Source organism: Bacillus sp. DX4.1, assembly GCF_030348195.1.
Classification (GTDB): domain Bacteria; phylum Bacillota; class Bacilli; order Bacillales; family Bacillaceae_G; genus Bacillus_A.
Genome location: NZ_JAUCFT010000006.1, coordinates 288,357 through 346,027 on the forward strand (window position 1 = coordinate 288,357; position 57,671 = coordinate 346,027).

Sequence of the window (57,671 nt, forward strand, 5' to 3'; positions counted from 1 at the left end):
CATTAGTCTTCTTAGTTTCTCTTTTCATTAAAGGATACTGCCCCATCGCCATCAGGCTAAGAAATTCATTGTTCCTCAAAACGATGGGCTGAATCCCTATAGATAGCTATGGAAAGGTGAAATTTTCGCTTTGGGGGTATTTCAAAATATTAGCTTGATAGCGATGTGTTGTGACCCCTAATAAAAAAATCTCGTTTTGGGGAGAATCTGTTTTCTTTGCTTGATGGGCATGGGGTCCCGGTAGTAAAACGCGGAAAACATAAGCTAAGCAACATTCGACATAACAATTCTTTATTTTCGTCAAAAAAGCGTATGTCGCAGATTTCTGAACATACGCTTTTTCGTTAACTTGTTTTTTGCTTTTTGTGTGCAAGTAAATTGTTATCGGGTTGCGAAAATGAAGCAAAGAGGTAAAACAATCACCATGCCAACAAGGGGTAGCTTCAGGAAAATGCGGATTTACATCGCTAAGCAAATTTTCCTGACGATTTCCCAGCATATCAAAGTTGCGGAACTGAGATAAGATGTTTGTACGATGTGCTTACTTCCTCTGCCAATGCTTTGATTTTCATCATGATTTGGAGCATTTCTTCTGTTGTCGTCCTTGGGTTGATGGAACAAAGTCGAATAACCACTTTCTCTTTCAATTCGGTCGTACTTAACATAGCAAATCCTCTGTGAGTAATTTCTTCCACCAGTTTTTTGTTTATTTCATTGATTGTATCTGTTGATGCTAATTCACAAGGGATATAACGAAAAGTAACAATTCCTAACTGGGCAGGTGTTACCACCTCCCAATCTTTCGCTTTCCCTAAGAACGCTTCAACTTGTTCAGCCAACATGATGCCATGATCAATTGCCTGGCGAAAAGCTGCGACTCCAAACACTTTAAAAGACAGCCACACCTTTAACGCCCTAAATCTGCGCGAAAGTTCAATTCCACGTTCTCCAAAATTGATTTCTTCTTCTATATTGGTTTCCGTATCCTTGATATACTCTGGGATCATACGAAATGTTTTGCTTAAGTATTGGCTGTTTCTAATGAGTACACAGCCCACATCATAAGGCTGAAAAAGCCATTTATGAGGGTCCAACGTCAAGGAATCGACACGATGAATTCCTTGAAGCAAAGCACTTCCTTTTTCACTGAGAATTGCCGGGGCACCATAGGCTCCATCCGCATGTAGCCATACATCTTCGTCATTACAAAGATCAGCCAACTCATTGAGGGAATCAACCGCTCCGCAATTAGTTGTTCCAGCATTAGCAATGACACAGAATGGTTTTTTCCCTTTTGTTCGATCTTCTTTTATTTGCTTTTTCAAAGCACTGACTGAAATTCGTAAATGTTCATCCGTTTCGATTCGGCAAATTTGATGGTGTTTGAAACCCAATACTTTTAGTGCCCGATCCACAGAAAAATGAGTCTGGTCGGAAAAATAAACAACCGCATTTTCTATGTCATTATTAAGCTTGACCTGTCTAGCCACATTAAGCGCGGTTAAATTAGCCATGGAACCTCCGCTTACAAATAGCCCTTCAGCCGAATCAGGGAATCCTAACATCGATTTTAACCAATTGATTGTCGTTAATTCGATTTGCTCAGCACCTGCGCCTACTATCCAAGCTGTCGGAAATACATTAAATCCACTTGCTAAAAAATCTGCTACTACTCCAACATAATTATTGGGACCCGGCACAAAAGCCATAAAATGAGGATGATCCACATGGGTAATCTGATTAAACACGTTCCTATTAAGAAAATGAAGGAGCTCTTTCGGATCGGATCCGTTTTCTGGGATTGATTCAGTCAGCTTGTTTCTGAGAATATCACTATCAATCGTTTCAGATACTGGTTTGCTTTTCAAATGATTCATATGATCAATGATCATATCAACCGCTTGATATCCTAACTGACGCATCTCTTCGGCTGATAACTGCAGGTTTTCCGTCACTTGTTTCACTCCTATTCTATTTTAAAAGGCGAGTTGTTGCTCGCCTTTTCATTTTTTATAATTGGTAATCACCGATTGTCTGTGTTGGATTATGAACAATCGTTTTAATTAACGTATGGAGGTGATTCAATATTTCCTGTACTTGATCCGCTTCATAGATATTTTGATCATATCCAAACTTCATTGTAAGTTTCTCTTCAGGGAAGCACATAATTCCGTAATTCACATGAGGCTCATCAACGACTTGGTAATCTGTGATGGCAAAATTTCTGTTCTCATTTGAAGAGAAAATGGATGGGTTAGTTGGATAGTTTTCAAACACCCAAAGATGGTCGGTCAACTGATCGTTCAACTCACTTTGTTTTTGAATCTCAACAAATGAATAGTAAGCATACTCATTACATTTCAATGTTTCTTGTTGAACTTTTTGCAGGAGATCCACAAAAGATTGCGTTTCTGCCCAGGCTACTCGGATAGGCAAAACATTTGTGAACAGACCAAACATATTTTCAATCCCTTCCACTTTGGGAGGTCTGACTGATACCAGATTGGGTAATACTACTTCTTTCGTTCCATTGTATTTGCCAAGCAATATACCCCATACAGCTAGTAAAGCCGAATTCATGGTTACATGGTGTTTGGTTACAAATGTCCGTAACTGATTGGTCAGATCCTCATCTAACGTTAAATCCATAAATGTGAAGCTTAACCCTTTACTTTGAGTTGGTACTTTCTTTTTGGGAATGCTGATTTTCCGATTGTACCCTGATAAATAATCGCGCCAAAAATGGCGTGCTTTCTCATGATCTTGCGCTAAAGTCCAGTCAATGAATGCTTGAAAAGGTTTTGCTGGAGGTAATTCCACTGTAGTTCCCGCATTTTTTGCTTCATAGAGTTGGAATAATTCGTCTAATAAAATACTGACACTCCAACCATCACACAATAGATGATGGGCACTCCAAACCACCTTATACTCGGCATTCCCTAGTTGAAATACACAGAGACGGGTCATGAGTTCGGCATTATTGAATCCTCGATCTAAATTTTCACTCATCCACTGGTCCAAGCATTCCTGCTGCTCTTGTCTCGTCATCTCAATCAAGCTTTGTACCTCTGAAATCATTTGAACATCATGTAACACAGCTTGCCAAGGTTGTTCTTGTTCATCTTGCACAATGATCGTTCTTAGAGAATCATGACGATCAACTAATTGTTGAAAACACTGAATAAAGAGATCTACATCCAGCTTCCCCTCAAGTGTCCAAATCGTTTGTTCAAAATACGCTTTGGTATCAGGTTCAGCTACAGCATGTTCATAAATAACTTGTTGGAAAGGTGCCAATGGATAGATTCGTTCTATTTTTATATCCGGCATTTTTTCTTGTATTTTGTAAAGCGTATGTTGATTAAGCTGTTTATCTCTAACATTCAGTGATGTAACTTTATTTTCTTTCTTTTTGTTTATATCATCTGTTTGTGAGTGTGAAGGATGGTCTAGTCTTTTAACAAAATGAACCATGTCACCTAATACAGGGAAGTCAAATAGATTTTTTGGTTCTAACTGAAATCCTTGTCTATAAAGTCGTACAGAAACTTGAATGCCCTTAATCGAATCGCCACCCAAGGCAAAGAAATGATCATTTACTCCGATTTGGTCTACTTTGAGCACTTCTTGCCATACACTGATCAATATTTTTTCCATTTCAGTTTTTGGAGCAATATATACCTCATTTTTTTGTTTCTCCGGAGCAGGAAGCGCCTTTCGATCTAATTTTCCATTAGGGGTCAAGGGTAGTCGCTCCAAATAAACAAAATAAGAAGGGATCATGTACTCTGGCAAGTGGTCTCGCAAATGTTTTCGTAGTTCTGTTGTACTGATATCTTGCTCAGTTACCACATATGCGACTAAAGATTTTATCCCATTCTCATCTGTCTGGTCAATCACTACAGCTTGGTCTACTTGTTTGTAAGTGAGAAGGCAATGGGCAATCTCTTCTAACTCTACTCGATACCCTTGAATTTTGACTTGGTAATCTTGACGTCCTAAAAATTCAATATACCCCTCGGGATGTATCCTGCCACAATCCCCTGTTTTGTAAATAAGACCAAGGTCTGGATGTGACACAAACACTTCGTTCGTTTTCTCTTCATCATTTAAATATCCTTGGGCCAGACCCACTCCCCCAATATATAAATCACCTATCACACCAACTGGGCACATTTTCTTATCGTAGTTCAGCACATAATACGTTTGGTTTGCCAAAGGCATCCCATATGGAATGCTGTTCCAGTGTGCTTCCACCTGTTTGACTGGATAATAAATCGACCAAATTGATGCTTCTGTTGCCCCTCCCAGTGAAATTACTTCCGCGATCGGGAAATGTCGTTTTATTTTTTCTGGTAAAGGGAGTGGAATCCAATCCCCACTAAGTAAGACCAAACGCAAGGAAGAATTTTCAAAATGAGAACCTACCTGATCCAATGCCAAATCCATGATTTTAGGTACTGTATTCCAGATTGTAATTCCTCTGCGTTCGACCGTACGAATCAGTTCTTGCATGTCTCTCGGATCACGAATCATTACCAACATTGCACCTGTACTTAACACTCCAAAAATATCGTATACAGACAGGTCAAAACACATGGAGGAGATACCGATAATGCGATCGTCTTCATTCACCTGATATTTTTGATTGATATCTTGAATGGTATTTGCAACCGCTTGGTGAGTAATGATCACTCCTTTTGGTTTTCCGGTACTTCCTGAAGTATAGATAATATAAGCAAGATCTTCCGGACCAGCAATGGTAGGCCGATCTTCGGTTGCATATGATGACAAATGTTTCTCTTCATAAAGACCAGGTTCCAACAAAAGTTTGCATGAGCTATTTTCTAAGATATATGTTTGTCGATCTGGTGGATGATCGGGATCGATTGGTACATAAGCAGCACCCGCTTTTAATATCCCTATCATATTAACAATCGTATCTACCCGTCTCTGTGCCAAAAGGCCAACTCTGTCACCTAGACCAATCCCTTGTTCTTGCAAATAGTGAGCAACTTGATTGGAGCGTTGATGAAGGTCCAAGTAAGTCAACCACTCTTGTTCAAAGACCACTGCCACTTGATCTGGTGTACGTTGTACTTGGTTTGCAAACAATTGATACAGCGTAGTGGAAGGTATTTTTTCTGTTGTCTGATTGTACTGCTCAATTAAAGTCTGATCCGATTTTTTCACTTGCAAAGAGGTTACGTCTCTTTGTTTCACCAATTGTTCCAACAGATCGACAAATTGGGAAAACATTGCTTCCATCACATCAACATCAAACAATTCTTCTACATAGTTCCAGCTAATCAATAACTCTCCATTTTTTTCAATTACCACATTATCCAAATACACTTGTGGAGTCCGAGCGTGAATATGGCGGAGAGAGCCAAGCTGCTCCCAAGCAAAAGCACCCGCGCCTGCTAGCATCGAGGTGAAAACAATTGGCATGACTGCTTTTGGTCTCATTTGGTGATATCGAGTAAAATCTCGAATAAAGTTAACTCCATCATAATGACGATGTTCAAGTCCATCTAACAAAGTCGATTGAGTTTGCTCCACTCTGGTAAAGAAAGATTGCTCTGGATTCACATCCACGTCCAACAAGATGAGTGACGTGAAATCTCCCACAATCTGCTCTACTTCTTCATGAACAGGATAACGGTTAAATACAGTCAGATTAATTGCCAATCGACGTTGATTACTCCAATATGCCAACACTTCTCCATATATCGTACAAAGAAGGGCGGAAGGAGTTACTTCTTTCTCTTGTGCCAGCTTCCGTAACTTCGTCCATTTGTCTTTGTCCAAGATCTTAGTAAGTGATTGAAAGTTAGGGGTAGCAATCTCTGCTGGATCCTTTTTTAACGGCAGAGAAGGAGCAAATGGAAAGTCAGGCAGCTTGCTTGTCCAATACTCTTTTGCTTTTTTATATTCTTTGCTTTGTTCCATTTCATCATAGATGAACATGTAATCTTGAAAATCAAAAGAAAGAGATTCCAATCTTTGATCTGGTTTGTGATAATAATGCAACAAATCATGTCCAACGATGTTCATGCTTGCCCCGTCCATCAATAAAGCATCATATCGAAAACATAACAAATAAGTGTCTTCTTTTAAAAGAAAGGCTTTCAATTCAAACAAAGGCCATTGCCCCAAAGGAAATACATGGTTGGTCATTCGAGAACGTTCTTCTTGCAATCGAACATTTTGTTTCCCATCATCTAAACCAATGAGATTTTCAATTGCAATCTGATAATCAGGAACGTCTTGTAAGATTTGCTGTTTTCCCTCTGGCAAGATCACAGCTCGTAACATAGGATGGCGCTGAATTACCTTTTGGAAACTTTGTGAAAGCCGATTGATATCCAATTTTGTTTCATATTCATAATACGATTGAGGTGAAATGCCGCTTAATTCAAACTGCGGATTACGCCCTAACATGTAAGCTGTCTGAACTTCTGTTAAGGAAAATGGCTTGGACATATCTTTAACACGGGTTGGTGTTTTATCTAGGCTTTCTTCTTTCTGCTCCACTTCTACACAAGAACTAAGTTGAGCAATCGTGGGATGTTTAAAAATATCCCTTGTACTTACTTTCAGATGGTCTTTTCCTAATAAATTGATAACTTGTAGTGCCTTAATCGACTCTCCCCCTAAGGCAAAAAAGTTATCATGAATACCGATTCGCTCGATCTCCATCACTTTTTCCCATGCTTGCACCAATTTCTGTTCGATTTGATTTCGTGGGGCGACATATGGGATGGATATTTGATCTGTTTGAGTTAAATCCAACAACCTTTTTCGATCCACTTTCCCATTTGGATTCAGTGGAATCTCTTTTACCTGAATCATTTTTTCGGGAATCATAAACTCAGGCAATTTATTGCTTAGATATTTTCTGAGCTCTTCAAAAGGGATCTTCTTATCCGATATATAGTAAGCAGCTAACAATTTTCTGTTTCCATCTACCTGATCAACAACAATAGCTCGGCTTATCTCTGGATGTCTCTTTAGCTGAGCCTCGATTTCCCCTAATTCAATCCGATATCCCCGTATTTTCACCTGATGATCCATTCGACCGAGATAATCAAGTTCTCCATTAGGTAACCATCGGACGAGATCACCAGTACGATACATTATTTCTCCCGCCACAAAAGGATTCGGGACAAATTTTTCATCTGTCAATTTAGATTTACCAAGATAACCCCGAGCTACCGCCACTCCGGCAATACAGAGCTCTCCCGGCATTCCCCAAGGTTTCATTTGACTATATTTATTCAATACATAAGAACGATAATTGGGGTTAGGTTTCCCGATCGTCACTTCTTTGGCAGTACTCAAATCTTTTGCTGCTGCACAAAGGGTTGTTTCTGTCGGACCATAGATATTTAAAATTTTCGCTTCGCTGATGCTTCGAATTTTTTCAATCAAATCAATCGAAAATGCTTCTCCTGCTAACAAAATGGCCTTTAAATCTCTTAGAAACTCTGCCCCTTCTGGATCACTCAAAATCAATTCCATTCGCGATGGGGTCGATTCCCATAAATCCACCTTATGTTCTTTGACCAAATGAGCCAATTCTTTTGTTGCAAACTGTCCCTCTGTAGCAATGACTACCTTCGAGCCTTGAGTTAAAGGGATACATGTTTCTAACATAGATATATCAAAAGAAACACTAGCAAGAAACAAGAACGACTGATTATCTTTTAGCTTTTCTCTCATAATGCTTAAGAAATGGACGAGGGATCTCTGTTCCACCATTACGCCTTTTGGATTTCCTGTTGATCCTGATGTGTAAATAATATAAGCCAGATCATTAGGTTCACTTTCTCGATCTAGATTGCTTTCTTCACCTTGGAAGAGATGTTCTTCATCAAGATACAACACCTTACCGGCAAATTGCGGCAATCCTTTCTCTGTTCGCTTGCTCAGTAACCATTTTGCTTGACTATCTTGTAACATATATTCAATTCGTTCACTAGGATAGTGAGGATCGATTGGTAGATAAGCCCCTCCGGCTTTTAAAATCCCCATCATGCCAATAATCAATTCCAATGATCGATCTACCATAACCCCAACAATACTTTCTTTGGATACACCCTTACTTTGAAGAACAGAAGCCAATTGATTTGCTTTCTTATTCAATTCTCTATATGTCAAAGATTGATCATTACAAATAACAGCAATTTGATCTGGGGTTTTCAACACTTGCTCCTCAAACAAATCCTGAAATGTTTGAGACAAGTCTATGCCCATCTGAACTTGATTAAATCCTTCTAGCAACTCTTTTTCTTCTTCCGAAATGATACAGATATCTTTCACAGCCAGATCAGGATTTCTCAACACTTGCTTTAAAACATAAAGATAAGATTTGGCAAACTGTTGCAAAGGAAAAAGAGAATGAGACTTGCAAGAAATTTGAAATTCAAATTCATTATGTTTTTCATTCCATTTTCTTTGTATCCAGACGGCTAATTCATTCTCTGAGCATTCTTCTATTGAACTCTTATTATGTAATCCTTCCATCCCCAAAACGATTTGAAATGGAGTTGAATAGAGCTTCGCTAATAATTCAGAGAGTGGATAGTGCTGATTTTCATAACCAAGTAAAGTCGTTTGTTGGACCTGCTCCACTAATTGCTTAAAGGAGTGATGGGGATGGATTTCAGTTCCTATAGGAAGCAAATCATTCAGATTCTCTCTTTGTTCGTGATCTTTTCCGATTACAGGAACCCCGATTGTAATCCTTTCTTGGTCTGTATAATGTACCCAGCAAACCCTTAAAGCTGCCTGTAACCAGCTAAATAAAAATAAATCCTGTGACTTACTTATTTTTCGTAAAATTTGACTAAGCTCTGCATCCATTATGACTTGAACATGGTCGCATGGATTGTCTTTATTCATTTGATAATCGCTATTAAATAACGAAAAATCGGGTACACCGGAAGATAATTGCTCTTTCCAAAACGATTCTGCCACTTTATACTCATGAATCGAACTATGATCTTTGATATGCATTTTTATCTTCAGCTCCTTAACATTAATTTCTATCTATTCGCTAATTTTTAACCCAACTTCAATCCCATGGAGAAATACTTGATGGTTATCCAAACTTAAAAAGCGATGAATATCCTCAAATTCCATATGCCCAACCGAACAAACTCCCAAGTTTAATGTCTCAGCCACCATATTTAACGTAGCAGTGATGATGCCTGATTCAATGCAAGCAAATAAATATCCATCTGAACCATATTTAGGCATGGAAGCGCGCGCATTATAGACTAGATAAACCGAAAAGGCAGACTGGGTAAATAATTCCTGGTTAATCATCTCATGATCACTCTTGATTACTTGGTCAATGTTGTTTACAAGCAAAAGACTATTCTCTGATGGGCTATAATAATAAAAACCAGCTTTCATACCTTCTACACGTTTCGGTTTTATATAGACAAAAATATCAATGGGATAAACTCCACCCGCACTGGCGTAATGGTAGTAGATTTTTTCTTCTTTCCTCTGTTTGAAAGTAGAAAACAGTTGCGCGAATTCTGAAAAAGGTACGGGATTTTTCATATCAAATTGGCGGCAAGATCTACGCTCCCTGATCATGGCGGGAAGCTCATCTTTTGTTTTAAGTTGAATTCCAGTTGACCGCGCAGCAGGATGCATTCGATTTAATTGTTCACTGATATACTTATCTAGATCATCTTTAGAGAAGCGAATCTGATCGCTATATGGATTCGGAAAAATTTTTTCTTGTGTGGAGAATACTTCTCTTGGATGTAATATGTTACTTACTAACACCCGATTCTTTATCATAAGTTCTACTATTTTTTGTGCCTCTTCTTCATTCCCTAACGAAAAGTGCTCTAATAGCTGACTGATCGTCACTCCCTTTTGGGCAAGAAAATAAAACTCAGGAAACCACTCAGACATAACTCCTGTATATCTCGTTTCCCCTATCAAAACTTCATTATGCAACTTCTCCCAATGCTTAATAGGAGACCAATAATAAATTTGCTCGCTCATATTCCCCTCCATAAAAGGTTAATTTATTTTAAAAATACAATCTTCCAATCCACAAAAAACAACCTTTATATAGTACATAATTGTTGAAATTCATACCATTTGTCATTAATAAGTTTCCATCCTGTTACCATTTGGCCTTGTTCACTACCAGCTGTGGGTGTGAAATAATACCAAGTCCCTTTAATGGATTGCCAACCAACTAGCATAATTCCTGATGAATCAAAATAGTACCAAGCATTATTAATAGATTGCCAATCTTTTTGCACAAGTCCATTCCTATAGTAATACCACTTTCCATTATCTTGATACCACCCATCTGTTGGAGCGGCTTAAACTGATTGCCTTACAAGTTTACTAGAATTTGTTGCAGTTTCAGCTGAAGCTATTCCATTGATAGACGTCAACAAAATAGTTGACGTACATAATACAGATAAAGAACGTCTCATACAATAGACCATTCCCCTTCTCTTAGATTTTTCGAAAACTTGCAATAATAAGAATAATATATAAGTATCCGAATGTCAGTGAGAAAAAGTGAAAATATGTTGAGAATAAAATATCAGAATGTTCAATTTTAACACCACATACCCCTATATCTGCCTCCATGAGATTTCACATAGTCAGCGTATACTATAGCTTTGATAGTATCTTTCGAACAAAGGTTGGGTCTTCTCCCAATCGTTCAGCTATATAATGACTTTTTAACATACTCTCTGAGGAAGCAAGTAAGACGAGAGTTCTTAATGCGACATGAAACCACTTTGGTCCTAAATCACCTGCTTGTATAATTAGTTGCATGAAACTTCCTCCTAAAAGAAGAACTATTTTTTGAATATTCCGTTGACAATTACAACATATCCACTTTACAATTTAATTGTGATGATTTTATCACAATTAAACTACTTAGAATGCACTTCACTTATTTGAAAACGATTACAAATAGGGGTGTTAAAATGAAGAACCGAGTAAATCCAGAGTTATTACCAGGATTAGAAATGTTTCAAGACCTCGATTTACGCCCAGAGTACTTGCAAGCAATCAGAGAAGGAATATCGCAAATGAAACCACCTACCGTTGTTGATGAATCCCTTTCATTAACAGATGAAGTCATTGTAGGACCTGATGCTAATCCATTACCATTAAGAATTTATCGTCCAAAATCAAATAATGAATCCTTACCTGCCCTGTTATGGATACATGGTGGCGGTTATATCTTAGGGTCTATAGATGATAATGATGATACTTGTATGAGGTTTGTAAAAGAAGCCAACTGTGTGGTCGTTTCTGTAGACTACCGTTTAGCTCCTGAACATCCTTATCCAGCACCAATTGAGGATTGTTATGCAGCATTAAAATGGATTGCTGATAATGCAGAGCCATTAAACATTGATTCGAATCGAATTGGTGTTGCAGGAGCGAGCGCTGGCGGTGGACTAACAGCAGCATTGACATTATTAGCCCGCGATCGACAATATCCTTCTATTTGTTTCCAAATGCCACTCTATCCAATGATTGATGACCGAAATAATACACCTTCTACGAATGAAATTAAAGAAGGATTTGTTTGGAATCAAAAGACAAATGAAGCTGGCTGGAAAATGTATTTAGGAGAAATATATGGAACGGATAATATTCCTGCCTATGCAGCCCCTGCTCGAGCAGAGGATTATAGTAATTTGCCATACACCTACACATTTGTTGGTCAATTAGATCCATTCCGCAGTGAAACATTAACCTATGTAACCAAACTTGCGCAAGCTGGTGTTGATGTCGAATTTCATTTATATCCTGGGGCCTATCACTGGTTCGAAGGATTAAATCCAAATGCCGACGTATCTATTCACGCTGTGAATGAATATATACAAGCAGTAAAGACTGGTTTCGAAAGAGTAGCTAAGGTAGAGGCTTAATCTCTTTACAAAAGAAACACTCACAAATAGTACACATTTGTGAGTGTTTTTACCTTTCAAACATGTATCAATTTGTTTTCAAGATACTTCCAGAATTGCTGATGCTATCATTTTTATCTCCTAACTAATATAATAGTTCTGGTTCTCTTGCAAAGTTTCCGAAGACATAAAGAGATGGGGAATATTGCGGACCAGTTTTATGAAACTATTAATAATTCATGTAATGCGTTATACGTCGAAAAAACGAAGTTTGGTTGAAGACTTCGCTTTTGTTTGTATATGGCATGAACAGTTTCTATATCTTTAATAGTACGTGAGGCATGGCGAAGACTTTGAAAGCCTAAGGAACGGGAAAATCGACGTTTCACATGTCGATGATCTTGCTCGATGATATTATTGAGGTACTTTATTGTACGATGAAAGGTATTTTTGTAAAGACCTATCTCCTTTAATTTTTTGAATGCGGAAGCTAAAGAAGGAGCCTTATCTGTCGTCAGAACCGTTGGTTCTCCAAAAGTTCGAGCGAGTCTTTTCATAAAAGCATATGCTGCTTGTTTGTCTCGTTTTTGACGAAGTTGAATATCAAGTGTTTGTCCCTCTTTATCAATTGCTCGATATAAATAACACCACTTTCCTTTAATTTTGATATAGGTTTCATCCAAACGCCAAGATAACAATGTGTTTTTGTTTTTCTTCTTCCAAATTTGATAGATAAGATTTCCATATTCATGAACCCAGCGCATAATGGTTGTAGGATGAACCGAAACCCCACGTTCCTTCAGGATTTCAGATACATCGCGATAGCTTAAAGAAAAACGACAATAGTAGCCAACGGCTACCAAGATAATATCTTTCTTGAACTGTTTTCCTTTAAATTATCCCATTTGTTACGCTCCTTGTTTGTTTTTTACAGAGTTTAGCTTACTTTAGAAAACTTTGCAACAGAACCGGAAATCTTATATCTAATTGTTCATCAAAAAGTTCCACTCTTCGATAGCCAGCGAACATTACATCATTCTTTCCTATTTCTTCATTCATCAAATTCAGTTCCTATTAACCTTAAATTATTTATCCTCATAACCTTATTCAATAATGCAGTAGCAATTAGTTAACTTACAATTCCAAGTTGAACTATCTACTTTTTACTCTTCATTATCTTTTTGCACCAGAACTAAATATGCATAATTACATATTTTCTTTTGAAAAATTGTTATACACTTAAATTTATGTGAAAATATTTACATATAATTTTAAGTAGGAAGATGTGACAAGATGAAGAAGACAAACAAGTACTTAAAAACGGCCGTACTTTGTTCGACGATAATGATTGGCGGTTTACAAATTCCGGCTGTTTCTTATGCAGCTACAAATCAAAAAGTTGCAGCTCCACAAGGGGATGCAAAACTATTACAAGGATTTCAACAAGAAATAAAGAAGCATATTGATAATCGTAAAGAGAACATTACCATTACATATAAAACAAAAAATAATAATATTAAAGAAGTTATGAATACGCTTGTTAAAGCGTACGACAAGGTAGTAGATTCGGATGAATACTTAAAATATAATGTAGCAAGTACAAACTATTCAATTCGTGGTATACCAGGAAACTATACATTCACATTGAATATCAAATACCGTGAATCAAAACAACAAACTCAATATGTAAAAACACAAACAAAATCAATTGTAAATTCTATTGTTAAGACTGGAATGGATGGACATGAAAAAGTAAAAGTAATTCATGATTATATAGTGAAACATGTTTCATATGATACTTCATACAAAGCTTATACGGCATATGAAGCATTAGCAAATCGTTCAGCGGTTTGTCAAGGATATGCATTATTAACCTATCAATTGCTAAAAGAAGCAGGAATAGAATCTCATATTGTAACAGGAACTGGAAATGGACAAGCTCATGCTTGGAATCTAGTGAAAATTGAGGGGAAATGGTATCATCTTGACACAACATTCGATGATCCAATTCCAGACAAGCAAGGACGAGTAACATATTCTTATTTTAATATGTCTGATGAACAATTGGGAAAAGACCATCAATGGGATCGTAGTAAATATCCAAAAGCAATAACAACCTACTATAATGAACTAACAAATAAGATAAAAGCAGGTAGCCCAAAAGCATTAACATATCAGCAAATGCTAAAGGATACAAACCTTGTTTATTTATCTGCACAATATGGGGCGAATAATTATAATGAGTTCAAGAAAAAATTGCAACAGCAATTTGCATCAAAACCAAAAAAAGTAGAGGTTCGTTATAAACAATCTATGGATGGAACGATGCAAGACGTAAAGAAAGTATTGAATGAAATTTCTTGGCCAAAAGGTGCAAAAAAAGTATCTTACCAAGTAGCACCTTATAATGCACAAGCTGGATATTCATTGGCGACAATTACATTTACATACTAAAATATAAAAAGACATCTTTTATCGACTTAATCCCGTCAAGTAGACAGCTTTAAAAAAAAGACTAGACAGCCATCGAGATTCGATATTCAATCGGAGCTCAATGGTTGAGTCGTTTTTGGAATCGTTTGTAGTTATAATGATAAATCTATGTTTCAATTGCTTGAATCAGTTCTCCTTTTGTTTGATAATAATTGAGATAAAACATTTCGGATTTAAAATGAGAGAAGAATGATTCAATGCCAGCATTGTCATGGCAGTTTCCTTTGCGAGAGTGGCTTGCTGATGGCACCTAGCTGTTGAAGCCTACGATGATAAGCATGAGATGTGTATTGGCATCCTTGATCTGAGTGGATGATGGTTCCATACACATCTCTTTTTTGTATTGCTAAATCAAGTATTTCTAGAACAAGTTGTAAATCATTGCGATGTGAGAGTTTCCAAGAAACGATTTCATTATTGGGTGTTTTTGCCCATATAGTGGATTTGGAAAACAAAAGAAAGCTGCATAATTTTTAAAAATGATACCTATCTAGGTTTATTTAGTATACTTATTTTTAAGACCACAAAATATTTTAAGAGTTTTTTAGTTCATATGAACAAAAATTCATTTTGTTTCCGTTCTTAAGTTGATGGGTATGTATAGTGACCCCTAATAGGCCTCAAATAATTCCATCTCCATTAAATGTAAAAACATAATTATATAACTGTCCTCTAGTGAGTAGCTCAAAAAAGAAGGAATTCTTGCCGTGCCCCAAAAAGGAGTGTATAGAGGAAGATTGAAGAAATACACGGATAAGCATCCAGGTATGAATCATGCAATTGAATTACGGAAGCATACCAATAAAACCGTTAAGGAAATATGCCAAATTACAGGAGTGAGTCAAGCCGCTCTGTATCGTAGATTAAAAGAACTTGAATAAAGTTCTTTTTTTATATTTGTAATTAAATCCCAGAGTGGACCCTCATACCCAGAATCGTTTCCGTACCCCTATATTCTACTCCCTCAAGTCCCGAATGATCCTCACGCAAAAGAGACTTGTCCATGACAAGCCTCTTCCCCGCCCTATTTGTTTATACTTTTCTCAGCAAGCCCTATGGCATCCTCTAATGCACGTTGCATACTATCTGCACGTTGGTCCGTCATTTTTTGATCACGTACAACTGCTTCGGCTACTTGTATTTTTTGCTCTAATGCTTTCACTGGTTCATGCTTGTATTGCCCTACCTCTGTTCCTACTTGTATCTTTGTTAAGAAATCTTTTGCTCCATTAATCTTTACTTGAAGCTTTTCTTTCGCCGTTTGTGGTTTTTCTTCTGCCACTTTAGAATTTAAAAAGGTTTGATGTACCGTTTGTAATGATTGATACATTGTAACGATTTCTTCTTTTGTTACCGTCATTCTTTCAAACGTTTCTTTTGCACCGTTATATGCTTTTTGTAATTCAGCAAACGCTTTTTGTGAATATTGACCAGGTTTCTCTCCAAATTCGTAAGTACCTGCCAATGTTTCTTTTACCTTATTCATTTCTTCATATAAGTTTTGGATCTCTTCTATTTTTATGCGATTATTAAACTCATGATAAGCCGCTTTCACTTCAGAAGGCGTTAGTGCCTTACTATATAGTCTTGCAAGTGCAACTTTCCCATTTAAAGGAACATTACCATTACCAGCGCTTGTTGGATCTGCTCCAATTACAAATGGTACGTTTGGATGATACACTTTCCCCGTTACCCGCTGACTATTTGCTTTTTTTCCATCTACATATACTGCAAGTTCACTTCCATTATATGTTCCTGTTAGATGGTATGTTTTATTAGCTTCTAACTGTACACCAATATGTTTATAACTGCCACCAATATGCGCCCATAATTCTACATAACCAGAACCTGTTGATTCAAATCCAATTCCACCGCTTTCGGTATTTTCCATAATTGCTTGATTGCGAATTTGATTCATAGAAAACGTTGCTTCAAGTGTAAAGGAATCCTTTACCTTTGCTTTTTGCTCATTTGAAAATGGAATATATCCATATGCATTATCCTGTCCACTTAATTTCATTACGTGTTTCTTTAAAGGTTTCTCATACTCAATTGCTACATTTCCTTTTACACTTCCATTTGCACCAAACGATGAATAGTCTTTAAAAGTACCATCTAAAAAGTTCACATCGAATACATCTGCTTTCGGTACTTTCGCATTCGGATCAATTACTTCTGTATTCGTTTCAAATTCTTCGTGCAAAGGAGCACTATTTTCATTTCCAAATGAATCTAATGCTGTTACTTCTATGTTATATTCCGTATTAATATCGAGTCCACCTAATGTAAATGTCAGCTCTTTAGGCACCGGATCCCGGTAGAACTCAGAGAAGGCTAAAAGATGGTTTTTCACCTTTCCTGTTGCTTTCTCTTTTGCTTGCAAACGGTATGAGTGAACGAGTAAATTATCTACAGCTTGCGGAAATGTTGCTGTCACAGATGTCTCTGTTATATTCGAAAGTTTCAGCTTTGCATCTTGTAAAAATGCCGGCTTTTCCTTATCACGATCTTCTGTATACTTGAAAGATTCTTTCTTTGCTGGAAGTTCAACTACCCACGGCTCACCTGTCCAAGAGTTCGTATGAAAATCACGGCGATGAATCGTCACTTTTTGATCGTCTACTTCTACCAATAAACCTTGGCTTAATGTTTCAGCTCCTGGCGGAATATTTCCTTGTACTTTTCCGCTTTCCACTTCCATATAACTAACTGATGATATACCAACAGACGTAAAGTCTTTTTGGTGAATTGACCTTGGATCATCAAGTGGATAATGAGAATGACCAGAAAACGTTACAGCTTGTGGATACTCTTTTAAGACTTCATTAATTTTGGCACTATCATTTGTCCCCCATTCATGACTCCCGTACACTGTTCCTTTAATTTGCTGATGTAAAAAGACAAAGATTGGCTTATTTGGATCAGCTTGCTTCGCTTTTACTAATTCCTGCTTCAACCAATTAATTTGTGTATCTGAATAATATCCATGTGTCACTCCATTTTCCGGGCTCATCACAAGAAAATGATAGCCTTTTACAACTTTGTGATAATAGATAGATTCCATTCCTGTTTTTTTAAGAAAACGTTTCTGTGCATCATGTGCCAATAATCCGTTCCAATAATCATGGTTACCTAAAGCATACATAGCAGTTGCATTTTGATTTCCATATTGCTTATAAGTTTGGAAGAAACGATCATACTGCTGCGTCGAGCCACTGTCTGTAAAATCACCAACAACTACAAAAGCATCTTGTCTTGGAGCTACTGCGTTTAATTGCTGCAGCGCTCTTTGAAAACGAAACGTATCATCCGTTCCACTATTTTTAATGTGTACATCACTTAACACCGGAAAAACAATCTTCTTCTCTGACGATTCTTTCTCTGTTTTTTCTTCTTTTGTTTCCGCAAAACTAGTCCAAGAAAAAGATGTAAATACTAAAAAGAAAACTGCTAAAAAACCAATAAGACCTTTCACTTTACACAACATCTTTTTGATCACAAAAATCCTCCTCGCATATATTGTAAAATACAAGAATATTTTAGCGAAACGTTATTAAACTAGTATAAATTAAAGGTAAAAAAATGTTAAAAATTTGTAAAACAAAGTAAAAACCGCCAAAATAAGGCGGTTTTCTTATCGACATTCTCTTCTATTTTTTTCTTAATAAGCTTGTACATAACGACCCCAATTAAGAAAACAGCTATAATTCCGGTTCTGGTGCAAATATATGAAGAAGAACATGGATGATAGTAGGGGGTCAGCCGAGATACGTGTAAAACTAGGTCATAGTAATACATTATTTACCAAACGTTGTTTATCGGTGATATTTGTAACATAAACGTTCGTTTTTGTTACGTTTTGTATTTGAACATATGAAATATCCTAACCGTTGAATTAGTTGTAACAAAATACTGTATCAAAAATAATCCGTAACATTATTAATAAAATGCCTTTTTGTTACACAGAAATCTGATAATGGAAATAAAATACAGCCTATGACCCGAAATTATATGTATCTCGGTTGAACCCCAATAGGGTTTACTCTATTGGGATAAATTTAATATATATATCTAATAAAATATATATATTCTATTTTTTACAGATTTGACAGGTTAATGTACAAATTGTCTCCATATAGATGGGATATTAAAAAGCTAGCATTTTGCTAGCTTTTTAATTATTTCGAAGTAAGAGCAACTAAGACATCTACTGGATAATCAACTGAGGTTTTCACTTTATATTCCGTTGGACTTTGCACACCTAACTTACCAAAAAGATTATCCCAAACACCACTTTGTTCAGACATCCATTTTTGCAATTTTTCCCCTGGAACAACTGAATATGTTGCTACCTGTTGATATAATGCAGTTCTATATTGATCATATGCATAATCAGTAGGCTTTGGATTAAAGTCAAATGTTTTTGTAACGGTACTTTCTGAATTTAGAGTAACACCATAACCAAAACTTGCAGTTAATGATTGATTTACTGTTGCAACCCCCTCAAGACCTACTTCCATCCCAATTGTATAAGATAATCCTACAGTTACATTATGTGAAATACCACTTGTAACTGCTTTGCTCCAATGATAGCCTGAATTTTTATCTACTATATTTGAATCAATTAATTTCCAATTTACGTCTTTTTTCAATTTAGTATCTTCTAAGATTGGATCAGTTTTAGGAATTGCTATTGTATATAATAATTCTCCTTTATTACCTGTTTTTTCATATTCTTCTCCAACTTTAAGCCAAGTGCCATCAGCTTTTAAAATCTTATGTTGAGAATTAGCATCCATTTTTAATCCATAAACTCTTGCTCCATTACTTTTAGCAACAACATCTACATATACATAATCAATTAACTTTCCATCTTCTGTAGAAACATGCCATTCATTAGGAAATTCTTCATAAGGACCTGTAGGAATGTAAGGAAGTTGAGTACCATTTTTAGCAACCTGAGCTGCTGTCATAGGTGCTTTTCCTTCTTGAGAACTGATTACCACTGGAAGATTTCCTACTTTCGTAGAAGTATCAGTAGCCGCAGAAGAAAATCCTGGTGCTACAAATAAAGCTGTACTTAACACAAATGCTGCGGGAATTATTTTTTTCATACGTTTCATGCTATTTCTCCTCTTTTTTCATCATTTCTATAAGATTACAAAAATAAAATTATACTGTACATTGCTTATACTTTTAATGTGGAATAAAATCACCTTCGATAAAATTATCTTATTATAAATATCTTTCAATTTACTTTCGTAAATGTTACAAAAGTCTTTCATTGATTTTAAAGTCTTTGAAATCTCTAAAATAGACTTATCAAACTAAAATGATAGTTATTTACTCTCAGAATGACCCTTGAATCCAATAGTTGGTTCCGTTCTACTTGGGGTACAGCCAACGTACTAACATAAAACCCATGCTAAGGGTTATTAGTACTGTAACAATAATGAACGTTCGTTTATGTTACAAATATCTTCAAAAAACGTTTATTGGTAAATAATGTATCAATGTTACCAGATTTTGTACGTATCTCGGCTGTACCCCATCAATGGACAGGTAGTATTTTTGAGCAAAAATCGCTCAAAAATCTCCACCTTTTTCGCTATGCTTCACCATTGACGAATGGATTTCGGCAGGTGTGAGAATTTCGCCAAGCCGAACATACCAAAAACGAGGATTTAAGTAGCACGACTTGGACTAGCAATTGTACCTGCCGAACCGCCTTGATCGACTGTCCATAAAGTTTCTCTTACTCTATATTTTTATGACACTAGAAGGGGCTAGCCCCTCGCTTCGCTTCACCCCAACCACCGCCTCACACCCAAAAACAAGGGACGTTTAATTACATCATTTTGAATATTTAGTTATTTGAAATGTTATAGTTATACATAACAGTATTTAAAGGGGAGGAAATATGTATGAAATATAAAAGACCATTGATTTTTTTGTTACCGCTATACATTGTTCTTATGTATTTTGATTATGTTAATTACAATCAATTTAAATGGTTTGAAAATATTATCCAAACATTGTGTATAGTAATATTTTTTGAGATTGGTATGTGGTTACTTACTACTAAAAAGACAACCTCTAGAAAATAAGAGGTTGTCTTTTTAATGTTTAGCTTCTTCCATTCCAGCCTTCTTCTTCCCATATAGGGGTTCAACCGAGATACATGTAATTTCGGGTCATAGTCTGTATTTTATTTCCATTATCAGATTTCTGTGTAACAAAAAGGCATTTTATTAATAATGTTACAAATATCACCGATAAACAACGTTTGGTAAATAATGTGTTACTATGACCTAGTTTTACACGTATCTCGGCTGAACCCCGTTATAATTAAATCGTTCCCTTTTCGCCATTTATTAAACTAACGGGCAGGATATGTTAATCAATTCGCGAATACTTCAAATAATCATTAGCAAAGATTCTGCATGAACCATAAAAAATGGTATCCTTAAAAAAGTGAAGGGGCAGCATAGCCTTATGAAACTAGGACATATAATGATTTTCGTCAATGACATGACAAAGGCGAGATGGTTTTATTCTGAATTGCTGGGTTTGCAAACATTGTTAGAGCAAGAAAATAAGCTTGTATTTGCCCTTGACGGCTGTCAGCTTATAGCTTTTAAGTGTGAAAAGACCAAAGAAATTGGAGATTATTCAAACGAAGCTAGAACAGTTTTGGTGTTTGAGGTCGTATCTGTTGAGCAAACTTATAAGAAAATGAAGGAAAAGGGTATTCAATTTTTGCATGATAAACCTACTCAAGGGCGATATGCTGCTTTCGTTGATCCGTTTGGTAACGTGCATGAAATCGCTGAATCGTTCGAATGAGAGTCGTTAACTTTGTTTCAAACCTACAATAGTTCCCACAATATGTTGTTTCTGCATAACTTCGCTTCAAGAAAAATTCTTACCTTTTACAATACAGAAAATTCGAAAATCGTTTGAGTAAACCTGTATATCGAATTAATAGTATCTTTTTTATAAAGAGTTTAATAATATATTATGGTTTATATAAAATCCTTGGAAGTTTCATTATATCCTCTCCATTTATATGCCACTTATCGTCACCTTTATTATACATATCAACCCTTACCGATTCTTCCGTAGAAAATATTTCTGCTTCAAGTAATATTGAAGATGAATAATCATGTAGTTGCTTTATTAATTTTGGGTTAGATATTGATGGGTTTTCACTTAATATTCTTTTTTGCTCATCTTCAACTTTTGTTCTCAAACTTGATATCAATATTGGCTTTGATTTTATTTCCACTCCTGCAGTTTTACCTTCTCCGTCTATATATACAACATTCGTTTCAAATTTCACTTTTTTCCGTATTGCTTCTTTAAAATTTTTAAAATAGTTATCTACTGATTCTTCTGTAATACTAGATACGCCTTCATAATTATATAGGATTGCTTTTCTAACCTTTTCTGCCATCGTTTCATTAAATTGTTTTCCATCTTCACCTGTTAATTTACTCATTTTGTCTATGTCTTTATCATAGAAGCCCGCATTCATGTAAGCTGTTAGAGCTTCAGCTGGTCTATTTGCATTATCACTCTTTTTAGATACACTTCCTTGTTTTACTTTCGATGAATCTACATATGTATTACAAGCACTTAGCCCACCTATTGTAAGTGATACTATCAAACTCATACCTACTAACTTTTTGGAATATAGCATATTCTATCCCTATCCTTTTCTGTATAAATTATGAATTACAGTAATATCATACCATTATATCTCGGTGTTCTATAGCATATTTTATTTATATACAATTATTAAAATGTAAAAACCACTAAACATCACACCCTATTTTATTTCAAGGTGCGCCGTTATCTATAGTACTGGGATAAAGTTTAATTAAAATGACCCTACTAAATCCCTATGCAATACACAAAAAGAAACCATCTTGATTAATCTATTTTCAAAATGATTTCTTTTTGATTCTCACTAAATAAGGATTTGCAAAACATTTTTGATCAAACTTTATTTAAACCAACACTGAGTTCTCCAAATAACTAACTGTAGAGAAAGAAAATTTTCATTTTGGGGGTACTTCAAAATCTTAGCTTGATAGCGATGGGGTCCCGCCAATCAAATGTCGTAAAACCCACGCTAAGACATTTTTTTAATCAAAAAGAAAAAAACAGTGCAACTTTTTTATATTATCAAGACCTAAATTTAAAGAAACTTCTAAAAATAAAGGACGGTACATATTAGTCATGTACAATATACCGTCCCTTGAATTTTCTTTATTGTACTAACGTCCCTGTTACTTTAATCAGACTTCATAGCTTTTTCCAATATTTCAGTTACAAAATTAGTTTTACCTAAACTGTAATTCGTTCGATTTTTTGCGTTTTTTGCCAAATATTTTTTTTACTGTTCATATTTAATAATAGCCTCTGGATGGTCACGAAGATAATCACGAAATGCTAAATGCCTCGCTAATTCTTTACTGCCTTTGTTACATACGTATAAATGATGTTCCATCCAAATTGTACTTTTCCCATCCCATGGAACAAGTATATCCTTTCTTCCAAAGGCTTCTCGACCTTCAAAACTCCAATTTCTTTGATGGAAATAGCCTATCTTTTCAAGAGCTTTTATTACGTTAGGTAGAACGTTATAATCTTCTATCACTACATCTGTATCTAAAATTGGTTTAGCTCCAATTCCTTTGACAGAGGTACTTCCAACATGTTCAATAGACAAAATTAATTGCTCCATTGCAGTCTCAATAACGGCTCGTAATTTACAGAATTCACTTTCCCATTTAGGATTATAATTCTCAATCTTGATTATTTGTCTCACATTATCACCCTTTAAAAGTTATATAGAAAAAGACCTTTCATTACTGCCCCTCTAGTTGACGAGTATGGGCATGACGTTCTCTCATAAAATGGTTTATATTTTTTTATAAACTTCTGAGTAGACTACTTTTAACTGTTCTCGTAATTCCTCTTTTTCTTCTTCTAATTTCTTAATTTTACGTTTTAATGAAGCAATAATGACATCTTTGTTATTGTCATTCATCTCACGTTTCACCTGTTTCGGTGTCAGAACTTGTGATTGCTGCTTACGTAAAGACTCAATTCGTTTCCGTATTTCCATATTGTTGTAAAGAGTTGCTTTGCTAACGCCAGCTTTGCTTGCCACACTATTGAAATTGATGTTTTCATTGGCTCGTATGAGCCGTTGAATAGCCTCATCCACTTTCTGAAAGGTATTTCTCTTACGCATTTCATGAAGCTGCTTGACATGCGTTAAGCGGTCATATTTCTCCATTTTACACACCTGCCTTTTGTTTTGCCCGTTCTAGTCGCCCAAATATGATGTTACCTTGCTTTATTGTGTTTAAAATATCTTCGTATCTTTTTAAATTAGTGCGGTTCTTCTCGGCGGTGTCATGACGGCCTCGTTCTTCTAGTGCTTGTATCATCCTTGCTGTTGTCTTTAGGTGCAGTTCATACTTTTGCACGTCTAGTTGGGGTACGGAAACGATTCGTATACTGACCCGCCACATCTGTAAAAAATAGAATCCCTGTATTTTTCTTACTTTTTTGAAGCGAAAATACTCTAATTGAACTGTTTTTTATATGGTATCTATTTAAAATCTAAGACTCTTCGTCTCAATTGAGTACACTCTATTGGAATGGCGGACTATTTACTGATTTTCCTAAGGTGAAAGTGTCTCAAATGACTTGTACCAAAAGTGAAATTGGAAAATTTTTCAGATGTGGCGGGTTATTCCTTGAATCGTTTCCGTACCCCTTATAGCAATAAAACCAGCTTATGTAATATTGTATATTAAAATGTATCGATATATATGTAAGCGCTTACTGTAATAAGGGTATAAAGATTTACAACATCTTACTATACAAAATAAGAGGAGGAAATCATATGGCAATCGCAATGGCCGTTTTAAAATTTTTAGGTGGAATCATCCCATTCGTAGGAGAGCTTTTAAAAGCAGTAATATAAGTTCATTATCTTACTATACAAAATAGGAGGAGGAAATAATATGGCAATCGCAATGGCAGTTTTATCATTCTTAGGTGCAATAATCCCATTAGTAGGAGAACTTTTAAAAGCGGTAATGTAAGCTCATTATTCCGCAATTGCAATTATATGTAAAAAAATATCATACAAATGATCTGTATATCAAGAATGAATTGATGTGCAGATCATTTGTGTGAGCAAACTTTAAACAAGAAAAAGAATCCCAGAAATCATAAGGGATTCTTTTTCTTTATGTAATTACGGCATTAACATTTTTGCTACAGATAATGATGTCTTATGTAAACTTCATATGTATAGGTTATTCATAGTTTAAATAAGATGATTTTTTAATATATTTGTCGAATTATTTGTTGTTGCAACATATTAATTAAAGCGAGGTTTAGAAGTTATGATTCTTTTTATAAGAATTATAACTTTTAAAAATGTAAAAGAATCCATTATTTAACTTTATATGTTCTTTTCATTCTAGAAGAACTAAAAAATCCGATTTCTAAAGAATTCAGAAATCAGATTTTTATTGATAAGATTTATTCATAATTATTTGACTGGTAATAAAAGTAAGCCTATGATCTATTTTTACACGTATCTCGGCTGAACCCCGAAACTGTTCATGCTTTATATAAAAGAAACCGAAGTCTTGGCTCAGACTTCGGTTTTTCAACGTACAATGAATTACAGCAATTACTCACAATTGCATAAGATTCAGATATACTCAACTTCATCTTTTTATCTCTTAAGAAACTTTGCAACAGAACCGATAAATTATTAAATTTATATTCGCAGCTTCTTATATCATAGTAAATACATACTATGCATTTTATCTTTTAAAATCAACATAAAATAACTCCTAAAGTGACAAATTATAGGGGATGTACCTCTCAATGACCAAAAACGGTCGTTTCTGGTTCTTTTTCAACGTTTCAAAATTTGTATTGAAAATAGTAAGTTATAGAAGTATCATATACATATTCAAACATTTGAAGATGTATATGATGTTTTTGGGTTTTTAATTAAAAATAAGTACTAGAGGTGTTTTAATGGGAAATGAAATGCAACAATTTAAAGCTGATTTTTTTAAAGCCTTATCACATCCTCTGCGAATAGGTATTCTAGAACTATTGTCAGAGGGTGAAAGAAGTGTAAATGAAATTCAAACCATCCTTAACAAGGAAGGTTCAGCTGTTTCTCAACAATTAAGTGTACTACGTTCAAAAAACATTGTTGTTGGTACTAAAGATGGAAAACGAGTTTTATATTCTCTACGAGACCCTATGATTGTGGATTTACTGGTAGTTGCACGGAAAATTTTTAACAACCATTTAATCGACACGATTTCAATGTTAGAAGAACTAGATGAAACAGAACGTGAAACGATAGTTAAGGAGGGTTAAGTTGAGCATTGAAGTTAAGAAAGAAGATATCATTCAACATGGAATGGAAATATTTCGCTCAATAGGAGCTCATCACGTTTGTAATGTTTGTATTAAAAGTGGAAATTCTTGTTGTTTTTCATGCCAGCATTTACAGGATGGAGTTGGATGTCAAAAGAGAAATACAGCTTGTACAGCTTGGTTATGCAGAATTCAAAGTTTTTTATTTGATCAAATAGGGGTACTGGACGAATGTTTCGTAGAGATAGTACCCCAGATAACGTAAGAATTAAATCGTTTATAGATATGAAAAAGCTAGATAGTCGGTAAGATTTATTAAAAATAGAAAAGAAGGTTTTGTAATGAAAGGGTTATTTACGGGAAGATTTGAAGGATATTCATTGGGACATTTTCAAAAGGATCTTCTTTCAGGAATGATTGTTGGAGTTGTTGCGATTCCGCTTGCTATGTCTTTTGCTATAGCCTCTGGTGTTAAGCCAGAGTATGGGATTTATACAACATGTATTGCCGGGATACTTATTTCGCTATTTGGTGGTTCAAAGTACCAAATTGGAGGGCCTACAGGTGCTTTTGTTCCGATTCTTTTAGGGATTGTAATTACCTATGGATATGAAAATTTACTACTTGCTGGTTTATTAGCTGGAATTATCTTATGCCTTATGGGAATTTTTAAACTAGGATCTTTAATTAAATTTATTCCACGTCCTGTAACAATTGGCTTTACATCAGGTATTGCCGTCAGTATCTTTACGGGACAAATTGCTAGTTTTTTAGGTTTAACAGGTATAAAAAAGCATGAGGAATTTATAGCGAATCTGAAGGAAATTTTTACTCATATCGGCACTACCAATTCTTACAGTGTCATAATTGCTTTGATTTGCTTTTTTGTTATACTCATAACACCAAAAATTTTTCCAAAAGTACCAGGTTCATTAGTAGGTGTTGTTATTTCAACTTTAATTGCAACTGTATTTTTCTCAGGTCATGTGCCTACTATTGGTACAGCATATGGTACGATTCCAAATACACTTCCTCAGTTTGGTATACCAGAAATCACATTAGAGCGTATAAAACAGTTAATTGGCCCTGCATTTGTTATTGCAATGTTGGGTGGTATTGAATCTCTTTTATCCGCTGTCGTGGCAGATGGTATGACAAATAGTAAACACAACAGTAACAAAGAGCTTATTGGCCAAGGAATTGCCAATATTGTTGCACCGTTATTTGGAGGAATTCCGGCAACTGGAGCAATTGCCCGCACAGCAACCAATATTAAGAGTGGAGCTGTATCTCCGATGTCGGGTGTTATTCATGGGGGATTTGTGTTATTCACGCTTCTATTGTTAGCTCCATATGCTTCACATATTCCGCTTGCTAGCATGGCTCCTATTTTAATGGTAGTAGCTTGGAACATGAGTGAGCAAAAACATTTTGTTCACATACTTAAAATGAAGACAGGAGACTCTCTTGTATTACTGGTAACATTTTTGCTCACTGTATTTACTAGTTTGACAACAGCTGTGGAAATCGGTCTTATTTTAGCTATTATTTTATTTACAAAGCGTATGAGTAATATGCTTGTCATATCTAAAGTGCTTCCTGATCATACAAAAAAGAATGAAAAATTGCTACCACATGTGGTAAATAAAGCTCATGATTGCCCACAAATTAGTATTTACACAATAGAAGGTCCATTATTCTTTGGGGCTGCCCAAACATTTGAACAAAATATTTTAGCGACCATTCATTATAAACCCAGAGTTTTAATTTTACGTATGGGAAAAGTTCCTTTTATCGATACAACAGGAGAGTCTTACTTTAGGAATATTGTTCAGCATTTTAAAAAACAAGGTGGCGTACTTCTCATTTCAGGAATTCAATCAGAGCTAAAAGCAACTCTAGATAAGAATGGATTGTACGCTGAGATTGGGGAAGAAAACTTTTTTGACCATACCGGGGAAGCAATTAACTGTGCTTTAGAACATTTGAATACAAAAAAATGTATAGGGTGTAAGCATTTCGCTTTTCATGAATGTACCGGGCTTTCTCAGCAATCCCAGGAAGGGAATACAATAAATAATAAAGCAAACGCATTAGATTTTTAAAAAATTTACTCAACATACAAAGTTTGTTTGATTTCTAAGAAGAAATTCATTATAAATCATGAATATAAAGGAGAATGAACAATGTCTGAATTTAAAGATCAAGTATTAAATATTTTAGAAGAAGTATGTGAAAATGATATCGTAAAAAATAACCCAGATGTGCAATTATTTGAAGAAGGGATTCTAGATTCTTTTGGTACAGTATCCTTATTAGTAGAATTTCAAGAACGTTTAGACATTGAAGTCTCTATTTCTGATTTCGATCGTGATGAATGGGCGACACCAAACATGATTATTAAAAAATTGAAAGATATGCAATAAAATAGATGTTTGAGAAACAAATAAGAAAAACAATTACAACTTAGTAATTGTTTTTCTTACGAAGTTGTAAAAAGGAAATTGAAAATAATGCTTATATATTAGAATGAATGATAACGAGTGGAGGAAATTAAAATATGTCTAATTTACCAAATTGCCCAAAATGTAATTCAGAATACACTTACGAGGATGGGAATCTTTTTGTTTGTCCAGAATGTGCTCATGAGTGGACTTTAGAATCAGAAACTGAAAATAGTGAAGATACAAAGGTAATCAAAGATGCAAATGGAAATGTTTTAAACGATGGTGATTCTGTAACAGTAATTAAAGACCTCAAAGTAAAAGGAACTTCATCAGTCGTAAAAATAGGTACAAAAGTAAAAAGTATCCGTTTAGTTGATGGAGATCATGATATTGATTGCAAAATTGATGGTTTTGGAGCCATGAAATTAAAATCTGAATTTGTTAAAAAGGTATAAATGCGATTTTAATGCAACAGAGTTAATTTGATCTAATTGTTTAAAGCCAATGAATGTACAGCATTTTTAAGGGGGAAATTAAACAACTTTTAAAATAGAAAGACCTCATTCATGATAAGTATCCTTGAATGAGGTCTTTCTATTTTTTTGAAAAATGATGCTGTAAATATACTATGAAACATAAGAACCGAAATTCCTTAACGTGAGTTTTATGTCATTTTGTTGGCGGGATCCCTAATATCCATTCAGTTTGCGGGTGGTATCAGCTACGCTAGTACTATCCCTACATAAAAAGCTGTATTTAAAAGATCGTTAAAAATGACCTTTTAGATACAGCTTCTTGTTTTAGTTTTATAAGTGGCTCTAAAAAGAAGGAATCGTTGCCGTACCCCTATAAGAAATGCTACTTTGCCCCTAGTTGTAAGAACGCTGGTACTCCCCTATTGCCATCAAGCTAAGATTTAGAATTGTCCCCAAAACAAGATTTCTATCTCTCGACATTTAATGAATTATAGGAATTAAGCGCATGACAATATTGTCCCATCCTAAATAAGAAATGAACCCTCGAGTGTAAAGTTACAATAAGCGCGTTTAATTCTAATGTCTTAAACACACATAACCCCGCTCTAATTTTAGGACGGGGTTAAAATAAACTTATTTAATTTTTGGTGTAAGATACTTCACCTTATTAAAAATATAACAACACAGTCGTTTAAATATAATTTGGGTTCTCCCACAATCTTGCCCGATTGCTGAAGATCAATAATTTTTTCTGAGCTTCTCAAGTTAAGAGGCTAAATAGCGATTTATCGGTAATTGTCATGGATTGGTTGAAACAAATCTTCTTGAGTATTCCGAACAACAGAAAAATTGTCAACATTGTAATGACCATGAAGTATTTCATTGTGATGACTTATTATCTTTTCGGCAGATAGGATTGAAGAGTCTGTCGTCGAATGACCATCCCCAACTAAAGTAACATCAAAATGATTTACCGTTGCAGTTCTAACCGCAGTGTCAATACAGTGTTCTGTTTTACATCCCATGATAACAAGATGTTCAATCTCATTTTCCTTTAAAAAATCCATTAATGGTGTACCATAAAACGCATTTGTAGCTGCTTTATCAAATGTTTTTGCATTGGTTGGCACTTTTACTTTCGGGTGTATTTGAAACCCTGGACCTTTGCCGTCAGCAACATCTGTATCCCTCATAAAGACGATTAAAGCATGTGACTCTAATGCTTTATTAATAACCGAATTAACGTTATCTAATAATACTTCTTTATTAAACACATTTTTAGTTTCATTATTACCATCAACTAATTCTTGTTGGACATCAATAATAAGCAAAGCTTGGTTCAATAGAAAAACTCCTTTACACTATAATTTATATATATGTTCTCCAAATCTTTCTTCATTTTAATATTCATAATATCGCCCTCTTTATCTTTTGAACTTATTTCGTTATAAACCTAATAAGTAGTATGTGTTATATGTTAAGAGAGCAGACACTACTAGATATGGGTCTAGGTCTTTTGACAAGTTCTCCTTTACAATTAGGACAAACATAATTCATTGATTTTGTACATTCCTCACAAAATGTACATTCATGTGTACAAATAAAAGCCAAAGATTGCTCTTTAATCTTATTACTACATTTCTCACAACATTTCCTCATCTCATGTCCCATTTTTATTCCTCCTATAACAAAATTTTCATTATATACATTAAATTATAAATATAATATAATTTTGATTAAATACAAATTATTAGCTAGTTCACCCAAAAGACTTAAAAAATTTATTCATTATAAGTGTTTCACTTTAAATAAAAAGGAGCTGTTTAGAATGGACCATATTGACCGGAAAATTTTACATATTCTTCAAGAAGACGGGCGTATATCTATGACTGAACTAGGAAAAATGGTGAACTTATCAACTCCCGCTGTAAAAGAAAGAGTAAAAAAACTAGAGGATAAAAATATTATTGCATCTTATAGGGCAGTTATAAATCCAGAAAAATTAAATAAGAATGTAACAGCTTTTGTTTTGTTTGACTCGAAAAAATGTCAGCAATTCAGAATGTTTTGTGAAGAACATCCCATGGTCTTTGAATGCCACAGATTAGCTGGACAATATAGTTATTTGATAAAAATAGTAACAGAATCGGTACAACATTTAGAAGAATTTATAGATGCTTCGATGGAGTTTGGCTATCCATCGACTTTAATAAATTTATCATCACCAGTAAAATATAAATGTATTTTATAGAAAAGTGTTTCTTCGAAGCTATTTAATACACAATAAAAAATACGAATATCGAGTTATTTATTGAGCTTTTTCATTACCATCAAGTTAAGAAATTCGTAGTTACATAAAACGAAAAAAACAAGCTGAATTCTTATAAATCACTAGCCGTAGAGAAGTCATTTTTTCATTTTAGATGAGTATGATATATTTGAAAAAGCGCCGATATACTTGTGACCAAGTAAAAAAGCGCCCTGTAAACAGGGCGCTTCACTTTTACCTAATGACTAATATTAGTAGTTGGGTATAATGTTGTTCCTCCAATTGAAACCTTTATTTCATTTGTTAATGGAACATTTTGTTCATTAATAATTGTTCTCCACCATTCCCATGCAAGACCTGTACATTCTCTCGCTACGACTTTTACATTTTTTGAATTCGGTGGAAGTGGTATGACTGTAGAGAAATGAGCAGTTTTGTCTCTGCCGCTTCCTTCCCAGGTTTTATGTGTTAGTACTTCTTTTCCATTTTGATCATATGAGAATTCATCCCAAGATACATCAAATTGAGCAACATATGCACCAGAATGATCAAGCGTCATTTTAGCACTTGAATATTCTGTAGTTGTAGTCTCAATATAATCTGTATTGTTATGAACAGCAGCAGTTGCGTTATCTTTTACGAAAGTGCTTGTATATGAAATTGGGTATGCTGGATTTTTAGGACTTAATTCTGCATTATCTTTAACGATATTTCGTATTTCATTAAAATCTTTTGTAACAACCTTGTTATGCTCTTTTGCATCTCCGCCTAATACTACAGCGGTAAAAGTACTGTCTTCAAAAATATCTTTGTACTGTCCACTCGTTTCGACGCTGTTATTCTTAATTAAGGCTTTAAAGGCAGCTTGTACATCTTTGCTCTTAGATGTTGTTTCTAATTTCACATAAATTGTTCTGCCATAAGCTACATTTGACACCATAACAGGCGGAGCCGCATTACTTACCCCTTTACGAGTTAACTCACCAAAAGTAACACTATTATCAAAAAGATCTGATGGATTGTTAGGTAGTTCTGCACTTACGGTATAAAATATTTGCTTATATGCCGCAACCATCACTTTTTTCTCTCCATTTGCAATCGCATTAAAGTCAATGTTCAGCCCATTATCAAGATATTTAGCGTTAACATTAAGAGCACTTGCTATTTGAGATTTACTATAAACCATAGATTCTGTATACTGCATTCTTGCAGGTAACGTATGTGTTGTTGAATACTTTTCATTCCAAGTAGATACTAAATCATCTACTGCTCCAGACACATTACTATATGTTGGATTTTGGACAGTTATTGTATTTTCTTTTCTCATGCCAGGTAAGTCTATACTAATATTCAAAGGTTTTCTCTTAGCCACTAATAAACTAGGTTGATTATCTGCAAAAGCTTTATTTGCAAGTTGTACTGCTCCTGGATAAGTACGATTAGCCACAGAATCAATAATCGAAATATCGACTGGTGAAGTTGTAAGTGATTTTTTCTCACGTTCAACTACTACAAATTTACCATTTGAATTTATACTTTCTTTCGGAACAAAACTCTCTACTTTATCACCATTTACTGCTAAAATATCTCTACTATCATACTTTAAATTTGCTATGCCAGTATCAATGCCACTAGCATTTTTTGTTGCATCAGCTGAATTACCTGTTTGTGTTTCCGCGAAGGAAATAGATGAATAATTAATAGTGCATAAACTAACTAATAAACATGTTAGGAATTTTATTCCTTTAGTATTTTTCTTAATTTTCAAGAAAATCAACCCCTTCCTTTTTTTCGTATTAAGGTATGATAATTATTTATAAATAATTGCTAAATAGTGAACTTACATAAATGCTTTTAAAAGTTCTTGAACTAATGGAAGTACTCCACCTACAAATTTTAAAATTGTCATTGCGATTGTCATATTATTTCCTCCTCTTTTGTTGTTGCTAAGATGTGATTTATCTTTATGCTTTCATTATAGTAAGCGCTTACATTTTTATCAATACATTTTGATATGCAATATTACATATAACATAAGCTGGTTTTATTGCTATAATGGAAAAGGGAAATTCTACAGCATTTTTCGATATACCGAAAAGCTAATGAGCATGAAAGTTCCAGTAGGTAAAAAGGGAAAAGAATGTTTATCATTCTTTTCCCTCTTTGTATTTTCATGCACCTCACATATCTATCGTAAGAGAGTACTTGTATACGATTATTTACTACATTCCTTTTCTTGGTTCTGTTGCAAAGTTTCCGAAGACATAAAGAGATGGAGAATATTGCGGACCAGTTTTATGAAACTATTAATAATTCATGTAATGCGTTATACGTCGAAAAAACGAAGTTTGGTTGAAGACTTCGCTTTTGTTTGTATATGGCATGAACAGTTTCTATACCTTTAATAGTACGTGAGGCATGGCGAAGACTTTGAAAGCCTAAGGAACGGGAAAATCGACGTTTCACATGTCGATGATCTTGCTCGATGATATTATTGAGGTACTTTATTGTACGATGAAAGGTATTTTTGTAAAGACCTATCTCCTTTAATTTTTTGAATGCGGAAGCTAAAGAAGGAGCCTTATCTGTCGTCAGAACCGTTGGTTCTCCAAAAGTTCGAGCGAGTCTTTTCATAAAAGCATATGCTGCTTGTTTGTCTCGTTTTTGACGAAGTTGAATATCAAGTGTTTGTCCCTCTTTATCAATTGCTCGATATAAATAACACCACTTTCCTTTAATTTTGATATAGGTTTCATCCAAACGCCAAGATAACAATGTGTTTTTGTTTTTCTTCTTCCAAATTTGATAGATAAGATTTCCATATTCATGAACCCAGCGCATGATAGTTGTTGGATGAATAGAAATACCACGTTCTTTGAGAATTTCAGACACATCGCGATAGCTTAAAGAAAAACGACAATAGTAGCCAACGGCTACCAAGATAATATCTTTCTCGAACTGTTTTCCTTTAAAATATCCCATTTGTTACGCTCCTTGTTTGTTTTTTACAGAGTTTAGCTTACTTTAGAAAACTTTGCAACAGAACCCTAATGTTGATATCTGATGAATATTTTTGAAAAGGGAGTGATGTTATAAAGTCACGATAATGTAATTTTTATAAGAATTAAATGAAAGCAACATGAAATTTTAGAACCGACATGAAGTGGAGAGAATAATTATATGTATCCTAAGTTTTTTAACAAAATGGCTTTTTCAAAAGAACATAAAGATTTATTAATTCAATTGTATAATAAAGAAATTACACGAAGTGAATATAATCACTTATTAAACGCTTTATATGAGCCAACACCAAAAGCACCTGACTATAAGACTAAAGATAATATTTTGACTGTTTAACAATTTTAATAACTTTATTAAATGCTTCTGAATCTATTCATGTTATTAGGTTCAATTAGTTTATTTCAATTTACAAAAGAATAATAATACAAAAAATGCATCTGCATAGATACGCTTTTTGTGTATAGCCGAGAATAGGACTAATGGTAACTATCTTTAAATGAAGTAAATTCAGATTAGATAATGTTAATAGAAAACAAAGTAACACCATATAAATTAGTAGACAGTATACACTTTTGTTAATGTCTATCTTTTTCTAAGTAAAAAAAGTGGTATGTTCTCATTGATTTATCTATGGGTTCTGTTGCAAAGTTTTTTATACATAGGGGTGCCGCCGCATGCCCATCAACTTAAGATTTTAAAGTAGCCCCTAAACGAAAATTTTATTATTTTACAGTTATTTATGAGAATTCAACTCATTTTTTTCGGTTTGGGGAACAACCCACTTCTTAAGTCGACAGGCATGTATGGTGAAGTCTATTATATAAATTGGTCAAAAACTGACCTTCCTCAGTTTCTTTAATTCAATACATATGTTTTTTGTCATGGGAATATATGTTATAAATTTCACTTAATCTAAGAACATCATAACATTCTAAATAGTATGGAGCGTGTATTATAATGAAAAAGATTTTATTATCATTTATAACATTAGGAATGCTTATAGGATGTGAAAAATCTGATTCGTGTGATGAAGCAAGAGCTATCTACTCTGGAAATTGTAATTCTGCTAATACACTGACAAACGACAAAGCTGAATTACAATTAGATTCCAGATAGTTGCTTTAATACTTAATTTGTATTTTAACAGGTAACAATTTCATTTCATTTTAGAGGGATATTTCCGATCGCGATTTCCTTTAGAAACAGTCGAAGAGGTTTCACTTTTTTAGTTAGGCTTTGTTTCTCTATGTTTTCCAGAGATTTTCGCATCTGTTCCATTTGTTCTTTTCCTTCTATTATATCAAGCTCGATCCATTTGTAAGGATATAGCATCCCAAGAGAGAAACAATATATAATGTAGACTATTGGTTCGTGTTGTTTAATTTATTAATTAATACGATACGTGAAATTATTATATTAGTGATAAAAAAGCTCCCTGTATAGCAGAGCCTTGAATTTCTCTATTTAACTTGGTATTGTTGCAACTGTTTAACCAGGTACTCCGCACCTTCTGGGCTTACCGTAATCTTTCCATTTGCTAATGACATATTACGTTCTGAAATCTCACCTGTTACCACACAAGCCCCACCAGCTTGATACTTCTGTAAAACAATTTTTTCTCCCTCTATAAAGATCTCTCATGGTGATTGTTCTTTGATACCAAGAGTATCCCTCAATTCTTTTGGGATAACTACACGCCCTAATCCATCTACTTTTCGAGTCATTCCTGTTGATTTCATTTAGCTTCTTTCCCCCTTTTCATTATCTTTTGTACCCAATATAATTCTATTTTATTGTAACAAGCTTTCACCAAAAATTAACAACATCACGATCCAGAAACTTACTATCAGCATTACTACCTGTTTACACCTTTGTTGAAATGAAAGATGTACTTCTTCCATTTGTATCCCCCTTCTCTAATCTAATTTAGGCTATTCCCAAGCCCCAACCTCTCCCATTAAGTATTGGTTTGGAATAAAGTTTGATTAAAATGAAGTTACAAACCTTTATTTAACAGCAACTACAAAAGCTCTATTTTGAAAAAAGATTGATTAAAATGGAGTTACTCTTTTTAGCTATATATGAGATTTTTATAAAAAAGTTTGATTAATTTAATGTTCTTTATTCCACTAACGCACCATCTCAAATTGCCATTTTTCCCACAATTTATTATTCAAGAATATGTCCCGATACATAAAGAACGAGCACAATTCTTGCTACAGAATTGCACCCGAGTGCGGAAGTTACTTTTTTTAGGAGGAATTGTTTAACCCCTTAAGCTCATCGAAATCTGCCAGTCTACAAACCCAAATTCTTAATATAATTTCCAATCACACCTCATGAACCGACCTAGGATCTCCAATCAGCTAGTTTTCTTTACCTACTTGGTGAAAGCTACTCTCCAGCTGTAATTTTTCAGTATGAACGAACATATTCGCTGCTGGCATTTGTACTTGATTCTCATGGAATATAGACATTAGTTCAAATCTTACTTGTCTGGAAGTTTCAAAATACTCCTCAGGTTTAACCAAACCTACAATACAAAATTCGTACCCAACATATTTAAGATTTGGATTTAAGTCTGTAACACCAATATAGTGAAATGATTCAACAGCCTCGTCCTCTATCCTATATAGGCCTTGATCCAATTTTTCATTGCAGATAACACATACTTCTTCTAACAATTCCTTTATTCTTGTAGGATCTTCCTGATAACTTACCGTAATCCGTTCAATAACCCGCATCCAGCCTTTATTAAAATTTTGTATCGTTCTAATCTCTCCATGTGGGATGGTAAGGAGTTTTCCCGACCATTCACGAATTTGCATAAAGCGAATACTGATTTCCTCAATGGTACCTGAACTTGTTCCGTTAAAAGTAACAAAATCACCGACACGAAACTCTTTGTCCGTTAATCTTGCGAACCCTAATATAACATCTTTTAGCATCTGTTGTGCAGCAAAACCGACGACAACTCCGGCAATCCCTGCACCTGCAAGAATACCTTTTATATCTACAAATTGACTAATTAGATAAAAAACAAGACTGATTAAAATTCCATACCTAAAAATTGATCGAATTACACTTTGAATCGTCTGTTCTACTTCTTCATCAAAAAAGCTTGACTTCCTAAAAAACCAATCAATAATACGGTTTATGACAAAGGAAAAAGTCATGAGGACCAAAGCAAATAGTGTAAATCTTAAAAGTAAAAACTCCCTTACATAATTAAAAAATTCCTCAGTAAAAGTTAATAAATTCATCCATCCACTTCCTTAACTATGTATTATGATTTTTATTCCCAGTTCATCTTCAGCAATATGACCCTTTAACGAAACAATTTATTGTCACTCAACAGTTCCTTAATCGATCTTTTGATTCCAGATGTTCTTTTCCTTTTTACTATAAATATACCCCTTTAGATTATCTAAAGGGGTATAACGGTGCAATTTTTTTATAAATGGTATAACTTTATTCAAAACGGTACGACTTTATTTCAAATCCACATTAAGTACTTTAAAGCCTTCAGATATGTTAAAATAAATGACGAAGGAAATGTACGAGATTTCCTTCGCTCTACGGTCATTCAGTACATAGCCCTTTGTTTGCTTTTTGCAAATGAAGGGTTTTTATTTTGCTTGTTTATTTTGACTATCTATAACAGCAAGACGAATCAGCTTCAGCTTTATATCCTTGCTAAGAGAAAGCCATTCAGATGTACCAATTTTCATTTTTAATACCCTCATTTATTCGAATTATTTTTTTGTATAACTTGGGGTTTGTGTAGTAATGGAACAGAAACGGCAATAATACTCCAATCCCCTTATATATTTTATTTTTCTTCTATTTTTATCAATGGACGTAAAGCTCCATTTTCAACTTCTTCTGGTAAGTGAAATGAATATCTTTCCTCCAACTGTTATATCTTCATTTTTAAGTATGATTTTTAATGGATAGATTTCTAGGTTCATTCTCTTCCCCTCCTGAATAAAATTTAAAATCCCGTCCATACTGTAGAGATGCCGGTAACCAACTTGTAGCATTCTTTCAGCATTTTTATAAGCAACCCATTGAATGTCTCCTTCAAGACCGAGCAGTTAGCTTTTGCTAGCTGCTCTTTGTGTTAATTCGAAGTCTCTGAAGAAAATATCCTCTGATATAGGTCTTACAACACCATCTAAACATTTAACCCAGCAATACCAATCGTTAGCATTAATTTCTAATAATTGAACGACCGTTCCATCTTCTTTATGTTAGTATGATTCAGGCGGATCTACTATCATCGAAACACCTCATTCTCTGCAAAATGAAATTTTTATTCAGCTTTTAATTTCGCTCTCCCCACAACTTCTATTTAACACTCTATCCGAAAGAATTCTCCTTCCTCAAGCGTGTGCAGGGCGATAGCCCAACGCTAGGTGGGAGATGACTTTCGGTTTGGCACAACCAAAAGATTTTTGATAAACTAGACACATGAAGTTCTTTGATAACTTGATATATAAGGTTGCAGGAAGAAAACACAGTGCGAAAACCAGGCCGTTCGGTTCCTGCGTAAAATATCAACCGTAAAAAAGAACGTCCAAGCGTTGGACATCTAGGGGTGGAATAACCCGAAGTAACGCTCAGGGAGACGAAAGGTTGCTTTCGTCGTGGAACTGAGAAGCTCCCACTTCAAAATTCATTAGAATTTAAGTGGGGGTAGTTCACGACATACTAACGAACTTTACAGATTTAATTGAAGTAACTGTTCCTTCTCTGCCGTTAGGCGCAAATATCTTTCCTCCAACTGTGATATCTTGGTTTGTTAACAGTATTCTGAATGGATAAATCTCTGATTTCATTCAAATACCTCCTTCCTACTAAAATAGCGTTTTTGTTCAGTTTTACTTCTCCCAAAGATAGTCGTACCATTCAACCATCGTATCGATTTCTTTTTCACTTAGATTAGCCAAATTGGGAAGAGAAACGCTGTCTTCTACACTTTCAAACTCTTTCCAACTTTCCTTAATGAACTTTTCTTTTTTATCCCTCGTCACTTTTTTCACCCTCCCACCGTTGCGATAGGTAAGACTTTGAAGTTATCTCCATCTTTTCCCCCGCTTAACACTGTACGTGCGACTTTCACCGCATACAGCGCCCCATCTTATCCTTTTATACTAAAGCAACTAGATTACAAACTTTACGGAGTTTGTTTATTTTCTTCAATTGTTTATCATTCAATTGAAGTATTCTCATATATTTTCTAATCGTCTCTTCATTTGTAGCGTGTATCAGTCTGTGGACAAATTCATGTACAATAATTAGGTTATTGAACTCGTCAGTTCCTCCTATATCTTTCGGTAGTTTGTGATGGCAATGCGCATCATCAGCTAGTAAAAAGATTCCTGTGACAGCACATTTACCATTTTGCATGGAATATCTCGATATTCTGTTATCTGTGTACTCCATGTTTTTCCCTTTACTGGAGGATAGCAACATTTTTTGTATTTCATTAGCAATGTTACCTTTTAAGCTTTTGATAAGTTTTTGTCTTCCTTTTTCAGTATAATTACATATGTCTTGACTGAAATTTTGAGGGAATCGTGTTTGTATGTCCGCTAGTGGATATACATGATTACCTGCTACTTCAAAGGTTCTAAAATTGTTCCTGTGCAATTTTTTGTATAATATATTAGCATTGGTAGGAATTTTATATTTTCCTATTGATTTTAGACGATTAAACAAGGTTTTCGAGAGACGAAAGGCTATTTCAGCAAAGTCTATATTCACATGTGTCGCGATTCTGTAATAATTTTTGATACCAAGCACATAGGAGTTATAACCCTGTACTGTTTTTGCTGTTGGGTTCTTCTGAATTGCTTTAATCCTTGTTTTTGCTTTTTCAAGGATATCCTTTTTCTTTTTCTCGCTTATATGTGTGTTTGCCACATGTCTTTTTAGCTTTTTTACAGATTTGATAGAGAATCCTAGAAAATCCGAAGATTTTCTTTTTAGGTTAGTTATAGTTGATTTTTCATTAGATATATTAAGGTTTAATTGATTTTTAAGATATCCTTCCACTGCATGGAATATTTTAGTTGCAGATTGATGGTTGTTGGTAAATATTTTAAAATCATCTGCATACCTAACTATATACATTTTCTTCAATTTTGCTTTTGACAACAATTGATTTTTGGTTTCTATTGTATATGGTTTCTTTGTTTTAATATTCTCCCACTGACTAGATATCCACCAATCCAAATCGTTTAGTACAACATTACTAAGTAATGGACTTAGAATTCCTCCTTGCGGAGTTCCTTTTGTAGGAATACCTTCTCCTTTGATTGGTGCTTTTAACATTTTTGAGATAATTGTCAGTACTCTTTTATCAGTTATACCTATGTTGTATAATTGTTTTAATAATTTAGAATGGTTTACGTTGTCAAAGAAACCTTGTATATCAATATCTACTACGTGACTAAATCTCCCTCTGTTTATCAAGAATTGACACCTAGCCATTGCATGGTGTGTTGACCTGTTAGGTCTGAATCCATATGAATGCTTGTAGAATTTTGCTTCGCATATTGGTTCTAGAACCTGTTTGAACATTTGTTGAATCAATCTATCTCTCATTGTAGGGATTCCTAATGGGCGTTTTTTCCCATTTGGTTTAGGTATTTCTACCCTACGTACCGTATTTGGTTTGTAATCTATGAGAGCTTTTCTTATGTTATCAACGAGAGAATCTACATCTTCCATTTTATAATGGTCGATTGTGATACCATCTGTTCCTTCAGTTTTAGAGCCAGTGTTAGCCTTTATGTTTCTATATGCCAGTAGAATATTTTCTTTTGATATGATGTGTTTATATAAATTTATACCTTTAGTAGCATTGTTTTTGCTACGTTGATATAAATCATCGAACACTTTTTGCATATCGTAATATTCTGCATGTCGTAATGTTGTACTCACCGATGTATTAATTCCCCTTTCTTACGAAAAGTCCCATCATCTTACTCGATCCTGTGAGTTACATCTAGTTGATTCAGTTTTCAAAGAACAAGACTAGGGACTATCCCTCCACATTTGTTACATGCTTCGTCGGTACTGTGTCCCCACCTTCACAAGAATAGAGCAATTTCGGTTCGTTAGAACCTTATATGCACCTGTCTGCTAGTAGGCGTTGGTGACAGTTTCTCGCTTACCACGTTCCGATTGACTTAGCTATACATATATCCTTAGGTACTTGCTGTAAGCCTGTTATCTTTACATTCTCATCGTTAGATGTTCCGAATTTCATATTATTTACTCTTACTTTTCGGTAGATAACGTCGTCATTGACGACATACACATTTCTAATGTATTAAGCGTTTAGACCAGTACATTCGCAAGTTCGCCAGTCCGTTGTTTTGGACATTCTCACCATAGATATTTTGTAGCATCCCGACCTATCCATTATCATATGATTTCTCACTTAGGTTTTGTTCAGCCGACTTCACCTAGCTTCATACAATTTGTGACTACTATCACGCCTTGCATGTAGGAGTATTAGATAAGTAGTTTCAGCTCAACCTGACGGCTTTCATTCCTACTTTCAGTCAAACAGTTGTTGTCATCAAATTGATAACCCTCCTATTTCGTGTTTGCACACTTATAAGGAAACGTGTCGCGCAAATAACGCTTTTGTTTAGTTTTTAACATTTTTATAAATTGATTACTTTATTTACTTCTTTCCCCATTTCATCTATGTGCTAATCATTTTATCTCTTGTATAATAAAAATAACTAAGATAGAAGGGGCTGAATTATGCGCAGATATCAATATTTTTAATCTATCCGTCACAACATAATGGAGGTAAAAGTATTGATTACAGAACTATACACACAAAGATTACATTTAAGAAAAATAGAAGAATCTGATTCATTAAGCTTGTTTAAAATATGGTCTGATCCAGATGTTACTAGATTCATGAATATTAGTAATTTCACTGATGAAAATCAGGCCAAAGATATGATTAATTTTCTTAATGAACTTGCTCAAAGTAATCAGGCTCTCCGTTTTACTATTATCGAAGCAGAATCTAATCAAATTATCGGCTCATGCGGTTATAATTTCTTAGATTTTGAAAACTCAAAAACTGAGATTGGCTATGATATCTCAAAAGCATTTTGGGGCAAAGGATACGCTCCTGAGGCAATATTTGCTTTATTAGATTATGCATTTACAAAGCTAAAACTAAATCGCATTGAAGCGAAAGTCGAACCCGAAAATGTGAATTCCATAAGAGTATTACAAAAATTAAAATTCACATTAGAAGGGACTCTAAGAAAAAGTGAAAAATCAAATGGGAAATTTATCGATTTAAATATCTATTCAAAGTTAATAACCGATTGATATTAGTCTCTCTGGTTCTGGTGCAAAAAATCTCTTAAACTTGGACATACTGATATTACTACTCTACAAAAGGTGTGTGATCAGTATGGAAAAGGAAAATGTATTCCAATGGAAGCATTACCAGCCTGAGATTATCCTTCTTACAGTGAGATGGTACCTACGGTATAATCTCAGCTTTCGTGATTTGGTGGAAATGATGGAGGAACGGGGCTTATCCATTTCTCATACAACGATTATGCGTTGGGTTCGTCAGTATGGTCCTGAATTAGATGCAAGAGTACGACGTCACCTCAAGCAAACAAATGACTCGTGGAGAGTCGATGAAACATATATCAAAGTAAAAGGTCAATGGATGTACCTGTACCGTGCTGTTGATTCGAAAGGAAACACAATCGATTTTTATCTAAGTAAATCAAGAGATAAACAAGCAGCCAAGCGCTTTTTCAAGAAAGCCTTGGCTTTTTCATACGTGTCTAAACCTCGTGTGATAACAGTAGATAAGAACCCTGCCTATCCTGTAGCGATGCAAGAGTTGAAAGAAGAGAACCATATGCCTGAAGGCATACAACTAAGGCAAGTTAGATATCTTAATAATATAGTGGAACAAGATCATCGTTTTATCAAGAAGCGTGTGCGTTCTATGTTGGGATTTAAGTCGTATAAAACAGCAACTTCTATATTGAGTGGTGTGGAGGCCATGCATATGATAAAAAAGGGACAGATTGATCTACGGAATCTGATATTATCCCCTTAAGGTAGACAGTGTAAAAAGGCCATGAATAGACATGGGTGTTACACTTTTACTTGGAGGGGATTTTATTATGGTTAAAAAAGTAGATACATTTCAAACGTATTCAAATGAATTAAAGATACAAGTTGTAAAAAGTTATTTAAATGGTGAGGGTAGCCAATCAGCTATAGCTAAGAAATATAAGCTGAAAAGTAGAACACAGTTAATGAATTGGGTTCGGAAATATCAAGAAACAGGCGACATTTCAGATTTACGAAGAAACAACGGTGGTAATAGTGGTTTAAAAAACCCCTTGAAAGGTCGTCTTCGTACGAAATTCAATAGTGTTGAAGAGGAATTAGAATATTACAAGGCTCAGGTAGCGTATTTAAAAAAGCGGTATCCAAATCTATAGGAGGTGTTCTTGCCCAAACAGCTAAGTATGAGATTATTGAAGAACTACGTTCTCAATATAAAGTAACATGGCTTGTCATCATTGCGCAGTTAAATCGCTCTAGTTACTATAAGTGGCGCTCAACATGTATACAAAGACAATTACGCCTTTCAAAAGATTATACACTGTGTGAACAGATTCAGGCCATTCATATAAAACACAAGGAATACGGTTATCCTCGCATGAAAGTTGCCTTGCGAGATGCTGGATTTTTAGTGAGCCACAAAAAGGTATACAGACTTATGCGAGAACTCCAAATTCAATCAATCATCCGTAAAAAGCGACGCTTTTTCAAAGGTAAATCCTCAAAGGTTTTTCCAAATGTAGTAGAACAACAATTCCGAAATCGAAAGCCAAATGAGGTACTTGTTACAGATATCACTTATTTGTCATTCAAAGATAAATTTCTCTATTTATCAGTCGTTCAAGACATTTATAACAATGAAATCGTAGCTTGGAAACTCTCGCATCGCAATGATTTACAACTTGTTCTAAAAACATTAGGTTTAGCAGCACAAAAAAGAGATGTGTATGGAACCATCATCCACTCAGATCAAGGATCAAGGATTCCAATATACATCTCGTGCTTATTATCATGCGCTTCAACAACTAGGTGCCATCGGCAGCCACTCTCGCAAAGGAAACTGCCATGATAATGCTTGCATTGAATCATTCTTCTCTCATTTTAAATCTGAAATGTTTAATCTTAATTCTTATCAAAACGAGAAAGAACTCATTCAAACAATTGAAACCTACATCTATCACTATAATTACAAACGATTTCAAAAAAGACTCAACCATCGAGCTCCAATTGAATATCGAATTTCGATGGCTGCATAGTCTTTTTTACAGTTGTCTACTTGACGGGGGTAAGACCACCGTCTTACTACCCCTTTATGGAACATTAATCAAAGATTCACAAGACTTCTTATCCTTAACGTTGTAAAAGCGCAAAATCCTGACGCTACCCCCTCCCGATGTATTGACAGAAAATTTAATTATGATTAAAATAATTAAATATAAAGATGTAAAGTTATTAGTGAGGGATAAATATGTTTACAAATAAAAAAGGGATTCGAATTGGTTTAGGTTTATTTATCTTTTTATCTATAATTCAATTTACTATTGGCTATATAGAGGGATATTATAAATCTTCTACAGGTAATGAGTTATTAATTTCAGGAACATGGAAAACTGTGTTATTAGATGCTCCTGAAGGTATACTTGTTATTTTAGGAGCAATTGCTTTATATCAATGCACGAAGAAGTTACCAGAAAAAACGGTATCTATGTAGATCCCGTTTTTTTCTGGTTTGCTAACGGTAAGTGGTGTTATGTAAACTTCACATAAGTAAGATATATACACAAGGATTCTTTTATAATTACCAGAATGTAATAACATATGATTTACTTCAAAATAAGGTAAAGGAATGGTAAATATGAAAACTATTGGTCTACTTGGTGGAATGAGCTGGGAGTCATCAATTATTTATTATAAGTTAATTAATGAATTGATTAAGGAAAAATTAGGTGGTCATAATTCAGCACAAAGTCTTATGTATTCAGTAAATTTTCAAGAAATAAAAACACTTCAACACGAAGGAGAATGGGAAAAAGCTACTCAAATTATGATTGAGGCTAGTAAGAAGATTGAATGTGGTGGTGCAGATTTTCTTATAATTTGCACCAATACGATGCATAAAATGGCTGATGAAGTAGAATTAGCTTTATCTATACCATTACTTCATATTGCAGATGCAACTGCAATTAAAATTATGGAGAAAGGAATTAAGAAAGTAGGTCTTTTGGCTACAGAGTTTACGATGGAAGAAGATTTTTATAAAGGACGATTAAAAAATAAATATGGTTTAAATGTTCTTGTTCCTAATGAAGAAGACAGAAAAATTGTTCATAATATCATTTATCAAGAATTGTGTCTTGGAAAAATATTTTCTCAATCAAAAGAAAAATACATAAAAATTATAGATAATCTTATTAAGGATGGAGCGGAAGCTATTATTCTTGGATGTACAGAGATTACCCTTTTAGTTTCACAAGAAGATTGCAAAGTACCAGTATTTGATACTACCCGTATTCATGCTCAATGTGCTGTTGAATATGCTTTGAATAAAGAAAATGTGGAGAGTTTTAAGAGCTAAGTTCTTGTGATGTATGTTATTGAGTTTAACTTTCCCTAACGGGAATTATGTAAAAAAGCTAGCATGGATCTAGCTTTTTTTGTTTATAGGTATCCTAAATTCTTTATTTATAGTGTTTTGAATGTATACTTGTCACTTTGACCGATAATTTGCGTATATTTTTAGTGTTATTTTGCACATCCAACTTTAAAAACCCAGCTACCTTCACATCAGAAGATTAGCTGGGTTTCTTAATTATTTACATCTAATTATTTATAGTACTATTCGGATCCGCCTAGTAAAAAAACGACTGCTCATTGTTCAGCAATCGCGCCTGATTGCTGAATATCAAATTTAAAATACTTAAGCATTCTATTCATTAAAATGTATCTATAAAATCATTAACGGTTTCGCTCATTTTCTTATAACGAGTCCAATGTAGGTAGTGATGTCCTTCTAATACAACGAGCTTATTAGAAGGTAAATGGCTTATTTGCATTTGATAAAAAGATACAATTGTTTTCCCATCTTCCGTCACTTTGTCATCTTTGTCAGTAAATATCATGACAGGAATCTCTGGAGGAAATGACATATCAATCGTTTTATCGATATTATGATTCATTTCATTTACTTCAGCAACTACATTTTTGTTACCTAGATTCCATGCAGAAATGCTCTTTGTCATCTTTAAATTATCATCAGAATAAGTTCCTTTATCCGCAATGGGAAGGTACTCCTCTGGATTCATATTTACTACCAGCCTTGCAATTCCAGTCGGGGCTGCAACGCTCAAATACCGGGGCATGGTTGGAGCAGATTCATTAAAATACTCCACTACTTGCGGCAAAGTGCAATCAATACATATAATCGCTTTAATTTTATCAGGGTATTTATTGGCATAATACATGCTGTAAATGCCAGAAACGGAATGCGGCATTAATATGTATGGCCCTTCTATATTGGCTTTTTTAAGTGCGTCTCTTATTTCCTCTACGATGTTTTCAACTGTTCGTTCCTTATTTGTAATATCACTCCAGCCATATCCAAATGTCTCTATCACTACTATTCTATTATTCTTTGCCATTTCATTCATTAAAGGTTCATAATCCAATGCAGGTGCTGCGGTACCCGCACCACTTAATAAGACAATAGTATTTTCACCTTCACCCTTTGTATATACATGCATATTCTCACCATTCACTTCAACTAATTGACCTAACGGAGGATATTTATTTTGTTCATATGCAATCATAATTTGATTAAATATTATCCAAATGAAAGATATTGCCGCAGCAATCAATAAAATATTTCTAATAAAAATCCAAAATCTAAACTTTTTCCACGTTCTCATTATTTTCACTTCTTTCTGTAATAAGTAGTTTTATCAGATATACAATTCTCTCTTTTCTATAATTACTTAACATTTTATAACCCTTTTTTTAATCTTATTTATGGATAGTTTAAATTTATTCTAGGGCCTTTCTTAAATCAGAACCTACATTAATCTAACGCAAATATCTGGAAATATTATCCAACAATCTGGCTCTTTAGTGGATGTTGCTTTAGAATAAAGTTTGATCAAATTGATACTAATAACTTTGATAAATGAACAAAAGGAAAGAGCGTGTTTTGAAAAAAGATTGATCAAAACACGCTCTTAATATATCCCGGTAAATCACTCTTTTATAAAAAAGATTGATCATTTCTGTTATCCTTATTCAATTAAAGCGCCCTTTAGCTTAATAACTCTTCCATTTTGAAATAAGTACTTTTTAGGGAATTCAATCATCATAGATTAGGATAATCATAAACATTGTTCAATACGAACAATTCTTTGAATAACAGAATCAACTTCCTCATTGTCTTTAATCACGAATAAATGGTCTGCTTCACTTTCTACTGGATCTGTAACATCTTCTTTTAGAGAATCAGCCTGTTGACGGATAAGCACTTCCTCAAAATTAGAATAAGCACCTCTAAATATATTGGTACTACGTTGACTTTGAATTACTCGAGCTTGAAGAACATCATCTGGAATATCAAAATGGACCAGGATACGGACAAACATATTTTTATTAAACAACTCTTCAAGCAGATACAAGTAAGTTCTTATAAAAATTGTTTATAAATTCAGCGTGATTATCTTGATCCATCACAAAAGAATTATTTAACTCTTTTTCCAAAGCTCTTGCAAATGTGGTTTTCCCACTATGGGTTTTACCTACTGTAATAATCACTAACCTTTTCATAAATACAACTCCAGTGTTAAAAATTTATATTATTCTGTCATTTATTTGCATTAAACTGCCCAATTTCTTAAAACCAATTATTTCAAAAAATAGTAATGTGCACAAGCGCTTTTTTACCAAAAACAAAGACGCAATCTTAAATAATCGCGCCCTTTAATAGAATATCTGTTTTTTTAATGATTTTAGGTAAAGCATCTTCGTTTGACAAAAGCTAAATCTGCCATTATCATCAACTCGAACTTATTTATGGGAGTGATAAAGATGAAAATTTATGTTGATGCAGATGCTTGTCCGGTAAAAGATATTATTATCTCTGAAGGTACGAATGCTGAAATTCCTGTTATCCTTGTTACTAGCTTTTCTCATTTTTCTAATGCGGAACAACCATCAGGAGTGGAAAAAATTTATGTTGATTCTGGAGCAGATGCTGCGGATTATCGGATTATGAAGTTAGCAGAAAAAGGAGATATAATCGTTACGCAAGATTATGGTCTTGCTTCGCTAGGTTTAGCAAAAGGGTGTACGGTTCTTCACCATAATGGGTATAGCTATACAAATGAAAACATTGACCAATTATTACAAACACGTTATTTGAGTGCAATGGCTCGAAAAAGCGGAAAGCGTACAAAGGGGCCAAAACCATTTACATCAGAAGATAGGGAGAAATTTAGGGAGCTTTTTAAAAGAGCGATTTCACTTTAAAAAAGAACCGTCCATTTTTAAGGAAAGCCAAGAAAAATAATATTGTGACAAGTATTTCAGTTCTTTTTTAAGCCTTACACTACACTCACATGAATAAACATTATAATTATTTGATGTATCATATTAATGGTACCATATTCTATCAAATGACTTAATATACAAAAAAAGACGCGTTTCTAAATAAACGCGCCCTATAATTGAATAACTGATGTAGCTTTGATATAAAGTCGCGATGTTTATAAAAAAGATGAAATGTTTAGAATAAAGTCGCGACGTTTTAAAAAAAGATGCGATGCTTTATCCCTTCACGTAAAGAATTCTAAGTGAATTTTGATTAAACTTTTTTATAAAAATATCATATTTTGGGTTATATAAAATATGTATTGTCCTTTACTTATTGGGAATTTTTCATTTAGGTCTTGATAAACAATGTACCCTATACTTCTTAAATATTCTATGGATTTTTCTTTTCTTTCCCCTGATGTTGCGTGGCAGGAACGTTTTTGTCCTCTTTTTTATGCCCGTTGTTTTCGTTTATATTTCCTTTATTTTCTTGTTTGTACTCTTTATTTTCTGGTTTATACTCTTTATTTTCTTGCTTGTACTCTTTATTTTCTGGTTTATACTCTTTATTTTCTTGCTTGTACTCTTTATTTTCTGGTTTATACTCTTTATTTTCTTGCTTATATTCTGGTTTATATTCTGGTTTATACTCTTTATTTTCTTGCTTATATTCTGGTTTATACTCTTTACCGTTGTTTTCTTGCTGATGCCCATTATTTCCTTTTGATTGCTGGGGTTGCTGTTCCTGGGATTGCTTTTGTTCTATTTGCTCTTGCTCCTCATATCTTTCTTCTTTTACAGGAGACAAATCCGATGATGCATCCGGTGATGACTCTGGTTGCGAATGTATCTCCTGAGGGTGTTCCTCCTGATTAGACGGCGGTGCAGGAGGAGTAAGCGATTTCTTCTTCTCATTCTCTTGCTTTATATAGACACCTGTGCCGACTCCTGCTTTCTTGGCATTCTCTCGCACTTGCATCGTACTGCCTTGATATACGACTGTAACATGTTTTGTCTCATACTCTTTCTTTAATCCTTGCATAGCCTTTTCCAACTGTGGTTCTAGCGACTTTTCCTTTGTAACAGCTGTTAGCATAACTTGCTTGTCATTCGTTAAGTATCCATCCTCTTGACTTTGCTTTACAATGGTACGTACTACGTCTTGCAAAGGTTCATTTTTCCATCGTTTCATTTCTTTTAAAATGCGCTTTCCATCATCATTACAAGCTCGTAAATCTATAACACGAAGATCCTTTGTTACGCTCGCCTCTAAACTTGGATTAATATCAACTGAGACATAAGCGAGTGCTTTTTCTTCCGGTTGGTTGTAGAAAAACAGAAACACACATAGAAAACAAGCAACAAGTAATGATGCAGGCTTTAAGAAAGAAGGGATTGAAAAACGCGGTACTCTTTGTTCTTGTTCGTTAAACGAGATTTCCTCTCCAATCATATAAGAGTGCGATTTTCTTTTAAACGTAATAAACTCTCCATCTGGAGTTAAAACAACTACGCTATGTTTTTTTATATCCATCACAATCCCTTTATTCATCATGCTTCCCCCCTCTTATATAATCAAGAATATATGTATAGTTGTTTGCAAAGATAATACACATTGCAATAATGTATTTTCTATGCCGCTCCAACGTTTTCCGACTTGCCCTAACACGCGGTTCAATGTGTTTAAGCGGTAACTTTTTCTTTCGGAACAGCTCTTCCATCATTTTCTCTTCTTTTATAATAATCTTTACAATTTCTATTAAGTGCTCACGCGTATCACGATGCTTTGGAGATTCCTTAGTAAGCTCTGAAAATGTGATTTTAAACTCAGCTAGCACAATTTGAAAATGAAGAATTTCCTCCTTACGGTTACTGTTTTCCATCTCTTTCATATACTCCGTAAGCGATACCTGCATTTCTACCATTTCCTCTTGCTGGTCTTCTTTTAAAAAGACGAGATTATGCTTAGACTCCTTGCGTATATAGTCAATTACATCTCTTTTTATAAGAAGCTCAGCAAACGCTAGAAAAGATTTTCCTTTTTTATATGAATACTGTTCAATTGCTTGATTAAACGCAAACAATCCAATGCTATATTCATCATCCTGCTCCGTAATATACCGGCGGCAGACAGACGAGATTGATTTTCGAATAAAAGGTCGATACTGTGCGATAAAAGCTTCCTTATCTCCTCCGTTGTTTTGTATGTTAAATACGATATCTTCTATGGTCGTTTTTTTTATGATCTTCATCACTAAACTCAACACTAGTAATCCCCCTCCCTCCTTTTGCTCCAAATAGCAAAATGGTCACTAAAGAAGTGACCATTTTACCACATTTTCTTACTACTTTTCTTTGTGCTTGTCTTCTTGCTGTTCTTCATGCTTTTCGTGACCGACTTTTTTACCGTTGTCTTGATGATCATCCTTCTCTGTTTGACCCTTTTGGTTTGATTGCTCATGCTTCTCATGAGAAACAGCCGGTTTATGTGCTGGTTGCGCTGGTTGTGCTGGCTGTGCTGGTTTTGCTGGCTGTGCCGGTTGTGCCGGTTGTGCCGGTTGTGCCGGTTGTGCTGGTTTTGCTGGTTTTGCTGGTTGCGCTGGTTTTGCTGGCTGTGCCGGTTGTGCTGGTTTTGCCGGTTGTGCCGGTTGTGCTGGTTTTGCTGGCTGTGCTGGCTGTGCTGGTTTTGCCGGTTGTGCTGGTTTTGCTGGTTGTTCTGGTTTTGCTGGTTTTGCTGGTTGTTCTGGTTGTTCTGGTTGTGTTGCTTGTTCTGGTTGTGTTACTTGTTCTGGTTGCGTTACTTGTTCTGGTTGTGCTGGTTGTTTTGGAGTTACTTCTGTATTTTGATCTGCTTTCTTGTTTTCTTTTGCAATAGCGTCCGCTTGTTTTTCTTGCTCTTTCTCTATTTTAGCTGCAATCTTTGAAAAACTCTTCTCTATATTTTTTGTAATTGCAGCTTTTACTTTCGGATTTTTCACTTGATCTAGCACTTTTGCTAATGCTTCGATGTTGTTTCCGATGTGCACTTTTACTTTCGCTGCTTCTTTTTCTTCTTCGCCAGCAGGCTTTTCTGTTTCTGCTTTCTCTTCGCCAGCAGGCTTTTCTGTTTCTACTTTCTCTTCACCAGCAGGCTTTTCTGTTCCTGCTTTCTCTTCGCCAGAAAGCTTATCTGCTTTTTCTAAGTCTTCCGCCGCTTTTTCTAATGTATCTTGTGTAAGATCGCCTTTTCCTTTTTCAATTAGTACACTTGCTTCAGTAATTCGTTCCGCGGCTTGCTCAGACAATAGCTTCGCTTTCTCTAAATCGTTTGTCGCAAGAGCCATTTTAATATCTTCAACCATAGTTTTCACAAAATAAAAGACGTCACCTTGTACTAAAGATGATTTTTCAGTTTCCGTTGTTTTTACCGCATCTGTGTTTTCGCTAGCATACGCTGCTGTTCCCATCAGAAACGGGCTGCATGCCATCATAGTTACCATAGTGCCTTTTAATAGTGTTTTTTTCATGATGATTTTCCCTCCATTTGCTTTCTTCACTATACATATTCGGAGGAAATAAAAATTTTATAGGGGTCAAAAAAATATTTTTTTATAAAAATAGATAAACAATTTTTTCCGAAAATAAAAAGCTGACAATTCCATCAACTTTTTCATAGATTCATATGTAAAAATACTCGCATTCATTTTATCTCGCTATTCGCGGGCAGTAAAACCCTCACATATCAATATTCTGGTTCTGGTGCAAAACTTCGAGATTCTTGTAAGTAATCTCCAAAACTTGGACACACTGATACTAGTACTCTAAAAAAGGACGTGATCAGTATGGAAAAGGAAAATTTGTTTAAATGGAAGCATTATCAGCCTGGAGGCATACAACTAAGGCAAGTTAGATATCTCAATAATATAGCGGAACAAGATCATCGTTTTATTAAGAAACGTGTGCGCTCTATGTTAGGGTTCAAGTCATTTAAAACTGCAATCTCTATATTGAGTGGTGTTGAAGCCATGCATATGATAAAAAAGGGACAGATTGATTTACAGAATCAGTCTGTCCAAAATCAGAAAGAGTTCATCCACTAAATGTTTGGACTTATAGCATAAAATACGATTTCACTAGGAATCTACTATTATCCGCGTTCTTCTTCATATATTTGCACCAGAACCGTTTTCTTAAAGATCTAGTACTTGCTTCACATACATCAATCAAAGTTCTCTCAGGTCTTTTCTTCTTAACTGCTTTATTCGTTGTATTTGTTTTGGAGAAAAAGAAAAGGAATATGGCTAAATCATAGTGCTCCCAGTAGCACGACGTAGGGGGTTGCTGCTCTCTACAGGGAATAATGAGGATAAGGGGTATCTTTATTGGTGAAGGTGCTTGAATACATAACACAAAATATTGGGACCACCTGTAAAAAATGGACTTAACAACTTCTGATAACGATGATTATGTGAATGGAAAATCCCTTTTCAGGTTATAAATATCTTTTACAGTCTAAAACATTTTTATGAAATATAATTTAGTTGTTTTAGAAAGAATAACATTTTTTATACTTGAGGATAGAAAAATTCTTAAGTTAATGAGTATGGCGTACCGCTCACATTTTAACGGAAATATACGCTAAGCAAAATTCGGCATGAAAAAGCGTTGATTTTACTAATCTAAGAAAATCACCTACTCTCAAAAACGTCGGTATGTATTTGAGACAAATGCACTTCAACGTAAAATAAGCTAAAAATAGCTTAAATGGTGTCTCAAAACTTATCTTAAATTAAAATCCCAATTGAAATTATGCTATTGGTTTTTGAAAGTCTCTTAGCGTATAAAAATTTAAAAATGTGCGTGCTACATCTTTTTAAATTTCTGTTCAATCTTTTCATGTACTGATTCGATTTTTTCAGGCAACACAAATAAATATTGGATAAGGACTTCTAATAATTCTGTTAATAAAGCTACTGTTTCATCATCAATTTCCTGTTTCAATTCAAGCATTCCATAAAGAGGACTGTCCGGATGAACGAGGTGGCCAACATCTTGAATCGGTTTAGTTAAATCGATATATTTTGGCAATTGCTCAAATTGCTGGGAAAGAGACTGCCCATTATTTTTCTCTCCAAGAAAATGTTTGAGAACACTTTCAAGAACTCGTTTTGACATTACTGCAGCAGCAGAGTTATCTTTTGACTGACTGACATTTAAAGTAGAGCGATATGCCCTAAAAAGGTCTATAGGGATATGTTTATTGCGTTCGAGCTGATCCAAAGGATCTCTTAAATCCGAAGGACTATAAATATAAACTTCTACTTCCTCATTTATTCGATCCATATAATCATTAAACATAATCACAAATTCTGATGGCTTTTTACATTCAAAACAAAGCCCTTCTGCGAATAATCCTCTTTTTGTAACATGGTAAAAATTAGTTTTTAACGTAAATTCACCTGATTTACTGCATTTAGGACACTCGCTTTTTACATTTTTCGGAACCTTTAAATATCCATACTGGGTATAAGACAAAATGGCCCCTGGCAATATTTTTCTCATTTAAACCTCCTAAAAACTCAACCCTAATACGTAACTTATATAAATATTTCTGGTAACTATTCAGTCACCTCATGAAGATATAAGATAGTTAGAAAAATTTACTAAACAAATATGTTTACCTGTTTTATTACAAGATGTAGTGGTATCGCACATGTTTGTATTGTAGCAAAAAAATAGACTGAATTTCCGCCTATGAAACTCCTAAATTAAAGGTATAGCTGAGTAGTTATTATTTCCATATAGTGTATAATTGATAATAAAAATTTTTAAAGTTATACAAAAAGTATAACTTTAAAAATCATAATTACAATCTGTAATATATGGAAATGATAGTTTTTTCTAGTAGAGTATCACCATAAATGCCCACATTTTAACACCAAGGGGTAGCTCTAAAACAGAAAAACCAAGAGGGATTTTGGAACAATAAAAAAGCTATCATGAATAAGATAGCTTGTAATAAAATAAATGTCGAATTTATCAGAATTTTGTATATTTTTGTTGTTTTATTTCTTTTTTAATGTTAAACTCATAATTACAAAGAGAGAGTAAACAAAAACCCTTTAGTGATTAAATTTTCTGAATTTTTAGTTTTATACGGCAGTTTACTCCATTTGATTGACATGTTTGTGCATTGCATTCTCTACTCTTTCTTTGTTGTACCCTACCAAAGAAAACAACTTGAATCAGGACAAGTTGTTTTCTTCGGTAAAAATTTAATTTAATGTTTTTATAATAAAGTCCTTTAAAACAACTTTATTGTTAGCAGCAGTACACAGTGTAAAAATGTAAACCCTAATTCAGGTTTTTTTTATTTTCATTACGATACGTGAAATTTTAGTGTTGGATATTTCCCATAAATCCATATACTTTGAAGTAACTTGTATCTATTCGACATATGACGCTTCAATTTATTTAAAATAATTAAAAATAGATTAACAATCTATGAATCATAAAAAAGCTGAATCTCTTCTTACAGAAGGAGTTTCAGCTTTTTTATTTTGTTAGCATACCCATTGCAACAAGATGCAATTATATTTCAGTGTATCCGCATCTTGTAGCTATTATTATGTATGCTATATTCCACAAAATAATTACAAAAATATCTGCTGTTACAATTTTATTCTATGATGTATTGCAAAAAATAATTCCATATTTGTGAACGAATGTTTGATTTTATGGAATTTTGTACAGGCTGTTACTACTATATTATCCACTTGGAGTGATTATCAATGTTTGGTTTGGGTAAAAAAAGAACTCGATTTGGTAATTATTTAGATCGCCGAGGTGTTAAACAACAATGGTTAGTTCAGATGACTGGATTAAGCAAATCATTAATAAGTGATTTAGCAAATAAAAAAGATCGCGTACCCACTCTTACATCAGCAACTAAAATCATTAAAACACTGAAAAAATACGATAAAAGTATAGATTATCATGACTTTTGGGATATAGATGTTTAATGATACTTAGAATATGTCTCTCATAACAAATGTTCTCATGAAAACACTTTGCTTTACAGCGTACTGTTCCAAGTTTGATTGCCGGTAATCAGATACATTGACACTCCCACGGCTAAAGCCGCAAGCTGACTAACGTCAGTGGGATTCTTGCTACCAAAGGCGAAGTCCATTTCTGGTATCGCTGACGTGCAAGATTGCGGTGTGTCATCACCACTCCCATGACAGACCGTATAGGTTCATGGGCTACGGTACTGTTACCATACCGTACAGATCTTTGGGTTCTCCATTATGTTTTAACGTCTTGTTCTTGACGACACATATTGTTTTACACACGAAATGAAATTGATTCGTGCAACCTCATACAATATTCGTTTTTCAGAGAACATGATCGTTTTAGAGTTTTTTGCATGACTATAAATAAATTTTAACATGTTTTGCGATGCAAAAGCGATACTTCCATCCCATGCCTAAAGGCGGACTAAAGTCCTGCAGGGGCTTTCTCGTATCGCAAAATATGTAATAGTGAATTCTGTGTCTTCGCTACGCAAATAAGCTTTTTCTATACCTTTAATACAATTTAAAAGAGGTGTTAATCGATATGCCTCCCCTCTATCAAACCAGGTCATTACTTTATAATCGTTTCCCACTACAATCCCAACCTTCTCCCAATCACCGAGTATATGTAATGACTACATGCCCTGTGTTCAGTGACTGAAAGAAAAGCGAAAGCTCTTTCATATATGTTCTGCTCATTGTATGAGGTATCCCATGACCCCTTTCAACTGACACGGTAGGCGTATCAGCTCAAAGAGAGCTATGGGTGTAGATTTAAAATAAAGTTTGATTAAAAATATCACAAAAATCCTTGTGTTACAGCAAATAAAAGAAATCACTTTGAACAAAGTTTGATCAGAATGACTTCCTTTATTTATGTTGCTAGAAAGTTTTTTATAAAAAAGATTGATCATTATTCTATTCGTACATTGAATCTTTCATTTAGCCACCAATTCTTATAAAGTGTATTTTAATTTATAATCTTCGAGTACAGGTCTATCTGGTGGGCTTATATTTTTTGGCAAGTCATATAAAGAGAAAAATTGAAGGTCTGTTGCCTCATCCTTATCATGATTTAAATAACCGTTATATTCTTTACATTCAAAAGCCGTCACAACATTATAGACTTCATCACCATGAGGATATTGATAATAAAAAGCTTCCCCTGAATATGTATGAATTAATTTAAGACTCTCAGCCGTTAGTCCTGTTTCCTCAAACAATTCTCTATGAGCTACTTGTTCAAGTGTTTCTCCTAACTCCATAGAACCACCAATCAGTCCCCAACATCCATTATCTTTTCGAAGTTGTAATAAAACTCGTTGCTCATGATCTATAACAAGTACACACGCCCCGACCATAATTAAAGGTCTACTTCCAACCAAATTACGCAAGTCCATAATATATCCCATATATATGTCTCCTTTGAAAATCTGCACTCTTGTACAATATTCTTCTTACTTTAATATTGTACACAAACTAGATAAAAACAGCTTGCAATTTAAGTTGATGAGCAAACTGTTTTTATCAAACTTTATTACAAATTATCAAACTTTATTTTAAACCAACAGAAAGAAAAAATTATGTAGCAATAGATTTTTATGATGGAAGCATTTTGTATGACTTTGAAACAAAGACAACAAAGATTTGTGATATCGATTTATATCAGAAGAAACCTTATATCAATACAATGGGAATACTTTGGGGATCATCACGATTTATGTCACCTGAGGAATTCGAACTTGATGCAGTGATTGATGAGAAAACAAATGTATTTAATATGGGAGCAATCGCTTTTGCGTTCTTTGGAGGGGAACTCGATCGTTCTTTCACTAAATGGGAAG

At 34.5% G+C, this 57,671-nt stretch carries 44 protein-coding genes and 10 pseudogenes (1 of these 54 only partly in view); 25 read left to right on the plus strand and 29 right to left on the minus strand.

The window, feature by feature from the left end; genetic code table 11:
* Positions 1-500 precede the first annotated feature (500 nt).
* The 5 genes and pseudogenes from QUF99_RS01620 to QUF99_RS01640 form a co-directional block, all read right to left on the minus strand.
* A complete protein-coding gene (locus tag QUF99_RS01620; RefSeq protein ID WP_289368302.1) occupies positions 501-1,955 on the minus strand; it encodes a pyridoxal phosphate-dependent decarboxylase family protein in 1,455 nt (484 codons plus the stop codon).
* Between the two features lie 55 nt (positions 1,956-2,010).
* Positions 2,011-9,021 carry an amino acid adenylation domain-containing protein gene (locus QUF99_RS01625; RefSeq protein WP_289368303.1) on the minus strand — a complete coding sequence of 2,337 codons (7,011 nt, stop codon included), beginning with the start codon at positions 9,019-9,021 and terminating at the stop codon, positions 2,011-2,013.
* Positions 9,022-9,054: 33 nt separating this feature from the next.
* Entirely contained in the window at positions 9,055-10,032 is a 978-nt protein-coding gene (locus QUF99_RS01630) for a SagB/ThcOx family dehydrogenase (protein ID WP_289368305.1), read from the minus strand.
* Positions 10,033-10,097: 65 nt separating this feature from the next.
* Positions 10,098-10,346 (minus strand): annotated as a pseudogene (locus tag QUF99_RS01635) (hypothetical protein); the annotation flags it as partial.
* Positions 10,347-10,662: 316 nt separating this feature from the next.
* Positions 10,663-10,830, minus strand: a complete 168-nt coding sequence (locus QUF99_RS01640) for a helix-turn-helix domain-containing protein (protein WP_286121048.1) — start codon at positions 10,828-10,830, stop codon at positions 10,663-10,665.
* A 155-nt stretch (positions 10,831-10,985) separates the two neighbouring features.
* Here QUF99_RS01640 and QUF99_RS01645 point away from each other — a divergent pair, with 155 nt between their 5' ends.
* Positions 10,986-11,942 carry an alpha/beta hydrolase gene (locus QUF99_RS01645; protein WP_289368307.1) on the plus strand — a complete coding sequence of 319 codons (957 nt, stop codon included), beginning with the start codon at positions 10,986-10,988 and terminating at the stop codon, positions 11,940-11,942.
* A gap of 197 nt (positions 11,943-12,139) precedes the next feature.
* Here the strand turns inward: QUF99_RS01645 and QUF99_RS01650 are convergent, their stop codons facing one another.
* Positions 12,140-12,790 (minus strand): IS6 family transposase, encoded by a 651-nt coding sequence (locus tag QUF99_RS01650; protein ID WP_289368381.1) that lies wholly within the window; start codon positions 12,788-12,790, stop codon positions 12,140-12,142.
* Positions 12,791-13,214: 424 nt separating this feature from the next.
* Here QUF99_RS01650 and QUF99_RS01655 point away from each other — a divergent pair, with 424 nt between their 5' ends.
* On the plus strand, positions 13,215-14,375 hold the full coding sequence (locus tag QUF99_RS01655; protein WP_286121051.1) for a transglutaminase domain-containing protein: 1,161 nt from the start codon (positions 13,215-13,217) through the stop codon (positions 14,373-14,375).
* Positions 14,376-14,623: 248 nt separating this feature from the next.
* On the opposite strand, the gene QUF99_RS28425 is transcribed toward QUF99_RS01655, so the two are convergent.
* On the minus strand, positions 14,624-14,869 hold the full coding sequence (locus tag QUF99_RS28425; protein WP_353958372.1) for a DDE-type integrase/transposase/recombinase: 246 nt from the start codon (positions 14,867-14,869) through the stop codon (positions 14,624-14,626).
* Positions 14,870-15,151: 282 nt separating this feature from the next.
* On the opposite strand from QUF99_RS28425, the gene QUF99_RS01660 reads away from it, so the two are divergent.
* Positions 15,152-15,295 (plus strand): helix-turn-helix domain-containing protein, encoded by a 144-nt coding sequence (locus QUF99_RS01660; RefSeq protein ID WP_235605179.1) that lies wholly within the window; start codon positions 15,152-15,154, stop codon positions 15,293-15,295.
* A gap of 143 nt (positions 15,296-15,438) precedes the next feature.
* Here the strand turns inward: QUF99_RS01660 and QUF99_RS01665 are convergent, their stop codons facing one another.
* Positions 15,439-17,913, minus strand: a complete 2,475-nt coding sequence (locus QUF99_RS01665; RefSeq protein WP_289368312.1) for a LamG-like jellyroll fold domain-containing protein — start codon at positions 17,911-17,913, stop codon at positions 15,439-15,441.
* 679 nt (positions 17,914-18,592) lie between these two features.
* Positions 18,593-19,537, minus strand: coding sequence for a hypothetical protein (locus QUF99_RS01670; protein WP_289368314.1), 945 nt, complete (start codon positions 19,535-19,537; stop codon positions 18,593-18,595).
* Between the two features lie 801 nt (positions 19,538-20,338).
* On the opposite strand from QUF99_RS01670, the gene QUF99_RS01675 reads away from it, so the two are divergent.
* Positions 20,339-20,521: a hypothetical protein gene (locus QUF99_RS01675; protein ID WP_289368315.1), complete on the plus strand. Its 183-nt coding sequence runs from the start codon at positions 20,339-20,341 to the stop codon at positions 20,519-20,521.
* A gap of 388 nt (positions 20,522-20,909) precedes the next feature.
* Positions 20,910-21,260, plus strand: coding sequence for a VOC family protein (locus QUF99_RS01680; RefSeq protein WP_289368316.1), 351 nt, complete (start codon positions 20,910-20,912; stop codon positions 21,258-21,260).
* A 172-nt stretch (positions 21,261-21,432) separates the two neighbouring features.
* On the opposite strand, the gene QUF99_RS01685 is transcribed toward QUF99_RS01680, so the two are convergent.
* The 3 genes and pseudogenes from QUF99_RS01685 to QUF99_RS01695 all read right to left on the minus strand — a co-directional run bounded on the left by QUF99_RS01685 (position 21,433) and on the right by QUF99_RS01695 (position 23,724).
* On the minus strand, positions 21,433-22,089 hold the full coding sequence (locus QUF99_RS01685; protein ID WP_289368317.1) for a DUF5105 domain-containing protein: 657 nt from the start codon (positions 22,087-22,089) through the stop codon (positions 21,433-21,435).
* A gap of 624 nt (positions 22,090-22,713) precedes the next feature.
* Positions 22,714-23,250 (minus strand): annotated as a pseudogene (locus tag QUF99_RS01690) (GrpB family protein).
* A gap of 93 nt (positions 23,251-23,343) precedes the next feature.
* On the minus strand, positions 23,344-23,724 hold the full coding sequence (locus QUF99_RS01695; protein ID WP_289368318.1) for a DUF6262 family protein: 381 nt from the start codon (positions 23,722-23,724) through the stop codon (positions 23,344-23,346).
* Between the two features lie 1,335 nt (positions 23,725-25,059).
* On the opposite strand from QUF99_RS01695, the pseudogene QUF99_RS01700 reads away from it, so the two are divergent.
* The 6 genes and pseudogenes from QUF99_RS01700 to QUF99_RS01725 form a co-directional block, all read left to right on the plus strand.
* Positions 25,060-25,158 (plus strand): annotated as a pseudogene (locus QUF99_RS01700) (IS6 family transposase); the annotation flags it as partial.
* A 338-nt stretch (positions 25,159-25,496) separates the two neighbouring features.
* Positions 25,497-25,850 carry an ArsR/SmtB family transcription factor gene (locus QUF99_RS01705; protein ID WP_002035151.1) on the plus strand — a complete coding sequence of 118 codons (354 nt, stop codon included), beginning with the start codon at positions 25,497-25,499 and terminating at the stop codon, positions 25,848-25,850.
* Position 25,851: 1 nt separating this feature from the next.
* Positions 25,852-26,156, plus strand: a pseudogene (locus QUF99_RS01710) (DNA mismatch repair protein); the annotation flags it as partial.
* 35 nt (positions 26,157-26,191) lie between these two features.
* Entirely contained in the window at positions 26,192-27,955 is a 1,764-nt protein-coding gene (locus QUF99_RS01715; RefSeq protein ID WP_289368319.1) for a SulP family inorganic anion transporter, read from the plus strand.
* A gap of 81 nt (positions 27,956-28,036) precedes the next feature.
* Positions 28,037-28,276, plus strand: coding sequence for a D-alanine--poly(phosphoribitol) ligase subunit DltC (dltC, locus tag QUF99_RS01720; protein WP_289368320.1), 240 nt, complete (start codon positions 28,037-28,039; stop codon positions 28,274-28,276).
* Between the two features lie 134 nt (positions 28,277-28,410).
* Positions 28,411-28,752 carry a zinc ribbon domain-containing protein YjdM gene (locus QUF99_RS01725; protein ID WP_286125661.1) on the plus strand — a complete coding sequence of 114 codons (342 nt, stop codon included), beginning with the start codon at positions 28,411-28,413 and terminating at the stop codon, positions 28,750-28,752.
* 806 nt (positions 28,753-29,558) lie between these two features.
* Here QUF99_RS01725 and QUF99_RS01730 read toward each other — a convergent pair.
* Positions 29,559-30,116: an isochorismatase family protein gene (locus tag QUF99_RS01730; RefSeq protein WP_289368322.1), complete on the minus strand. Its 558-nt coding sequence runs from the start codon at positions 30,114-30,116 to the stop codon at positions 29,559-29,561.
* 127 nt (positions 30,117-30,243) lie between these two features.
* On the minus strand, positions 30,244-30,444 hold the full coding sequence (locus QUF99_RS01735) for a DUF1272 domain-containing protein (protein WP_289368324.1): 201 nt from the start codon (positions 30,442-30,444) through the stop codon (positions 30,244-30,246).
* Between the two features lie 157 nt (positions 30,445-30,601).
* Here QUF99_RS01735 and QUF99_RS01740 point away from each other — a divergent pair, with 157 nt between their 5' ends.
* A complete protein-coding gene (locus QUF99_RS01740; RefSeq protein ID WP_289368326.1) occupies positions 30,602-31,024 on the plus strand; it encodes an Lrp/AsnC family transcriptional regulator in 423 nt (140 codons plus the stop codon).
* A 256-nt stretch (positions 31,025-31,280) separates the two neighbouring features.
* On the opposite strand, the gene QUF99_RS01745 is transcribed toward QUF99_RS01740, so the two are convergent.
* Together QUF99_RS01745 and QUF99_RS01750 are read right to left on the minus strand one after the other, a co-directional pair.
* Positions 31,281-32,819 (minus strand): thiol-activated cytolysin family protein, encoded by a 1,539-nt coding sequence (locus QUF99_RS01745; RefSeq protein ID WP_289368327.1) that lies wholly within the window; start codon positions 32,817-32,819, stop codon positions 31,281-31,283.
* A gap of 518 nt (positions 32,820-33,337) precedes the next feature.
* Positions 33,338-34,024 carry an IS6 family transposase gene (locus tag QUF99_RS01750; RefSeq protein WP_098929416.1) on the minus strand — a complete coding sequence of 229 codons (687 nt, stop codon included), beginning with the start codon at positions 34,022-34,024 and terminating at the stop codon, positions 33,338-33,340.
* Positions 34,025-34,222: 198 nt separating this feature from the next.
* On the opposite strand from QUF99_RS01750, the gene QUF99_RS01755 reads away from it, so the two are divergent.
* The gene (locus QUF99_RS01755) at positions 34,223-34,399 is read left to right on the plus strand and encodes a hypothetical protein (RefSeq protein WP_289368328.1); all 177 of its coding nucleotides are present in this window, start codon (positions 34,223-34,225) and stop codon (positions 34,397-34,399) included.
* A 621-nt stretch (positions 34,400-35,020) separates the two neighbouring features.
* Positions 35,021-35,179 carry a hypothetical protein gene (locus QUF99_RS01760; protein WP_002191590.1) on the plus strand — a complete coding sequence of 53 codons (159 nt, stop codon included), beginning with the start codon at positions 35,021-35,023 and terminating at the stop codon, positions 35,177-35,179.
* Between the two features lie 344 nt (positions 35,180-35,523).
* Here the strand turns inward: QUF99_RS01760 and QUF99_RS01765 are convergent.
* The 5 genes and pseudogenes from QUF99_RS01765 to ltrA form a co-directional block, all read right to left on the minus strand.
* Positions 35,524-35,802: pseudogene (locus QUF99_RS01765) on the minus strand (AbrB/MazE/SpoVT family DNA-binding domain-containing protein).
* A 627-nt stretch (positions 35,803-36,429) separates the two neighbouring features.
* Positions 36,430-37,326: a mechanosensitive ion channel family protein gene (locus tag QUF99_RS01770; RefSeq protein ID WP_289368330.1), complete on the minus strand. Its 897-nt coding sequence runs from the start codon at positions 37,324-37,326 to the stop codon at positions 36,430-36,432.
* Between the two features lie 1,440 nt (positions 37,327-38,766).
* On the minus strand, positions 38,767-38,904 hold the full coding sequence (locus tag QUF99_RS01775; protein WP_289368331.1) for a hypothetical protein: 138 nt from the start codon (positions 38,902-38,904) through the stop codon (positions 38,767-38,769).
* 42 nt (positions 38,905-38,946) lie between these two features.
* A complete protein-coding gene (locus QUF99_RS01780; protein ID WP_289368332.1) occupies positions 38,947-39,099 on the minus strand; it encodes a hypothetical protein in 153 nt (50 codons plus the stop codon).
* Positions 39,100-39,214: 115 nt separating this feature from the next.
* Positions 39,215-41,014 (minus strand): group II intron reverse transcriptase/maturase, encoded by a 1,800-nt coding sequence (gene ltrA, locus QUF99_RS01785; RefSeq protein WP_289368333.1) that lies wholly within the window; start codon positions 41,012-41,014, stop codon positions 39,215-39,217.
* A gap of 891 nt (positions 41,015-41,905) precedes the next feature.
* On the opposite strand from ltrA, the gene QUF99_RS01790 reads away from it, so the two are divergent.
* The 7 genes and pseudogenes from QUF99_RS01790 (at position 41,906) to QUF99_RS01815 (ending at position 45,779) form a co-directional block, all read left to right on the plus strand.
* Positions 41,906-42,436, plus strand: a complete 531-nt coding sequence (locus QUF99_RS01790) for a GNAT family N-acetyltransferase (protein WP_289368334.1) — start codon at positions 41,906-41,908, stop codon at positions 42,434-42,436.
* Positions 42,437-42,521: 85 nt separating this feature from the next.
* On the plus strand, positions 42,522-43,190 hold the full coding sequence (locus QUF99_RS01795; protein ID WP_289368336.1) for an IS6 family transposase: 669 nt from the start codon (positions 42,522-42,524) through the stop codon (positions 43,188-43,190).
* A gap of 67 nt (positions 43,191-43,257) precedes the next feature.
* Entirely contained in the window at positions 43,258-43,581 is a 324-nt protein-coding gene (locus QUF99_RS01800) for a helix-turn-helix domain-containing protein (protein ID WP_286125494.1), read from the plus strand.
* Positions 43,582-43,613: 32 nt separating this feature from the next.
* Positions 43,614-44,126, plus strand: a pseudogene (locus QUF99_RS28430) (IS3 family transposase); the annotation flags it as partial.
* Positions 44,127-44,151: 25 nt separating this feature from the next.
* Positions 44,152-44,460: an IS3 family transposase gene (locus QUF99_RS01805; RefSeq protein WP_289368337.1), complete on the plus strand. Its 309-nt coding sequence runs from the start codon at positions 44,152-44,154 to the stop codon at positions 44,458-44,460.
* A 212-nt stretch (positions 44,461-44,672) separates the two neighbouring features.
* On the plus strand, positions 44,673-44,915 hold the full coding sequence (locus QUF99_RS01810; RefSeq protein WP_098167099.1) for a DUF3937 family protein: 243 nt from the start codon (positions 44,673-44,675) through the stop codon (positions 44,913-44,915).
* Between the two features lie 144 nt (positions 44,916-45,059).
* A complete protein-coding gene (locus QUF99_RS01815) occupies positions 45,060-45,779 on the plus strand; it encodes an aspartate/glutamate racemase family protein (RefSeq protein ID WP_289368340.1) in 720 nt (239 codons plus the stop codon).
* Positions 45,780-46,137: 358 nt separating this feature from the next.
* Here QUF99_RS01815 and QUF99_RS01820 read toward each other — a convergent pair whose 3' ends face one another.
* Together QUF99_RS01820 and QUF99_RS01825 are read right to left on the minus strand one after the other, a co-directional pair.
* Positions 46,138-47,010, minus strand: coding sequence for an alpha/beta fold hydrolase (locus tag QUF99_RS01820; RefSeq protein ID WP_483298583.1), 873 nt, complete (start codon positions 47,008-47,010; stop codon positions 46,138-46,140).
* 552 nt (positions 47,011-47,562) lie between these two features.
* Positions 47,563-48,007, minus strand: a pseudogene (locus QUF99_RS01825) (ATP-binding protein).
* Positions 48,008-48,268: 261 nt separating this feature from the next.
* Here QUF99_RS01825 and QUF99_RS01830 point away from each other — a divergent pair.
* Positions 48,269-48,709 carry a YaiI/YqxD family protein gene (locus QUF99_RS01830; protein ID WP_098183962.1) on the plus strand — a complete coding sequence of 147 codons (441 nt, stop codon included), beginning with the start codon at positions 48,269-48,271 and terminating at the stop codon, positions 48,707-48,709.
* 454 nt (positions 48,710-49,163) lie between these two features.
* Here the strand turns inward: QUF99_RS01830 and QUF99_RS01835 are convergent, their stop codons facing one another.
* The 3 genes from QUF99_RS01835 to QUF99_RS01845 form a co-directional block, all read right to left on the minus strand.
* Positions 49,164-50,324 carry an anti-sigma factor domain-containing protein gene (locus QUF99_RS01835; RefSeq protein WP_289368344.1) on the minus strand — a complete coding sequence of 387 codons (1,161 nt, stop codon included), beginning with the start codon at positions 50,322-50,324 and terminating at the stop codon, positions 49,164-49,166.
* The gene (gene sigI, locus QUF99_RS01840; RefSeq protein ID WP_289368345.1) at positions 50,317-51,039 is read right to left on the minus strand and encodes an RNA polymerase sigma factor SigI; all 723 of its coding nucleotides are present in this window, start codon (positions 51,037-51,039) and stop codon (positions 50,317-50,319) included. The genes QUF99_RS01835 and sigI overlap by 8 nt, the downstream gene beginning before the upstream one ends.
* A gap of 78 nt (positions 51,040-51,117) precedes the next feature.
* Complete coding sequence (locus QUF99_RS01845; protein ID WP_289368347.1) at positions 51,118-52,278, minus strand: DUF5667 domain-containing protein; 1,161 nt, start codon at positions 52,276-52,278, stop codon at positions 51,118-51,120.
* Positions 52,279-52,632: 354 nt separating this feature from the next.
* Between QUF99_RS01845 and QUF99_RS01850 the strand changes: the two are divergent.
* Positions 52,633-52,851 (plus strand): annotated as a pseudogene (locus QUF99_RS01850) (DDE-type integrase/transposase/recombinase); the annotation flags it as partial.
* Positions 52,852-53,614: 763 nt separating this feature from the next.
* Here the strand turns inward: QUF99_RS01850 and QUF99_RS01855 are convergent.
* On the minus strand, positions 53,615-54,313 hold the full coding sequence (locus tag QUF99_RS01855) for a DUF4145 domain-containing protein (RefSeq protein WP_289368348.1): 699 nt from the start codon (positions 54,311-54,313) through the stop codon (positions 53,615-53,617).
* A gap of 1,229 nt (positions 54,314-55,542) precedes the next feature.
* Between QUF99_RS01855 and QUF99_RS01860 the strand changes: the two genes are divergently transcribed.
* Complete coding sequence (locus QUF99_RS01860; RefSeq protein WP_286125582.1) at positions 55,543-55,773, plus strand: XRE family transcriptional regulator; 231 nt, start codon at positions 55,543-55,545, stop codon at positions 55,771-55,773.
* A gap of 6 nt (positions 55,774-55,779) precedes the next feature.
* Here the strand turns inward: QUF99_RS01860 and QUF99_RS28660 are convergent.
* Together QUF99_RS28660 and QUF99_RS01865 are read right to left on the minus strand one after the other, a co-directional pair.
* Positions 55,780-55,869: pseudogene (locus tag QUF99_RS28660) on the minus strand (replication-relaxation family protein); the annotation flags it as partial.
* A 914-nt stretch (positions 55,870-56,783) separates the two neighbouring features.
* Positions 56,784-57,239, minus strand: coding sequence for an NUDIX hydrolase (locus QUF99_RS01865; protein WP_289368349.1), 456 nt, complete (start codon positions 57,237-57,239; stop codon positions 56,784-56,786).
* Positions 57,240-57,397: 158 nt separating this feature from the next.
* Here QUF99_RS01865 and QUF99_RS01870 point away from each other — a divergent pair.
* Positions 57,398-57,671, plus strand: a pseudogene (locus tag QUF99_RS01870) (serine/threonine protein kinase) (its annotated part continues 113 nt past the right edge of the window); the annotation flags it as partial.

Bases quoted from the DNA above. Each gene is read 5' to 3' on its own strand.
- QUF99_RS01860 (WP_286125582.1), top strand. From the start codon at position 55,543: ATGTTTGGTTTGGGTAAAAAAAGAACTCGATTTGGTAATTATTTAGAT.
- QUF99_RS01670 (WP_289368314.1), bottom strand. From the start codon at position 19,537: ATGAAACGTATGAAAAAAATAATTCCCGCAGCATTTGTGTTAAGTACA.
- QUF99_RS01865 (WP_289368349.1), bottom strand. From the start codon at position 57,239: ATGGGATATATTATGGACTTGCGTAATTTGGTTGGAAGTAGACCTTTA.
- QUF99_RS01655 (WP_286121051.1), top strand. From the start codon at position 13,215: ATGAAGAAGACAAACAAGTACTTAAAAACGGCCGTACTTTGTTCGACG.
- QUF99_RS01750 (WP_098929416.1), bottom strand. From the start codon at position 34,024: ATGGGATATTTTAAAGGAAAACAGTTCGAGAAAGATATTATCTTGGTA.
- QUF99_RS01680 (WP_289368316.1), top strand. From the start codon at position 20,910: ATGAAACTAGGACATATAATGATTTTCGTCAATGACATGACAAAGGCG.
- QUF99_RS01640 (WP_286121048.1), bottom strand. From the start codon at position 10,830: ATGCAACTAATTATACAAGCAGGTGATTTAGGACCAAAGTGGTTTCAT.
- QUF99_RS01770 (WP_289368330.1), bottom strand. From the start codon at position 37,326: ATGAATTTATTAACTTTTACTGAGGAATTTTTTAATTATGTAAGGGAG.
- QUF99_RS01685 (WP_289368317.1), bottom strand. From the start codon at position 22,089: ATGAGTTTGATAGTATCACTTACAATAGGTGGGCTAAGTGCTTGTAAT.
- QUF99_RS01800 (WP_286125494.1), top strand. From the start codon at position 43,258: ATGGTTAAAAAAGTAGATACATTTCAAACGTATTCAAATGAATTAAAG.
- QUF99_RS01845 (WP_289368347.1), bottom strand. From the start codon at position 52,278: ATGAAAAAAACACTATTAAAAGGCACTATGGTAACTATGATGGCATGC.
- QUF99_RS01805 (WP_289368337.1), top strand. From the start codon at position 44,152: ATGGAACCATCATCCACTCAGATCAAGGATCAAGGATTCCAATATACA.
- QUF99_RS01810 (WP_098167099.1), top strand. From the start codon at position 44,673: ATGTTTACAAATAAAAAAGGGATTCGAATTGGTTTAGGTTTATTTATC.
- QUF99_RS01835 (WP_289368344.1), bottom strand. From the start codon at position 50,324: ATGAATAAAGGGATTGTGATGGATATAAAAAAACATAGCGTAGTTGTT.
- QUF99_RS01625 (WP_289368303.1), bottom strand. From the start codon at position 9,021: ATGCATATCAAAGATCATAGTTCGATTCATGAGTATAAAGTGGCAGAA.
- QUF99_RS01795 (WP_289368336.1), top strand. From the start codon at position 42,522: ATGGAAAAGGAAAATGTATTCCAATGGAAGCATTACCAGCCTGAGATT.
- QUF99_RS01630 (WP_289368305.1), bottom strand. From the start codon at position 10,032: ATGAGCGAGCAAATTTATTATTGGTCTCCTATTAAGCATTGGGAGAAG.
- QUF99_RS01760 (WP_002191590.1), top strand. From the start codon at position 35,021: ATGAAAAAGATTTTATTATCATTTATAACATTAGGAATGCTTATAGGA.
- QUF99_RS01820 (WP_483298583.1), bottom strand. From the start codon at position 47,010: ATGATTGCATATGAACAAAATAAATATCCTCCGTTAGGTCAATTAGTT.
- QUF99_RS01715 (WP_289368319.1), top strand. From the start codon at position 26,192: ATGAAAGGGTTATTTACGGGAAGATTTGAAGGATATTCATTGGGACAT.
- QUF99_RS01725 (WP_286125661.1), top strand. From the start codon at position 28,411: ATGTCTAATTTACCAAATTGCCCAAAATGTAATTCAGAATACACTTAC.
- QUF99_RS01830 (WP_098183962.1), top strand. From the start codon at position 48,269: ATGAAAATTTATGTTGATGCAGATGCTTGTCCGGTAAAAGATATTATT.
- QUF99_RS01675 (WP_289368315.1), top strand. From the start codon at position 20,339: ATGAAATATAAAAGACCATTGATTTTTTTGTTACCGCTATACATTGTT.
- QUF99_RS01695 (WP_289368318.1), bottom strand. From the start codon at position 23,724: ATGGAGAAATATGACCGCTTAACGCATGTCAAGCAGCTTCATGAAATG.
- dltC (WP_289368320.1), top strand. From the start codon at position 28,037: ATGTCTGAATTTAAAGATCAAGTATTAAATATTTTAGAAGAAGTATGT.
- QUF99_RS01740 (WP_289368326.1), top strand. From the start codon at position 30,602: ATGGACCATATTGACCGGAAAATTTTACATATTCTTCAAGAAGACGGG.
- QUF99_RS01645 (WP_289368307.1), top strand. From the start codon at position 10,986: ATGAAGAACCGAGTAAATCCAGAGTTATTACCAGGATTAGAAATGTTT.
- QUF99_RS01815 (WP_289368340.1), top strand. From the start codon at position 45,060: ATGAAAACTATTGGTCTACTTGGTGGAATGAGCTGGGAGTCATCAATT.
- QUF99_RS01735 (WP_289368324.1), bottom strand. From the start codon at position 30,444: ATGGGACATGAGATGAGGAAATGTTGTGAGAAATGTAGTAATAAGATT.
- QUF99_RS01755 (WP_289368328.1), top strand. From the start codon at position 34,223: ATGTATCCTAAGTTTTTTAACAAAATGGCTTTTTCAAAAGAACATAAA.
- QUF99_RS01855 (WP_289368348.1), bottom strand. From the start codon at position 54,313: ATGAGAAAAATATTGCCAGGGGCCATTTTGTCTTATACCCAGTATGGA.
- QUF99_RS01775 (WP_289368331.1), bottom strand. From the start codon at position 38,904: ATGAAATCAGAGATTTATCCATTCAGAATACTGTTAACAAACCAAGAT.
- QUF99_RS01705 (WP_002035151.1), top strand. From the start codon at position 25,497: ATGGGAAATGAAATGCAACAATTTAAAGCTGATTTTTTTAAAGCCTTA.